This is a genomic window from Sutcliffiella sp. FSL R7-0096 (assembly GCF_038595065.1).
Taxonomy (GTDB): Bacteria; Bacillota; Bacilli; order Bacillales; family Bacillaceae_I; genus Sutcliffiella_A.
Window position 1 is genome coordinate 4086602 of record NZ_CP152003.1, and the last position, 57384, is coordinate 4143985.

Consider the following 57384-nt stretch of genomic DNA (forward strand, 5'->3'; position numbering starts at 1 on the left):
AACATTAAATATTTCGAAGACCCCAAGAGAAATCACACGCTCTTCTCCTGTTGCCTTTTGGAAAATGTGTAAATTATAATTGGCTTTTACATAGTTTCTGATGATATTCTCTCTTGTTACTTTATATTGGATTTTCACCTCATATTCTTCATTCTCTTTTATGACATAAATAAGCGGTGTTTGCAGCTTATGATTTTGAATATACTTAATTGCACTTTCAATTTTGTCCTTTTCCAAGTGGTCAAAATCTGTAATATACCTTAGTCCTTCAATTAAACTATTTAATAATAATTGTTCTTTCATTTCTTGTGATGAATGTTTAAATCGTGTGTAATCTAATATTGCATGAGTGTACTGAAACCAGTCTTCCTTACTAGTACTAATATCAATAGCTTCTTCTAAAGAATTTACTAAATGGATATAAATTTCCTTATAGTTAGGTAAACGGATATCATATCTGCGGAGAACATCAGATAAGATGGTTGCATACATATTCTGATAGAAATAAACATCATCATCATGAAATCTAAAATTGTTAGAGATACGAACTCCTATAAGCCTTGTATCTAAAGGTCTTGGATTCTCCCTAAAATTTTGAATTATCCTCAATTTGTAATTCATACGATTTTGTATGGTTAGTTGTTGTTTGTTATCCTCCAAATGTTTGAGTTCTTCTTTGGAATGAGGGGCATCTTTAGCAGCCGTACTAATATCCCTCAAAAGTCCTTCCACATCAAAATCAAATTCTTTTTTAGCAGGGGCATGTGGTATACGAGGAATTGCTTCTTGCATCAAACCTAGTACAAGATGAAATGATTCTACGGACAATTTCCCATTGCCTTCAAAATTTGAGAGAATCTCTACCTCAGGATGAATTCCATAAGGCATAAGTACTTTTGCTTCCCGCTTCCTCGGTGGGTTATTCAAAAATTTAAATGATATACTATTGTATACACTACTATAGTTATTCATGATAATGTGTTTGTTAAGGAATAACTCCAGGATTGCTAAAGTCCTGTTGGATTCACTCTTATCTTTATAATCATGAAAATAAATATCAATTCTCAAATCATTACCCCATTCCACTCTTTTTTCAACTACAATTCTTATTTCATAATACAAGGGGGGAAAGTCTTGCCGCAAGTAGCAAAATTTCGTGACGTGTGAATGTAGTAGCCTATCACATTTCTCAACTAAGACTCCAGTGAAAATGTGGAAATATACCCCCACCTCTACAAATGAAAAGAGTCCCCTTAACTAACTTGTTGATGTTCCTTAATTAACTTATCTAATGTTGGTCTTGATATATCCAATTCTTTAGCAAGCTGAGTCTTCGATACTTCTCGATTCATATACCGTTTATAATGCTAATCGAAGTCGGAAAATGTATTTGAACACAATATTAAGCTAGATAATCAGGTGAAAGTTCATCCAGTGTTTCGATTTCATAATTCTTTCAAGCCAAGTAACGAAATATTTCCAATCCTTTCTGTAATCCCTTAAGGTTCTTTCTCTTAAACCTTCTGCACTCTTTCCCGCAATAACTAAGTCAATTGTTTGTTCCATTGTTAATTTTGGATATTCCTTTTGATTTGACATTTTTCCAACTGGTTTTTTCCTAATTCGCTTGTTCAAAGACATAAAAAAGCCTCCTCAAATAGTTTTGTTTTTCAACATTAACTATCGAGAAGGCATGTAATTCACAACTTTGATTTGGTGCATTTAGGGTTGTTATTATACATTTTGAGGATTGTGTACATTCAAAATTCCAATATAACTCATAACCCTTACCATTTCTTCAAAACCTTAGCAGTCCTCAGGTGTTCCTGCTTCCGTCGCTGTACGGAAAGACGAGCCACACCCACAATTTGCGATGGCGTTCGGGTTGTCGATCGTAAATCCGCCGCCCATCATGGATTGTTTGAAATCAATTTTCACATCCTGAAGAATCGGCTTGCTCTCAGCATCGATTAGAATTTTGATACCGTGCTGTTCTAATTCAATGTCCTTTTCGCTTTTCTCTTCTTCAAAACCCATTCCATAAGAAAGACCGCTACACCCTCCACCTTTAACGCCTACACGTAAGAAGACGGATTCATCTCCATGTTCTTTCATCATATCTTTTATTTGAAAAGCTGCTGCTTCTGTAATTGTGATTACATCACTCATATATTACACCTCCTAATGTATTTCCAGTTCACTTTTCTTCATTATATCGTGAAATACATATCTTCTCAATCTAACTGCTTCTATAGTATATGCAATTGGACCAAGCTGGTGTGATTAATAGTAAAAGGTTCCTGAGCAAATTACCTCTGCCGGACCACGCATTTTAACAGAACCTTCCTTCGTCCAGGTAATAAAGAGGTCCCCTCCTGCCAAATGAACAACCGTCTCTCTCTCTTGGGCCGTCTTTTCATTAAGTACCGAAGCCACTACTGCCGCACAAGCCCCTGTGCCACAAGCCTGCGTAATCCCTGAACCCCTCTCCCATACCCGGAAATGTAGCTCATCCTCTGAAACAACCTCCACAAACTCAACATTTACCCCCTCAGGGAATCGAGGGTCCTTTTCTACAATAGGACCAAGGGTTGTAAGAGGAGCATCCTTGATATTGTCTAGATAAAAAATGACGTGTGGATTCCCCATGGACACGGTAGTTATTTCGTAAGTTTCTCCGTCCACTGTAAATGGTTCCGCAATCAATGCTTCTTTTTCCTCCACCAGTATCGGTATTTCTTTGGTAGAGAGTCTCGGTTCTCCCATGTCTACAGTGACAGAGATAACCTTCCCACCTTCCACTTCTACTTCCGCTTCTACTAGGCCGGAGAGTGTTTCTATTTTAAAAGTTTTTGCATGGACGATTCCTTGCTCGTAAGCGTATTTGGCAACACAGCGAAGACCATTCCCGCAGTTTTTCCCTTCGGATCCATCATTATTGAAGATCCGCATTTTTACTGGCGCTATCTCTGATGGACATATCAATATCATTCCATCAGACCCGATGCCTGTATGAATGTTCGCGACCTTGACGGCAAGATTTGATAACTCTTCTTCTTTTAATTTTTCTTCGAACATATTCACATATATATAGTTGTTTCCTAATCCGTGCATCTTGGTGAATTCAAAGGAGCGCATCTTTATTATTCCTCCAAAAATAATTTATTTCTTCAAGTATAAATACATAAAGGAATGAACACAATAGAAATATCCCCCGTTTTATATGAAAAACCCATGTATCGTTTGCTTCTGTGGAAGCATGATAACATGGGTTTTTCTGGTTATGGTAAAAGGATTGTAAAGAAGAAGACCTGTTTCGTTAAAAAACCTTCTCTAGAAGGTCCTTCATCCACATTTTCATAAAAAATCCACCCGCCTATACATATAGACGAGTGGATTTGTCATTTTTAGAACAAGAACATACCTGCAATCGCAGCACTTAACAGGTTGGAAAGCGTACCTGCGATGATTGCACGGAACCCTAATCTTGCAATATCAGGACGACGGCTTGGAGCTAAGTTCCCAAGACCACCAAGTAAAATTGCCAAGGAAGAAAGGTTCGCGAATCCACATAGTGCGAACGATATTACCGCGATGGACTTATCACTGAATATATCTAGCTGTGCAGAGAATGTAGAGTATGCTACAAACTCGTTCAATACAAGCTTTTGACCGATTAAGTTACCAGCCGCTACCGCTTCACTCCAAGGGATACCGATTACGAATGCCAATGGCGCGAATAGATAACCGAGGATAAAGTCTAGGGAGAAGTTATCGGCACCGAACCAGCCACCTACTCCACCAAGAATACCGTTGATAAGTGCAATCAATGCGATAAATGCAAGTAGCATCGCACCAACGTTCAATGCAAGTTTTAAACCATCAGAAGCCCCGCGAGCTGCAGCGTCGATAACGTTAGTCGCTCTGTCTTCTTCAGATTCACCGATTTGGGCATTTGGATCTGTTTTTGGTTCTTCCGTTTCAGGAATAAGCATTTTTGCCATAATCAACCCACCAGGAGCTGCCATGAAACTAGCTGCCAAGAGGTACTCCAAAGGAATTCCAAGTGCAGCATAACCAAACAATACAGAACCGGCAACAGATGCCAGTCCACCTGTCATAACTGCAAACAATTCAGATTTTGTCATGCCCGCGATATAAGGGCGGATTACTAAAGGTGCTTCTGTTTGTCCAACGAAAATGTTAGCAGAAGCGGATAGGGATTCTGTTCTGCTTGTCCCTAAAAGTTTTGCAAGTCCGCCTCCAAGGAAGCGAATGACAATTTGCATGATACCAAGATAATATAAAACAGAAATTAAAGCAGAGAAGAAAATGATGATCGTCAGTACGTGAAACGCGAATACGAAACCAGTCGCTTCTGCGCCAGGGTTACCAAGTACAGGACCGAAAAGGAAACCAATCCCTTCGTTTGCGTAATTGATGATATTCTGAACTAGTTCAGTCAAGCCAAGGAAAACTTTTCGACCTAACTCCCACTTCAAAACGATAAATGCGAATAACAATTGAATAGCTAAACCGCCTATAATAGTGCGGACCTTGATCTTTCTTTTGTTTTCTGAAAGTAGGAATGCGATTACAAAAATAACGGCAATCCCCATTAATCCCCAAAGGATATTATTCATAAAATTCACCTCTATTAGAAATTTCTGCAAGTTGTTTGTCGTCAGACATCTAACTATCACATTAACACTTTACTACGAAATGAAAGCGTTTGAAAGAACTTTTTTCTGTAAAAATGTTACAGGTAGAACGAAACCGTTATCAAACCAAGTTCCTCTTAAATAAATTACCCAACTTTTACAAAATAATGTATCGTCAATGAAAAAAACACACTTTATATATAGGTATATGGATTCATTAAAGTTGTTATAAGTTAGGATTTATGGTACTTTTGTATTAAATTATCAAGAAAGGGTGTTTGGATGGAACAATATTATAAACGCGATATTTCATGTGGTAATTGCAAACATTCATATAGTACATTGAAAATAAAATCCCGTTTCATTCGCCCTTTAACACACGATACGGATTTTTGCTCCACTTATCACTCCGAAGAGACAAACCCTCTCCTCTATTATGTATCTGTCTGTCCACAATGTGGATATGCTGTCACAGATGAATTTAGCGACAAGTTCACGTCAGAATCTCTTCAGGCAATTCGGACAAAAATACAAAAACATTGGCAATTCAAAGACTTCGGTCAGACACGAACGGTCAAAACCGCCATCAATGCCTACAAGCTGGGTATATATTCTGGAATAATAAAGAAAGAAACGGCTATCGTCATGGCAGGACTATACCTTCGACTTGCCTGGATCTACCGTACCGTTGAAAAAAACATCACCCAGGAACAACGATTTCTTAAGCTTGCTGTAGATCAATTTGAAACCTCTTATTCCACAGAGGATTTTGAAGAAAAAGAAATGTCCGAAATCAAGCTTCTCTATTTAATTGGAGATCTTCATACCAGGCTCAAAAACGAAAGACAGGCAATCCGGTATTTTCAATTGGTCATCCAGCATAGAACAAAAGAAAAGGAAAAGCGGCTAGTTGAAAAAGCAAGGGAACGCTGGTATGAGATTCGGACTGCCTCCAAACTGCCGGCTACAAGTTAAGCATTAATAAAAAAGCATGGAACCAAATTGTTGGTTCCATGCTTTTATTATGAGTAAAGAGTCTTATTAAAACATTGGGTTTTCTTCCAAATAGATGTATATGTTGTCTACCAGTTGGTCCGGCGTTTCACCGGAGACGACATCACCGTTCACAAGCGCAAAAAGCGTGTCGAAGCATTTACCGCAATAACCTAGACATCCATATTCCACTATATCCAGATTCGGATCTTTTTCCAATACTTCTCTCGCCTTTTGTGAACCACTGGCTAGATTGCTTATACAAAATTCGATGATCGGCTTCACTATTTTCACCCCTCTATTGCACTTTCATGCTACCTTTTTTTCCTTAAAACGTCAATTATCAAGCGTCATTTTTGTCGCTGACGGATAAATGAGATACTTAGCGGAAGCTGAACTATTTTCTGAAAGAATGTTGTTATTTTGTCATAATTTCGATATACTTTTAATGTTATTTTATTTAATCGTGTTATACATTTTGTCGAATGAAAGCGCAATTGTATCATAATATGTATTTTTCTTCACATAAAACTATAAGATATTACTAGATTCCTACTATTATATTCCAAAAACACCTTTTAATAGGTGTACGTTCATTATATTATGGAGATTTTACTAGCTTGAAAAGGGGTTTTAGCTGCTATGAAAAAACTTGTTGTGCTTGGCGCAGGTTATGGTGGAATGCGTATTCTACACCGTCTGCTACCTAATCAATTACCATCTGATACTGAAATTGTGCTAGTGGACAGGGCTCCCTACCATAGTTTGAAAACGGAATTCTATGCGTTGGCTGCGGGAACGATTTCAGACCATCATGTACGTGTCTCTTTTCCAGAACATGAAAGACTTTCTGTTAAATACGGAGAAGTTACTAAAGTGGATTTGGAGGAGAAAGTGGTTCACTTTGAAGATCAGAGTACCCTTGCTTTTGACGATCTGATCATTGGACTTGGCTGTGAGGATAAGTATCATGATATTCTTGGGGCGGAAGAGTACACATATAGTATCCAGACCATCAATAAATCCAGAAAAGCATATCAGGCGTTAAATGATTTGCCGGCCAACAAAGTTGTAGCAATCGTTGGAGGGGGATTAAGCGGCGTTGAAATTGCCAGTGAACTGCGCGAAAGCCGTCCCGATTTAACCATCAAACTATTCGACCGTGGAAAAATCATCCTTTCAAGCTTCCCGGAAAGACTTAGCAAATATGTACAGAATTGGTTTGAAACACACGGTGTGGAGGTAGTGAACGGTTCCAACATTACCCGTGTGGAAGAGAATACACTCTATAACCATGACGAACCGGTTCATTGTGATGTCATTGTCTGGACTGCTGGAATTCAGCCGAATAAAGTAGTGCGAGATCTTGAAGTAGAGAAAGATGGACAAGGACGTGTCGTACTGACAAAGCAACATAACATCCCTGGTCATGAAAACGTCTATGTGGTCGGGGACTGCGCAAGCCTCCCTCACGCTCCAAGCGCACAGCTGGCGGAAGGACAAGCAGAACAAATTGTCCAAGTATTAATGAAACGCTGGAACGGAGAAACGCCTCCTGAAGAGTTTCCTGCTATCAAGCTTAAAGGTGTACTTGGGTCTCTTGGAAAAAAACACGGCTTTGGACTCGTAAACGAACGTCCACTAACAGGACGAGTGGCAAGGCTATTGAAATCCGGTATCTTGTGGATGTATAAATATCATAATGGATAAAAAAGAATCCCCATAAGTCCAACGACTCTTGGGGATTCTTTTTACGATGCCACGTATCCGTGTTTTTCCATTTCAGAGTAGATTGTTTTTAACTTAGGGTTTCCTTCTCCCACAATCTCTCCTTCAATTACCACTACTGGATAAAACATATCCTCTTCCACGACTCTTGTGGCGAATTCTTTCTTCTCTCCGTCACATTCCTGCGTGTTGAAAATATCTATATAGGAGATGGTGAATTCCTGTTCTGGGAATTTTCTTGCCACTGCAGCCTCCAGCCATTCATATGTCTCTTTCGATGATGGCAGGTTGACACAGCTTGGACAAAGCACTTCTGCACCATACACACAAATTTCTACCGTTTTTTTCATAAGGCGACATCCCCCAACATTCACAGCATTTTCTCCATTTTACCGTAAAACGCTTACTTTTTCATGGAATTAATTTCGATTTCCTAAAAAGACCCAGTGCAGAGTCATAGATTTTTTTGGAGGTTTTCTTTATAATAGAATTATGTAAGGAAAGGAGCGATAACTTATGTCTAACCCGGAAATCAATGCGCAAGTTCAGGAAGTACTAGATAAATTACGTCCATTTCTTCTTCGTGACGGAGGGGACTGTGAATTAGTAGATGTGGAAGATGGCATTGTAAAGTTGCGTCTTTTAGGTGCATGCGGTTCTTGCCCAAGTTCCACCATCACATTAAAAGCTGGTATTGAGCGTGCATTACTTGAAGAAGTACCAGGCATCATCGAAGTAGAGCAAGTATTCTAATTAATGATAAAAAACCTGCAAGCACATATAAGTCTTGCAGGTTTTTTTCATTTGGCTGTTTTCTAAAAAATTGTTGTCCTTGGCTATAAAATTTGTCTGTTCCTTTTCGCTGCTGTCACCCGCTTTACTCGGGGCGATCCTTGAGCCTCATCACTTCGTTGCGTGGTCTCAAGTCTACCGCTACCTCCCGCAGGAGTCGTGTGACTTCCGCTCCAATCCACTCATTTGTAAAATCAGCCTTTCATTTATATGGAAGATACCCTACATAAATGATTCGAATGCACCTCGCTGCCCATTTTACTTACTTGCAGCAGTTCTACCTTATACTGTGGGAACTCGAAAGCAAGCGCACTTACTACGTTTCTCCCCTTTCCTTTTTCACAAAAGCAGATGACGGTAGGTCCTGCGCCGCTGATCGTGACACCGAACGCTCCTGACTTCCCTGCCCTCTCCTTCAGTTTTTGAAATTCTGGAAACAGCTTCTGACGATATGGCTCATGGAAGATATCACTTTCCATCATTTTCCCGACAAGATCCCATTTCTTCAACATAAATGCACCTAGCATAACATTTGCATGGCTGCTTCCCGCAACCGCTTCACCAAAAGCAAGCCTTTCCGGCAACAAACCTCGGGAGTCCTTTGTTTTCGCCTCGAAATCTGGAATGACCGCGACCATCTCCAAATCCTCTACAGGAAGCTTTACATACTCCCAATTATCATTCTGATAGGTAGAGACAACAAGGCCACCATATAGGGAGGCCGCAACATTATCGGCATGGCCTTCAAATTTGGCTGCAAGCTGCAGCTTTTCATCGGGACACAAATTTTTGTTACAAAGAACATTCATGATCTCAATGGCACCGACAATAGCTGCGGCACTACTACCAAGGCCCCTTGCCAAGGGGATATCACTCATGGTTAAAACGTGTACAGGGGGAGCTTCCCCCCCCCAGAGCTTTTGCAATTCCTGACAAACGGTCCAAAGGATGTTTTCTTCTTTTTTTATGGAGAGTGGCGGGACACTTGTAAACTTCCACTCGTCTGAATGGTTGACAAAAAGGGTGACATATTTATTGACGGCCATTCCGATTGAATCAAATCCAGGTCCTAAATTGGCAGAGCTTCCGGGGACTTTGATGACAAATCCGTCTCTGTATTCTTTCATACGGTTACCCCTGCGAATGATTTTACCAGTTGTGAATAGTCGTTCGGGATCTGCTGTACTTTTACATTGGCATAGTTAGTGGCAGTGACAGGGTCCTTCAACCCGTTTCCTGTCAGCACACAGACAATCTGTTTTCCCTTAGAAAGTTCCCCTGTCTTCAGTTGCTTTATGACTCCGGCAACAGATGCACTTGATGCTGGTTCTGCAAACACACCCTCCGTCTGTGCAAGGAGTTTATATGCGTACAACATTTCTTCATCGGTAACAAAATCAATCTTCCCATTGGACTCTTCTCCTGCCTGGACAGCGTATTCCCAGCTTGCTGGGTTTCCAATCCGGATGGCAGTCGCAATTGTTTCTGGATTCGGTATGACTCGGTTCTGCACGATTGCCGCAGCACCTTCTGCCTCGAATCCTCGCATTTCCGGTAAGCCTGATGCGCGAATGCGATGATATTCTTGAAATCCTCGCCAATAGGCTGTGATATTTCCAGCGTTCCCAACAGGTAGAGCTAGTACATCTGGCGCCTTCCCAAGTTGGTCGCACACTTCGAATGCAGCGGTCTTCTGCCCTTCGATCCGATAAGGATTCAAAGAGTTTACTAGTGTGATAGGAAGCTCTTCTGATAATCTGCGTACCATCTGCAGTGCCTCATCAAAATTTCCATCCAAGGAGTAGATTTCTGCTCCATACATCACAGCCTGTGCAAGCTTCCCTTGGGCGATTTTTCCGTCCGGGATGACCACGATACATTTCATTCCCGCTCTTGCCGCATAAGCAGCTGCTGAGGCGGAAGTGTTTCCCGTTGAGGCACAAACAACCGTTGTACTTCCTTCCTCCTTCGCTTTGGCTACAGCAAGTGCCATGCCTCTATCCTTAAAGGAGCCGGTCGGGTTCGCCCCTTCCACTTTCACATGGAGCTCCACACCAAGCTGATCAGAGAGTTTTTCAAGAAAAAGAAGGGGCGTGTTGCCTTCCTGAAGGGAGACGTTAGGTGTATGTTCATTTACTGGCAAATAGCTGCTATATTCCTTGACTAGACCTTTCCACATCATACAGCCACTTCTCCTTCCACCCGGTAACTGCTCTTGATTTCTTTCACATACTTCATATCGGCAAGCTCCTCTAGCAAATTCTCATACCGCTGAAGGGAGGCATGGTGTGTGACAACCACCACTTCCGCTAAAGCGTCTTCTTTTAATGGAAGTTGCAAGATTTTCTCGAAGCTAACCCCTTTCTGAGAAAAAAGATTCGTAATATGGGAGAGTACCCCGACTTCATCTTCTACATGAACGCGGAGGAAATGCTTTGCCTGGACCTCTTCCTTATCCTTTAATGTTTTCTGGAATTGAGGGGAGACCATGCTTTTTCCATTAACACCAAGGCGCATGTTCTTCATTACTCCTACTAAGTCGGATACAACGGCTGTTGCAGTCGGAAGGCTACCGGCACCTGGTCCATAGAACATCGTTTCCCCCACTGCTTCCCCGTATACATAGACTGCATTGTATTCGTTTTGAACACTCGCCAATGGATGTGCATGCGGTAGGAGTGTTGGCTGTACGCTGACCTCGACCTTTTCTTTTTCACGGTGGGCAATGCCGATTAGCTTCATCGTGTAGCCAAGCTTTTTGCTGTAGTTCAAATCTTCTTCTGATACGGCACTGATACCCTTCACCTGCACATCTTTGAGTTCAATATTCATAGAAAATCCTAGTGTGGAGAGGATGGCCATTTTCCTTGCGGCGTCAATTCCTTCCACATCTGCAGTTGGATCTGCTTCGGCAAATCCAAGTGCCTGTGCTTCCTTCAATACTTCCTCATAGGAAGAACCTTCGTTATTCATCTTTGTCAGGATGAAGTTTGTCGTTCCGTTCACAATCCCCATCATTTTGGTAATTCTATCTGATGCAAGGCCATCAACTAAACTTCTTAAGATCGGAATCCCGCCTGCGACACTCGCTTCATAAAATAAATCACAATTGTTCTCGGCTGCCGCTGCCAGTAATTCAGAGCCGTATACAGCCATCAGATCTTTATTGGCAGTGACCACATGTTTCTTATTATGAAGTGCCCTTAAAATGTGATGCCGCGTCTCTTCCACCCCACCCATCACTTCAATGACCACATCAATCTCCGGATCATCCAATACTTCCTCCGCATGTAACGTCAACAGTTCAGAATTTAAATCTACCAGCCGCTCCTTATGCAAATCCTTCACAAGCGCCTTCTTCACCCTAACCGGACATCCCACCTGATGCATCAACTTATCCTGATGACTCTCCACAATCTTCACAACCCCACAACCAACCGTACCTAATCCCAACAAACCAACCGAAATCACATTCACTACGCTTCACTCCCCTGAAGGGGGTCTGACCCTCACCGCTCTAATGCGTTAAAGGGGGTCTGACCCCTTTTTAAATTGTCTTTTCTACGTGTACATTTGTTTTTATATAATGGACATTATAATTTGGTTTTGTATGCTTGACAAGGGGTATTTTTAACGTTTTTTATGTGTAAGCGTTTACTGCGTTGGGGGAGTAAAGGAAAAATAATTGTTTGAATGAGAGAATGTTACGACGATAGTATTTTTACTTGAAACTTTTTCCAACTTACTTCGTACTAGTAGGAGGTATGGATGGTGAAAATACCGGTTAGCCCATCATGAAACATATGAACAAAAAAAGCCGGATTTTAGCCCTCACATGCAGGTGGACTAAAATTCGGCTTCTTTTTTATCTAACTTTCGTTTTTGGTTCTTCCCCATGAAGCACCGCCATAATATTATCACGGCATAACTTCATCATCGTCGTTCTCGTTTCCACACTTGCACTTCCGATATGTGGGATCGCTACAACCTGCGGGAATTTCAATAGTGGATGATCTGACCCGATCGGTTCTTGGTAGAATACATCAAGGCCAGCCCCAGCAATATCTTTTTGCCCCAGTGCTTCTATCAATGCCTCCTCATCAACAACCTGCCCCCTGCCGACATTGATAAAGAAAGCGGACTTTTTCATTCGATTGAAAGCATCCTGATCAAACAAGTGTCGAGTTGCTTCCGTTAGGGGAGTCAGACAAACAACGAAATCGGATTCTTCGAGTAACTTTTCAAAGGCACGATAAGATGCACCTACCTCCTGCTCCGCTTCCATATGGCGGTTTCTGTTATGATAAAGCACTTCCATCCCAAAGCCTCTTGCTCGCCTTGCCACTGCCTGACCTATTTTCCCCATGCCCACAATCCCGATTGTCTTATGATACACATCCGCCCCAGCAAGTAAGTACGGACTCCAGCTTTGCCATTGCCCAGCCTTTACAAATCCTTGAGCTTCTGTAATTCGTCTTGCCGTTGCCAGCAATAAAGCAAAGGTAAGATCAGCGGTTGTTTCTGTCAGTACATCCGGCGTATTACAAACCTTGATCCCCTTCTCAGAGGCAGCATCCACATCAATGTTGTCATAGCCGACTGCAAGGTTCGCCACCACTTTAAGATTAGGCGATTGATCTAATAACTCTCTATCCACTTTGTCGGAAAGCATTGTCAGCAATGCGTCCGCTTTATGTGCCTCTTGCATCAAAACTTCAGGAGGGACTGCCTCGCTTTCACTATTCCACATCTTCACATCTGCCATTTCCCTTAATGGGACCAATATCTCATCTGATAGCTTTCTCGTAATGAATACATAAGGCCTTGTCATCTTCTTCTCTCCCTGCTTCATGTTGTCTGGAATGATTGCTATTTCAATTATTGTCATTTTATCACTCATGGCTTTTCCGATACATACCTATATAGGGAAAATGCTTAATTTTTCACCCAGTCCAGTATTGGGATGCCATAAGTCTTGGCAGGCACACCAGCCAGATCATAAAAATTCCCAAGGAACTGTTCATAATAGCTGGATGATTGCAAAACACCTCTCATCCTATCTTCATGCCATTTTTTGTCCGTCACAGGACCACTCGTATAATAATCCTCCACACATTCTAAATAGTGGACCGGGAATACGAGGCGTGCATATAAAAGTCTCCAGGAAAAACTGGAAAGTGGGGAGACTCTTTCATAGTCTTGCAAGAAGGTCTGTATTTTCGCCGGGTTCATATCTATTCCTTTTCTACACTCGGTCCGTATCCATTCAGACAGGTCTCTGCTGGCATGATCGAATATCCAGTCTGTCGGAAGCTTCATCCACTGGTTCTGTTGCCAAGTAAGATCTGTGAATCGATGGTGACATAAGGTTGCCGCATCATTAATCATCGGGCTATCATCTAGCTCCGTGTCAACCAAATACTGTATGGCATTTTCGGTTAAACCTAAATAGTAAGGAAAAGATTCTACAAATTGGGTATCAAACACATCTACCGGATTGCTTCTTACTTTTTCCCTGAAAAAGCTTTCCATTTGATCGATTCTTTTCACCCATAAATCTTTCCACTGTCCAACCCGGTTAATGGCTGTCACTTTTGACGGGAAGCCTCTTGCATGGTAATGGAAGGTTGCCAATTCTTTTCCGACATAAAGTTGGAGAGTGTTATTGTTGTAGGGCATTCTGAAAAGGGCAATCTTCTTTCCATCTATGTCCGTAATATACGAATCACTTTTATTTTTCACAAATGAACTAACATATATATCTTGGTGCGTGCGTATCATATAGTCACTTATCTTTTGAAGTTCATCAACTTCCTCCTCCTCCAAGTGACCAACAGGTACCATGATGTAGAGCACCCGATTAGCCCAGAAAGCATCAAACTGCCGCACCCTTTGTTTCCTTTCCACCCTTAAATCATAATGTTCATAGATAGTCTGCTTCAACTAAGTTCCCTCCTTTATCCCTAGTACCAACTATATGAAGTAAATGGAGAAAACTTGTTAGAAATAAACTTTAGACAAACACCTATATCAACAAAAATCACACCAACAGCTATTATTTCTTGCCGATAAGGGAATAAAGGGTAAAGAGAGAAAAAAGAGGGGTCTGACCCTCACTGCTCTAATGCGTTAAAGAGGGGTCTGACCCCCTCGACTATAATATAGAAGATGGGTGAGCCGGATGAAGAATTTTGAGAGTATGGATGAAGTAGAGAGAAAGGCTAGGGCTTTGTTGGAGGAACGCGGGGTGACGATGGATGATATTGCCGAGTTGGTGTACTTCTTGCAGTCGAAGTACCATCCTGCGCTTGAGCGTTCTGAGTGTCTGGAAAATGTCGATCGCGTTCTTTCCAAACGCGAGGTTCAAAATACCATTCTTACAGCAATTGAGTTAGACATTTTAGCCGAGCAAGGAAAGATACAGGAGCCGCTTCTGCGGATATTGCGTGATGATGAAGGGTTGTATGGAGTCGATGAAGTTTTGGCATTATCCATTGTTAACGTTTATGGCTCCATCGGCTTCACCAATTACGGGTATATTGACAAACTAAAGCCTGGAATTCTAGAAAGCCTCAATGACAAAAGCTCTGGTAAAGTACACACATTCCTTGATGATATCGTCGGAGCGATTGCCGCTGCAGCATCAAGCCGCTTGGCGCATAGAGCTGCAAATACTGAGTAACAAATAAAAACCAGACTGGAGCTATAACTTAAATAGCGAAAAGTCTGGTTTTTTATTATGGCTCTTTTCTCAAAGATTGTTGCTATTCACTAGTAAAAAGTCGGCAATTGGACTTTTTACAGCTGGATACTCTCGATATGCATGAAATATAATTAGTGTTCCAGCGAAAAGAGCACGACAGTAAGTAATATTACGGATGGTTTAAAAATACGTAATAGCAACAAAGTTTATCAAAACAGCCTTTATTATAAGGTCAAAAGTTAGCTTATATTTTCTCTATCCATTCAGAAAGAGACTGCGCCGTATACGTTGGCTGCTCTACATACGTTCCCAGATGTGCCATGGTTGTCACACCAGTATGCACAAGTAACGTGTCCATTCCAGCATTCATCCCTGCCTTAATATCCGTTTGATAGTTATCCCCCACCATCAACACCTCTTCACGTGCAACGCCTAACACCTTCAAAGCCTGCTCCATAATAACTTTTTCAGGCTTCCCAATGAAGGTTGGCTGCGTTTCTGTTGAAACCGTCAGGACGGAAGTCAACGAACCATTACCTGGCAAAAGCCCACGTTCAGTCGGGATGGCAATATCGCCGTTTGTGGAAATAAATCGTGCACCATTGCGAATATTAATGGCACCAAGCGCAAGCTTTTCGTAGTTGATGGAGCGGTCAATTCCGCTTACGACAACATCTGCCCCTTCTTCCACCAATTCAAAACCCTTCTCCATCAAAGCAGTTTTGATTCCTTCCTCACCGATCACATAGATTTTTGCTTCAGGCTTATACTCATAAATATAGTTAGCGGTAGCATTGCTTGTCGTAAACACTTGCTCGTCCAAAGTCGGGATGCCGAAATCCCTTAATTTTTGTGCAACCTGCTGTGGCGTTCTAGAGGAATTATTGGTTACAAAAAGGTATGGTATCTTTTTATCGTATAATGCCTTTACAAAATGGCTTGCCTCTTCAATCTTATCTTTTCCTCTGTACATTGTCCCGTCTAGGTCAATCAGATATCCTTGGTACTTTTTCATCTATTTTCACACTCCACTACTGTATGGTCATTGCATTAGTTTAAGTATTTTTCAACCTGTTCATGTTAGCACAATTTGCTAATCCTTTAAAAGGAAAAACTCTGTTTTCCACCGCAGGTAATTTCCGCACCAGACTTCGCTTTCCGCTGGGCGCCGCTAGAGTCTAGCCTTTTCACTCCAACCTCCAGCTTATGTTACTAACTTAATCCTTTAATATAAAGTAAAGTAAAAGAACGCCCTCTTAATGAAGAAAGCGTTCCCATTTCAATTCCTAAATGCGGACACAGGTCCAAGCTCATTTTCTAAATAGCTACGGACAGCATCACAAAATTTCACTACCGGATCTTTCACATCTTCCAGACTCTGCTCCACCTCGGAGTGGTCAATTAAAAGATAATCCTGCACAAGCGTTTTTCGCATTCGTACTAGCACTTTAAGTTGTTGCGCCAGGCCGACTGTCACCACTTTCTCATCTTCGAGAATATCAATGATGTCCTCATAGCTGCCAGGGTCACGCATAATAAAGCCGTCAATCATCGCATTTCCCACATCCAGTATGCCTTCGATAACCGCTACCGCAATTCGTTCAAGGGCCATCTTTTCAATGGAGGTGCTCCATGATGGATGCATGTCAAAAACCTTGATATTTTCTTCAATATAAAGCAAGGTCTGTCCGATTTTCTCCCTATCCACAAAGTACATATCCCTATCTCCTTTGTTTATCATCTTGGTTGTTGTTTTAAGCTGTGTAATATCTTTATTTTATCACAAATAATCAGCCCATATATGACAGGGGCGGAAAATATCTGCTAACAAGAAACCGCTTGTATTTGTTATACTAAGAAAAGATGCACGGAGGAGGTTTTCCATAATGGGAGAAAAATTCTTTTTATACGATGATACAGTAGATACAAAAACTCGCTTTGTCAGCTTTATGGGGGAAAGTAATCGTTTTGATTTGGCCATTGTCAAGTCCGACCGATACTACGGAAAAAGCCTTGTTCTAGATATACAAGGTAACCGCTTTGCCATTATCGGAAGCGACGACTTGGACGAACCAGGTTACTTGGAGCACGCATACCAGTTATCGGAAGAGGATGCAGCCGAATTGCGTTCGTTTTTATATGAGGTAGTGTGAATTTTTTATGCCTTACTAAATAATCCCCTTTTGTATAGGAAAAACTAACGGTAATCTTAGACAGAGGGGATGTTTTTTATGCATGAACGAGAAAAAGATAAAGAAGCTGAACAATATACTGATTTTTCCAATGTGGAAATCCAACATAACTTTTTAATTCCTGAAACACTTCCAGAAGGGCCTTATGGCTCCCCACGTGGTAAAGATACGCCCGTTGAAAATAAAAGTACGCCATGGCGTGAAGGACAGCGTTACTATAGTGCCTTCAATTATGAAAATAAGAATTTACATCAGGATTTACCTAGGCAAGACCCTGGTGCACATCCGACTCATGACGATAAGAGTGAGAATGAAGAACCTCCATATGGTGGTAAGGAATCTGAATAAAATAACTGGGTAGTTTTCTCCATTAGCACAACTCCCCTACTGAATCATGAAAAAATCCCATGGACCTCCGCAAAACGGTCAATGGGATTTAAATTTATGGCTGTTAAAGTTGCCTGTTGATAATGAGCAAGTTTCCAGCTGTTGATTGGAGCAAGAGGCGTAGACTCCTGCGGGAGAGTAGCGACAATCTTGAGACCCCGCAGTGAAACGAGGAGGCTCAAGGTCGCCCCGCGGAAAGCGAAGCCTATTGCGGAAATCAACAGCGGCCTTTACCAGAGCGAAATTTATAGTGCCACTCACTTTGCCTCAGCAGCAGGCTTCTTCACTTTTTTCAAGACAAAATAAGCACAGCCAAAGTTGCAGTATTCTAAAATGTAATCAGGCAAGGTGCTGATTTTTGTGTCATGGGTGGACTTATGATTCTGATCTTCAAAAAATCCGCGCAGTCGCAGTTGATTATAGCCCCAGTCTCCAACTATGTAATCGTATTTGTTCAATACATCGATATATCTTGCTCGAAAGGTTTCTTCGTTAAAGCCATCTCGATTTTCTTCCAACAGTTCGTAGCAATGGTTTCCAATACAAATCATGAGTCGATCCTCCATTTCTGCTCTTATTTACATTATAGACCATTCTCCATCAATTTCTAAGTCAAATTTTTCACTATCGGGAAACCCTATTGATTAAGGGGGTGTTTCCATTGAGGAAAACAATGAAAGTGTTAGCAGTTTGCAGCTTAATCACAGCTTCTATGACAGCTTGTGCCTTTGACCCAACGCCAGAAGAGCGTCAAGCCAGAAGTGTGATTTATGGGCGCGATGGCAAGCCGAGGTTTACTAATACTGGTCACCGCTACGATATGTATGATGCCAGGGATGTCAACCATAATCAAAGTCGTTTCGGTTATGTTCGGGACCAAGCTGAGCCTGTGAGAAATTCACAGCGCTATAATGAAAATATCGCCGCAGTGGACTATGGTGAAATTGCGAATATCATTAATAAAATGGTGGTACAATTACCTGCTATCGAAGATTCTGCGACACTTGTTACCGATGAAGAGGTGCTGATCGCTTATGAAACAAATAGTGATGACCGCGAATTGACGGCAGATCAGGTAAGTAAGACAGGTCTTTCCATCGTTCCACGTTATTATCATGTTTACATTTCCGATAACCCGGAGATGATTCACGAAATCGAGCGTTTCCGTTCACTTGCTGTCACAAGCCCAAGGGTGGACGAGATTTTGGATACCACGATTAAGCAAATGCTCAAATCCCCTCAAGGTAAAAAGTTGAGTAACGGAGAAAATGCAAACGGGGAAGCGGAAGGCGAAATGAACGAAGAAACAGATAAAACTGAATTTGGAAAACAAATGAGAAACGAATAGCATCCACAAGAAAAAGGTACAAATCCCTGCATAATGGATCTGTACCTTTTCTTTTTATGCTTGGGCTTGTCTAGCTTTTGAAGCTTCGTTAACCTGCTCGTCTGCATGATAGGAAGAACGGACAAGCGGGCCAGCCTCACAATGGCTGAATCCTTTTGTCATCGCAATTTCCTTTAACTCCGCAAACTCATCTGGATGGTAATATTTTTGCACTTTGATGTGTTTCTTGGATGGTTGCAGGTATTGCCCGATCGCCATAATGTCTACATTATTTGCGCGAAGGTCATCCATTGTTTCAATGATTTCCTCTTTAGTTTCCCCAAGTCCGATCATGATGCTCGATTTTGTAGGGATATCGGGTTGCAATTCTTTTGCTCGACGTAAAAGTTCAAGTGAACGGTCATATGTTGCTCTCGCACGAACTCTTGGAGTCAAAGAACGGACCGTTTCAATATTGTGGTTAAGTATGTCAGGTCTTGCAGCCATCAACATTTCAATATTTTCAAATACTCCTCCCATATCGGATGGAAGAACTTCAATGGTTGTAAAAGGGTTTTCGCGGCGAACGGCTCTGATGGTCTCAGCAAAAATTGCGGCACCACCATCTTTCAAGTCATCGCGGGCCACTGCCGTAATGACAGCGTGCTTTAAATTCATCAATTTCACGGACTCTGCTACACGTTCCGGCTCTTGTGTATCAAGTTCGGTTGGAAGTCCCGTCTTGACAGCACAGAAACGACAGGCGCGGGTACAAACAGCTCCAAGGATCATGAATGTAGCTGTACGTCTCACAGCCCAACATTCATGGATATTGGGACATTTTGCTTCTTCACATACCGTATTTAAGTTATGCTCTCTCATCAATTTTTTAAGACCTGTATAGTTTTCGTTCGTATTCAGCTTGATTTTAAGCCAATCCGGTTTACGTATGTACTCTTCTTTTTTAGCCATATGCTCAACTCCAACTTGTCTTATTTTCAAAGAATAATTTATCTATATATTTTTACTATTCTCACTAATCTTATGGGGAAAATGACATGTTTCATCTGTCACTTTACCAAACATCCAAGGAAGAAACAAGTCCAAAAGCTTCCACAGAATCATGTCCGACAATCTTCCATGAATTAGTATAAATGAAATAGAAAAAACTCACCACACTAACAGTAGGAAATGAAAGTAAAGGAAGGAGTGGGATTTTGATAAGACTACTTTTATGCGTCATCATTCTATTTGCCTCTATACCTGCTGATGCCTCTGCTGCCGAAAAAAGTTTAACGGACGAGCAGATTTATGCCAAGAGGCAGGAGCTATATACTAGAATGCAGTCTGTTACACAAATTCCGTGGCAGTATTTTGCGGCAATCGATCAATATGAAAGAAATGTAAGAAGGGTTAGAAGAGATATACCAAAAGCTACCGGGGTCATTGGGATTTACTATAAACCAGAGATTTGGGCCGGTCCATTGAATCCTAATGCACTGGATACCAATCCTTCAAGCATTCAATTTTTTGGCGGTAGGGGATTGGATGGAAACGGAGATGGAGTGGCAGATTCCACAAATGACGAGGATGTCTTGTTTACCTTTGCATCCTACCTCAAGAATTATGGAACCGACAAAGAAAATTTAAAAATTGCCCTTTGGGACTATTATCAGCGGGATAAAACGGTCGGCCTGATAATGGGTCACTTAAAGCTTTACAGTACTTACGGCACATTGAAACTAGATACACATGCCTTCCCATTACCGATCCGCTCCAATTTCAGTTACCGCAACACATGGGGAGATGCACGCGGATGGGGTGGTCGCAGAATGCATGAGGGTACCGATATTTTTGCAAGCTATGGGGTTCCTGTCCGCTCCACCTGTTATGGCATCATTGAAATCAAGGGTTGGAATAAATTCGGTGGATGGCGACTTGGGATCCGTGATATCAATAATACGTATCATTATTTTGCCCACCTGAACGGTTTTGCCAAAGATTTAGAAGTAGGACAAGTAGTAGAACCCGGGCAGATTATCGGTTCTGTAGGTAGTTCAGGATATGGACCCCCTGGCACGGCTGGGAAGTTCCCGCCGCATTTGCACTATGGCATGTATAAAGACAATGGTTATTCCGAATGGTCCTTTGATCCATTCCCTCACCTAAAATCATGGGAACGCGGAGAAAGAAGGAAGCGCTAACGGATATCTTGACTTTTCAAATTCAGTGATATATAGCTGTGGATTCGAGCACAGAGCGTAGTCTCTAGCGAGAGGTAGCGCGAGAGATCCCTGAAGCGTTGTGAGGAGGCTCCGTATGCGCCCTGCGAAGCCCGGTGCGGAAATTAACAGCAGTGTTTAATATAGTCCTTTAAGTAAAGAAAGCTGCTGACCGCTCAATTGACGGTCAACAGCTCTTGTATTTTTAAGCTTCTTTATTCTTTTTCACTGCCCACAAGATACTTCCTGCAAGGCCACCCCAAATGATGACAATACCGACAACCATCATGACAATCGCACTTGCTTCCATTATTTATTAACCTCCTTTGACGAGGAAGATGACAATTCCAACGTGTCTTTTTTCCATTTGATAAGGGAGAAGGCGATACCTACAAGCAATGCAATCACTGCTACTACCACTCCATATTGGACGGTGAAGATACGACTATATCCGTCAGCCGCTCCATATACATCACGGATATTTGTACGAATAAGATCAATCATCATATAACCAAGTACAAGTGGTGTGATGACTGCTAAGGACCATGTCCACCATTGGCCAAGGAATCCTGTCAATTTAATATCAGAAATTTCATTTGCATGGCTTTGCAAGGTCTTAAGCTGTCTTGCAAAATATACAACAACGATAACTTGAACAAGACCAGCAAGCGCTACACCGAATTGGTTAATGAAGTAGTCTGCAACATCCAATACATTCAAGCCGCCTTGAGTAGCAAATACCAAGGAAATGACTGCAGATAAACCTCCACCGAAGGCTACTGCTTTTGTACGGGATACCTTGAATTTATCCTGTACCCCTGCAACAAATGTTTCTACAATGGAAATTAATGAAGATAATCCGGCAAGTACTAAAGATCCAAAGAATAGGAAACCGAACAACTGATTGAAAGCCGGGAATTCATTGATGATTTGCGGGAACACGACGAATGCCAATCCGACACCACCTGCAACCACTTGATCCACACCGACCCCTTGTTGTACAGCCATGAAACCTAGAATACTGAATACCCCGATACCAGCCAATAACTCAAAACCTGAGTTGCTGAATCCAGTGATAAAGGCATTATTGGTGATATCAGATTTCTTCGGTAGATAACTCGAATACGTGATCATAATCGCAAATGCGATGGATAAACTGAAGAAAATCTGTCCATATGCAGCAACCCAAACCTTACCGTTAGCTATCGTGCTCCAGTCAGGCTTGAAGAAAGCATTTAGACCAGTCCCTGCTCCCTCTAATGTTAAAGCACGGATAACGATGATCAAGAATAGAACGACTAGTGTAGGAATAAAGATTTTGTTTGCAACCTCTACACCTTTCTTTACTCCCTTGAATAATACGCCAAGGGTTACCACCCAAACGATGATTAATGGAAGTAGTACAGAAGGAACCAAGCTTCCAAATTCACCAGGTGCAGATACCTGAAGATATTCTCCGATCAGGAATCCACCTGTATCGTCTCCCCACTTCAAGTTAAGTGAGAATACAGAGTAAGACATAGCCCAAGCAATGATGACGGCATAATAAGTAGAAATTACGAATGCGATACCAACTTGCCACCAGCCAAGCCATTCATACTTTTTGTTCATTCTTGCATAGGAAAGCGGTGCAGATCCGCGGTACTTATGACCCATAGTGAATTCAAGGATCAATAGTGGAATACCTGCTGTTAGAAGGGCGAATAAATAAGGTACGAAGAAAGCCCCTCCTCCATTTTCATAAGCAGTAGCCGGAAAACGCCAAATGTTCCCTAAACCGATGGCCGATCCAACCGCTGCCAAAATAAATCCTGCTCTTGTCCCCCATTGCGGTCGATTATCCATTCTCTTTCTCCCCCTACTCAGACTCTTTTTTTACCAAATAATAGATAAAAGAGTCCAAATGTTTTATTTTTTCTGATTATTTAATATAATTTATACATAGTATAACTAGACTTTATGACTATGTCAAAACAAACTTTTCAGTTATATTAGTCGACATTATGCGACAATACTCTACAATGCATATTTATTAATATATTTTGTTCAATCAAACTAATCAGTTGCTATTAAAGGCTTTATCATTGAATATTTATTCATTTTAATTTTCAATAAAAAAACACCTCTCTCTTTATCACTTTTTAAAAAGTAGATAAAAAGGAGGTGTTTTTTACTTTATTCCAAAAGTAATAGTAGCTTATTCTGCCATTTTCAGTGCTTTAAAGCCAAATCCTATGAAGATAAAGGCTACAAATACAACCAAGAGTCCTAGTAGAGTACTTCCAGTAAGTCCTAGAACAATATAGCCAACAATTGCTACCAAGGCACTAATCAGCGCATATGGTAACTGTGTTAGCACGTGATCGATATGATTACATCCCGCACCTGTTGAAGATAGGATGGTCGTATCTGAAATCGGTGAACAATGATCTCCAAATACAGCTCCCGCAAGAACTGCAGCCAACGCCGGCAGTAACATATTGATATCGGTCGCTGCAGAAATTTGTCCTGCGATAGGTAATAGCAAGGCAAATGTTCCCCAAGACGTACCGGTTGAAAATGCCGTGATACCTGCAATGATGAAAATGATAACAGGTAAAAATGCAATATTCATATTGGAATTTTCCACTACCGCTGCAAGGTAGCCGCCTGTATCTAACTCATCAATCAAACCTGTGATCGTCCATGCAAATAGAAGAATGTAAATGGCAGGCATCATCGCCTTCACTCCTGCTTTAACCCCTCTACCAACAACATTTCCATCAATTCCACCTTTGGAAACCTGCTGAAAGAATAAGATAAACGTTACAATCAGAGCAAAAATACCACCATAGAATAATGCTGCAGATGGATCTGTGTTTTCAAAAATCGCTAGGAGTGATACATCACCTTCTGTGGCCGTGTAACCTGTCCAAAGCATCGCACTTACCACACCGACTACAAGGGAAACGATCGGCCATACAAGGTTTCCGACCTTTCCTTTTGAACTTGTCGGAAGGTCATCATCCAACTCTCCCGGTACTTCCTTAGAAGTATCCAATACTTCTCCTGTTTCCATGGCACGAGTTTCATGTTTTTTCATCGCACCGAAATTCACATTAAAGTAACTAACTAAGAACACCATGATGATTGCAGAGAAAACATATAGATTCATCGGTATCATTTGAATAAATGCACTAAAAGCAGAGATATTCGTTACACTGTGCGTCGCTAGAATTCCACCAATGATTCCAATGATATACGCACCCCAACTTGAAATCGGAGAAACGACACAAATCGGTGCAGACGTGGAATCAATCAAGTAAGCCAGTTTTGCTCTGGACACTTTATGACGGTCTGTTAGTGGTCTGCTGATTTGCCCCACTGCCAAACTGTTAAAATAATCATCAATGAAAATGATTAATCCTAAAACAGTCGTCAACAGTTTGGATCCTCTTCTAGTTTTGACACGTTGAAGTGCCCATTCACCAAATGCACGACTTCCCCCAGTGATAGAGATAAAAGCTGTAATAATTCCTAATAATAATAAAAATAGCAAGATGAAAATGTTCCAAAGATTAAGCTCTTTATCTTCTACAGAATAAAATAGTCCCACTACCGTATCCCAGATCAACACTACCATTGTCAACGGATTGAAATCAGCCAACATAAGTGCCGAAGCTAAAATACCTACTCCAAGTGACAGCAATACTCTCCTGGTCAAAATAACCATCAAGATTGCAAGCACTGGAGGAATTAATGAATAAATCGTTCCTTCCATAACAAAAACCCCCATTAAGCTGTAATATGTTTGACCAGTTCAAACGGGTTACAACAATGGAAGGCGCTGAAAGAGAACAAAATAAAAAGTAATGATAGAAAATAACTATCATTACCTATGTAATGTGTTATCCTCCATCCGATCAGTAGCCCTCCACTATTAAACCGTCCGTACCGGTCATAATGGCAGTGTTATCCTTATTCAAGATAACCCCAGCAATATAAGTTCGACAGCCTATATCGCTTCGGCACAGCATCCTTTCTTCTACCATCCTTGGTGTCACCCTCCAGTAGTATTACTCTTATGCTATGCAGCCTCTACCTCATCGTATGATAAGGGAAGTATATTATTTTATGAATTCACTATATCACATATCCACTAATAGGACAAAGGAAATATATTCCCATCTCGATTTGTTTTTTTTCTAGGGAAACTGGACGATTTCTACTATATGAGATTTCCCAGAAGATTGTAGTGCAAGGTGTGAGATTCCGGCACGGTAGGTAGCGGTAGGTTGTGGCCCCTGAAGCGTTGTGAGGAGGCTCAAGCATCGCCCTCTGGATAAGCGAACACCTGGAAAGGCAATCTACAGGAGTTTTTCAGCTTACCGCTGCTATGCTATCTTGCCTGTCACAATCCACGATGGCAAGATTTAGGTGATCCTTCAGATTGAGATCATAAGGCTTTTCTAAATCTTCCCCTTCTTCTTCCACAATCCTGATAACAGGTCGCTCAGTCAAATCCTTGTTTTGTCCGACAACCAGCCCTTTTCTGCCATCATTCAAGGTAATCATCAACCCGTATGGATAGATGGCGACCGATTTACGGAAAGCTTCGATAATTGCAGGCTCGTAAAGGGTTCCAGCCCCTGCATACAGTATCTCCAAACCTTCATGCGGTAGCATGGCACTCCGGTAGATTCGGTGGGAAGTCACTGCATCGAAAACATCCGCAACAGCAAGTATCTTTCCGAACAGATGGATGTCATCCGTTTTGATCCCACGTGGATAGCCGCTTCCATTAAGGCGTTCATGATGCTGGAAAGCACAATGTGCCACCATCAGTGGGATGGATTGCATATTGCGAAGGATATCATAACCGTATGTGGCATGTCTTTTCATCTCTGCAAATTCGTCGCTTGAGAGTTTACCAGGCTTGAAGAGGATATCATTGGGGACAAGCATCTTCCCGATATCGTGGAGAATACCACCAAGGCCCAAGGTTTCCAAGTCTTTTTGTGACAATCCAAGCTTCAGTCCAATCGACAGGGCATATAGCGTCACATTAAGTGAATGGGTGAATACATAATTGTCATGTACATAAACATCCGTCAATAAAGCGGAAACTTCATCGTTGGATTTCATATCTGTAAGCAGATGTTGAATAAGGGACTTCAGGGTCTTTGAGGACTTGTCCATTACAAACCACTTACTTAAGGCATGTTCATGCTCCACCGATTTGAAGGTATCCGTTATGGTCTTTATCGCCTCCTTCCGGACTTTATCCGAAATGATGGTCGGTACGTCCATCCCATTTGTACGGGAATCTTCTATATATACATACGTAACATTCAGTTGTTGCAGGCGTGAAATCATTCGTGAAGTGACAGAAATCCCCTCGCTCAACAGCACCCTGCCGGAATCATTGTAGATCGATCTAGCCAATACCATTCCCGGTTTCATTGATCTTGTAGGTAATAGTCTCATAACTTCTCCTATCTTCACATTTCGACAAAATCTATATATTTCCTATTATAGTAAAAATTCTATGATAAAGCTTGGTAATTTTGAAAAAAGTTATGAAGATTTTTTAAAATATGTATAGATAATTGTTTATACAAAGCTGTATACGTAAACTTTTTTGCATTTTCGTATTATTACATTAACCGTTCTATTCCTTACTGTCGTGCTCTTTTCCCTGCTGTACTTAAAAATACTACTTGCAATCTTTAGAGTGTGTAAGCAGTAAAAAGTCCAACTGCCGACTTTAAAAGAGCCTTACAAACAAAATACCACCGTGCTATTCAGCAAACGGTGGTATTTTTCCCTATATGATCCGATAAGAATGACATAAGCCTCTTACCAGTTATATGAAAAGATAAGTCATGCATTCCAAGCACCATCTTATCCTCTGTTAAAGCATTCTCAGCAATGCATCTTTGCCTGTCATGCCTACGGTAATACCTACATTTTCAGCCTCGTACGTAATGGATTCCAAAGGGGCCTCTATTAATTGCTCGATGGTACGCACTCCAACTGCCCGCCCTGCAATGATTTTTCGGTCCTTCAGCTTGGCATTCAACAAGCCGACATCCAATGCACCGCACATAATGTATCCTTTTTCGCTTGTAACTGCCATAAAATTGGTCTTTGGCAATTTTACTGTAATGGCAGTAAACGTATGGCCTTCGATTGTAATTGGTGTCATTTCAATCATAGATAATTGTCACGCTCCCTTCCCATATCAATTTATGTGATGTTATGGAAAGGGTGTGAAAAATAGGTTAATTCCCCGAGAAGGAATGTGCCAGCACATCCCGGAGCAATTCTGGTAAGAAGAATTCTTTCTCTTTTGCATGACTGATGCTTGGATACAGCCTCCCGAAAGTGAACATATCAATGGTACCGATTGTAACCCTATCAGAAGCTTCCAACTTTCGGTCACCCACATAAATTGCAGTTATTTGTTCGGTTCCACCGGTTATTTCCGCTTTGTCAAAGCGAACCCCACTGAATGCCATTTTGCCCATTACTTCACCACGGAAACCAAGTCCTTTGACCAGGAGCTGCTCCATTTCCGGATGGAGGGCCTGCTGGACTACCTCTTTCAACTCCTCACAGGTTAAGGTGACCCGGCATGGGTTGATGGGATGGGGACAAATCCGGTGCAACATCTCAAGCGTCACATCTCCTGCCTCAAGACCATCCAGCAGTACTCCAGCATTGACCATCCCGATATCAGCCTGGCACCACTCTTTTAACCTTTCTGCAAGAAAATCAGGAAAAATGGAAGGGGCAAACCACTCTACAGGTAAAGATTGCTCTATTCTACCGATTTTCTTGTGAAGAGCCCGTTTTGCCGCTTGCTGCATTTCTTTTATCAGCCCAGCCATTTCCTTGTCCGGTTCATAGAGTTCCAATTTATGAAGCCTTGCGGTGGATTTAACAAGAGACTTTGTATTCCTATCATAGGTGATGTCGACTTGTCCGATATATTGTCCATACTTCCCTGCTCCACAAATCAGTGTATCACCGATTAGCCTGCCGTCCGGTAAGACGTGATGAGTATGGCCCCCAAGGATGACATCTATTTCCGGAAAGCGCCTTGCCAGCTCCTCATCATCCGAAATGCCAAGATGGGAGAGAACCACGATCACGCCAGCCTCTTCTTTTAATAGAGAGAGGTATTTTTCCAAAATAGTAAAAGGATCTTCTATTTTCCATCCCAATAAGGAGTAGAAATGTTGATAGAAAACAGTCACTCCGATAAAAGCGACTTTGACGCCATCCAATTCTCTAATTTCATAGGGCTTCACCCAGTGGGGATATTCACCATCTTCTTCAAAAAGGTTGGCTGCCAGAACAGAAAATTCGGCCTCCTCATAGAGTTCCGATAACCCCTGATAGTCTAAAGTTATCCCTTCATTATTTCCAAAAGTGGCAAAATCATATTGTAGCTTGTTTAAGAGTCTGGTATTGGCTTTACCACCGGTAGCTTCCGTGATAGGGTGAAAACGATCCATATTATCGCCAATATCGACAAGTGTCGATGGTAATGTGGACGCCTGTTCTTTTAAAAAAGTTGCTAACTTCGGGTAGGCGTCAAAATGACTATGTATGTCATTAGTATGTAAAATTCTAATCTGCTGCACACGGTTCTCTCCTCTAAAATAAATCTAATTGCCTCGGGGCCAAGCCCTTGTACTCTAGTCCCATCAGGTCAATCATCTGCTTGGCATTTCCAGCAGCATGACCTCCAGAATTATTGTTGAATAGCATATAAATGTTTTGGGATAACGAGGTCAGCTTCTCCAAGTTTTCTTTCCATTCCAACAGCTCTTCCTTGTTATAGTCATACAGATAACGGACCTCCCGCCAGTCCTTCCCTGATACAGACTTTGTCCAGCCATGGATGTTCCGACCATGCAGTCGCACTAAAGTATTGTCAGGATCGGTTGGGTGCAGTACCGTCGGAATCGAACCCGTCCCAGCTTGTGGTTCGTCACAGATGCTATGTATCCAGCCTTCCTCTTCCATAAAGGTAAGCGTCCTGTCATGGTATGCGGGCTGAAACCAGCTTTGGTTGCGGAACTCAAGCGCTACCTTCGTGTCGCCCATCTGTTCCTTACACCATCTTATATAGTCGACATTTTCCTTTTTGCATTCAAACCATGGTGGAAATTGAAATAAGACCATCGCCAATTTACCTGCATTTTCGTACGGCATAAGAGATTCATTAAAGGCGGCGAACATCTTTTCTTTCGAGTCAAAAGGAATCTCCCCCCGCTGATGTCCAGTCATTCCTTGATAAGCTTTCACTATGAATTGGAAACTATCAGGAGTATCTTCAACCCACTTTTCAACGTTCCGCTTCGGCTGAATGGCATAAAAGGAGGCATCTACTTCCACTGTAGGAAAATGAGCCCCATATTCCTGTAACTTATCTCTCGCTGCCACTCCAGTTGTATATAACGAATCATGATCTCCCCAGCCTGTCACACCAACATAAATCATTCGTTTCACCTCATTTTTTTCATTTTATCATAATCGGCTGGTATTTCTCATGTTTGTAGTGCGGTTTATGGGAGTAATTGGTATGATAAATGTATATTTACTTTTTCGGAGGCGCTATGAAAAACAAAATTGTTGTATTCGATTTACTATTTTACTTGGCTTTACCCTATTTAATTTGGAAATTTGGACAAGAGCCGCTTGGGGATTATTATGCGATACTCCTTTCTACTGCGCCGGGTTTTGTTTACACCATTGTCCGATTCGCTGTAGAGAGACAGTTTAACGTGACAGGCATGTTCATTTTGGTTTCCCTCTTCATCAGTACTTGCGTTGATATCCTTTCCGGCGATGCCTTTACCATGCTCCAGAACTCAGTATACGTGTCTGCCGGCTTCGGATTGTTTATATTGGGCACGATGATTGTAAAGAAGCCACTGGCGCTATACTTTGGCGCTGACATTGCCTATTTGCAGGGACATAAGCGGGAGGACAGTTTAAAGCTCTATCGTCAAAAAAACATTCTTCCTGCGTTCTATTTCATCACGGGCATATTTGCTTTACGGGGACTTGTCGGGGCAGGACTGAAGTATTATCTTATTGGTGTTTATGGAGTGCAAGGATATGATAGGATCCTGTTCTTCATGAAGGTGAATGGTTGGGTGTTTGGAGCGTTGATTGCTGTGGGGTTCATTTATTCTAGTTTGAAAATCAATGAACATTTGGAACACTCAAAGGTCGTGGATACAAAGGATAGTAATTTTGTAGGGTAGACTTTTAAAGAAATGAAGTAAAAAACAAATGCCTACAACGATTGATGCGTTGCAGGCATTAATTAAGGAAATCCACTCTATATTAATTATGCTTGGGATTCCTTCCCCGCCGGCATCTTTAAATTTCCTTCATTCTGTATATTTATTATGATTTCTTGTGTAAATACTAGTTCGGGATAATACTTCGAACGCCATTCCTTTAATTCTTCTCTCGATATCTCCTTTCGGAAGTGTTGACCAATTCCAAAGATATCAGCTTCACTTGATTGGATTTTAGAGAACATCCTATTATATCTTTCGAGCAACAAGGTTGTTAACGCCTGCTTTATCTCTTCACTAGAAGCTTCTCCTCTTGTTTCTAACACCATCACATTCAACCGCAGTTTTGAATGAAAGTGCGGTTTTCCATCTACTAGTTTTCCATCATGATTCATTCTATTTCCTAAAATCATGACACTCCCTTCATCCAACACTTCAATTTTCCCTTGATTGCTTTCATCATTGAATGCATTGTAGAGCAAGGTTTCATTCGGGTCTATCATCTCTACCATTTTACCATTCTTAATGACGGCGCCTCCGACAAATTCACATATAGAATTTTCTCCCTTGTTTATCATTGCGACGGAGACATCTTTTGTATAGGAATGAATACTCTGATACACTTGCCAAACCCTTGTAAGGGGAATTTGCGGATTCCACCCTGCGTTTTTTTCAAAGAAATCCAATAGCACCGTTTCTTCTGAATGCTCCTGGTTCTCCAAAGCAGTGAATATATCTTCTATATCATTTTGGCTAATGACCATTAGAGCCTTAGAAGGAACATCCCGTGACCTCATGAAGCCTGAAATAAAATCTTTCATTCCTTCCTCAGCCAAACTCCTGTCAACAATGATGACCTTTGCATGTAGAAGATCGACACTGCTCTCCAAATTCGCACTCATTTTATCAATAATTTGGTTAATCGTGGTCCCGGTCTCTCTCACGATAATTGTTTGTATCTGCCCCCTGGCTGCTTTTGGTATCTGTAAGAACAGTTTGTATTCTTCTTGTTCCTTGCTTATCCCCAAAACCACAGGCATCATCCTATGGTTGATATCCTTATTATCCCAGCAGCCTGTTAGACTAAAAAGGGAAGCAATTAATATACAAAAAAACAACTTCTTAAGCATCATGTTCTTTCCCTCCCTTTGACAGCTTCCCGATGCACAGCAATGATAATGGCACTGTTATAAGAACATAAAACCTTAAAAAGGTATTCCAGGTGAAGAGCCTTTGAACATCACTCCAGTTAGGAATGAACAGGCAAATCAAAAAAATGGAACTAGTAAAAAAGATAACAAGGTAAGACGCTTTTACAACAGGAAAAAAAGCATTGGTGATTCTTACCGCTTTCCACATTACTAAAGAAAGAAACAACATGATGAACGTTATCAAACTCAATAGGAAAAAAATCGTGACTCGATCAAATATCAACCAAGTTATGTTGATTGCATCCAATGTCATGACAAAAGGAAAGAAAAAAGTGGATGCAGTAGCCTGACCATAAGTCAGTATAGGGACATAAACCGACAGGAAGAAACAAGGCACAACTAAAGCAATTCCTAGAAATACTTTCTTCTTTTTGAAAGTAAAATATGGTTGTACAAATCCAAGGAACAAATACCCTCCGCCTATAGCAAAAAAACTATTTAAAAAATCTTGTTTTGTTAAGAAGGATAAATCGGAATTCCAAGCAGGATAAATATAGTTCCAATCCACATTTTGAAACGAAAAAATCATGACAAAGATAATAAGAGGTAAAAAAAGGAAAGCGATTATTACTCCAGTCCTAAATATGGTTTCTATCCCCTTTATAGCCATGTAACAGGTGATGACCAATAGTAAAAGCATAATGGCCCAGAGCGGAGTGTTAGATAAAAACACAATGGTGATGATTTCTGAATAAGCACGTATGGAAATGATGATTGCCATGATAAAATATGCAAATATCGGGAGAAGGAAGGATATTTTTACAATCATGCCTGCTTTGGTATAAATTTCTATTATGTCCTTTCCCGGAAACAACGATAAACCCTTCAAGTACATATACACAACAAAAATATGAAACAATACTCCTGTTAAAATGGGAATCCAATGGGCCTCATCCGTACTGCCAATGATATTCGCAGGATAAAGAAAAAATATCAGCCCAAGATGAGTCAACAAATATATGAAAACTACCTGCCAGCTTTTATCCACTATTTATATCACCCTTAGAAAAATCCATATTTAAATACGGCACGCCAAGTGTTGTTATACTGGCAAAATATCCACAAATCAAAAACACTCCCGCCATGATACCTAAAACACCAAATAAAGATGCTAAAATCAAAATGGTATACTTCAACATCCGAATGGTGATCAAATTCTGGTAGCCGATGACGGTCGCGTTGGCAATGGTTGTTGCTGCCAACACTATGATGAGTAGATTGCTGACCAATTGAGCATCAACTGCTGCTTGCCCAAGGATAATCCCCCCTACCATGGTGATGGTCGGCCCGATACTTTTAGGCAGGCGGACACTTGCTTCTACGATTAACTCCAAAATCACCAACATCAGGATGATTTCCACCAAAGCAGGATATGGGACACCATTTCGGCTTTGTGCAATTGATAAGGCCAATTCAATCCGTAAGACCTCCGGGTTGACAGCAACCAGAGCAACATATAATCCAGGAGCTATTAACGCAATCATCACTCCGATTAATCTTAATACCCGAATGGAAACAGTAATCGGCATAGGAAAGTTTTTATCATTTTCTAAAATAAAAATATCCCAAAAAGTACTCGGCAGTATATAAGCAAACGGAAAACCATCTATAAAAACAACCACTTTCCCTTTCATCAAACAACTAGCGGCTTGTTGGGGTATTTCTGTTGCATGAATTCTACCCACCGCACTCCAAGGAGAAAGTTTCAGTACTTTCATCACATCCTGTATCGATTGCAATTCTAGCTCTGACCCGTTCTCTAACAGTTCTATTGTTTTTTGTAAAAGCTTTTTATCTACACTTTTGGCATCGTAGCTGATCGATATATTTTTCTTCAGTCTTTTGCCTATCATAAAATCTTTCACACGGAGCTGATCGGATACCATACTTTTTCTGAGTATCCCAATATTCACTAACCTTTCTTCATTGAAAGAGTTTAATGGACCTTGCAAAACACTGCCATTCGTAGGTTGCTCCACCGGTCTGCTCAATGACACTCTTATTGGTTCTACACTTACCACGAATTCTTCACAATCATTGAAAACTAGTATCAATTCACCTTCTAAAACCGCAGTGATGATTTCCTGTTCTTTGCTCATTTTCTTTCCATTACTGATTAAGTAGTCCAGTACTTCTTTATGCATGAGGGTCGCTGTCGTCACATGTTTTTCAATCAGTTCCAATGATTTGGCTATATCAACTAGACTCCGTACACCAATAACCTCAAACTTGGTCTGATGGAATTCCTCTTCTATTACAAAGAAATCATCACTATCACTTAATTTATCCTTTAAGGAGTCTAATAGAGAGCTCATATCATGCCTCCTTTCACCTTTTTTAGGTACTCCCACTATTTCCAATTAGTGTTTCCTTGAAGGAATTTTATATGTAGACTCCTCATTTATTGGTTGGGATAAATGTTCCATCACAGTTCTTATTACATAAAATTTTTATTGTTTTACAATAAATAATGTGGTAAATTCAATAAATAATATTATATTTGTGAGGTGTCATTAATGATACGCGAAACACTTTTTTTGAAAATTGCAGTGTTCCTTATCGGAGCTCCTGTACTTGCTTTATGTATCTTCTTTTTACCTTGGGTACCAAAGGAAGGTGCGGAATTTTTTCCAAAATTGGCGTTTATGCAATACCCATTTCTAATCGGTGTGTCTGCCACCGCCATTGCCTTTTTCATGGCATTGTATCAGGCCTTAAAATTGTTAAGCTATATTGACAAGAACAATGCATTTTCCGAGCTATCTGTAAAAGCGTTAAAAACAATTAAATATTGCGCAGTCATTATTAGCTCGATATATGTTCTATTTCTTCCACTCTTTTACATCATCGGTGAGGTAGACGACGCTCCGGGTATCATCGTACTCGGTCTGGTCATCATTTTTGCTTCTGCGGTGATTGCGGTATTTGCAGCCGTTCTTCAAAAGCTCCTGAAGAATGCCATTGATATAAAATCAGAAAATGATTTAACAGTCTGAGGTGAGAACATGGCGATTATTATAAATGTGGATGTAATGTTGGCAAAACGGAAAATGAGTGTGACAGAACTATCCGAGAGGGTAGGGATTACAATGGCTAACCTCTCTATCTTAAAAAATGGAAAGGCTAAGGCTATACGTTTTTCTACTTTGGAGGCTATCTGTAAGGCGTTGGATTGTCAGCCTGGAGATATCTTAGAATATCGAAGTGATGATGAGGAAATCCAAAATGGCTAGGAGCATGGAGCTTGGCTCAGGGAAAAAAATAAGGGTATGGTCCATGGTTAGCGCATTCAAGCAACTTGTTCGATTTGGTTGGCAACAAGCATTATCCTGTGTGTTTCCTGTCGTCATATTTGCGTCTTTGGCCATAACTCAAGTGATTCCTCTCCCTTTCTTGCCCCGTTATGATTGGCTCCTGATTATCTGTATACTGATGCAGTGGTGGATGTTACGAGCTGGACTGGAAACCCGCGATGAATTAAAAGTCATCACCTTGTTCCACCTTATCGGGCTGGCACTTGAGATCTTCAAGGTGCACATGGGATCGTGGTCTTATCCAGAGGAAGGCTACTCCAAGATTTTTGGAGTGCCATTATATAGCGGATTTATGTATGCAAGCGTGGCAAGTTATCTTTGTCAGGCGTGGAGAAGGTTGAATGTGGAGCTTGTTGACTGGCCTCCTTTTTGGGCGGTGGTATCACTCGCAGCTGCCATTTATCTTAATTTTTTCACCCATCATTATTGGGTGGATATTCGATGGTGGCTATCTGCAGCAGTCATTATCCTGTTTTGGAAGTCTTGGGTACGTTATGAAGTTGGTGTGAAGAGTTACCGTATGCCTATCGCCCTTTCCTTTGTGCTCATCGGTTTTTTCATTTGGGTCGCGGAAAATATTGCAACATTTTTCGGTGCCTGGGAATATCCGAATCAAACAGAGGCATGGAGCCTTGTGCACCTAGGAAAGGTCAGCTCTTGGCTTTTGTTGGTGATTGTAAGCTTTCTAATTGTGGCGACTTTGAAGCGGGTAAAAGGGAGAGACTCAAGTAAGATAAATGGCAAGATAGCTATCCATAAATAACAACTGGGCAAGACCCGCCTGGTCCTTTTATAGTTAAAAAACCTTGGCAAATGCATGCCAAGGTTTTTTGTATCGTTATTACCCAATAGAACCTTCCATTTCGAACTTGATTAGACGGTTCATTTCTACTGCGTATTCCATTGGTAGTTCTTTTGTGAATGGCTCGATGAAGCCCATTACGATCATTTCTGTTGCTTCTTCTTCGGAAAGACCGCGGCTCATTAGATAGAACAGTTGCTCTTCGGATACTTTGGATACCTTCGCTTCGTGTTCAAGAGAAACGTTGTCGTTGAACACCTCGTTGTAAGGGATTGTATCAGAAGTGGATTGGTTATCCATGATTAGTGTGTCACACTCAATGTTGGAGCGTGCGCCGGAAGCTTTTTTACCAAAATGTACGATTCCACGGTATGTTACTTTACCACCTTGCTTGGAAATGGATTTAGAAACGATGGTGGAAGACGTATTTGGTGCAAGGTGAATCATTTTCGCACCTGCATCCTGGTGTTGCCCTTTACCAGCCAATGCGATGGAAAGAGTCATACCGCGAGCGCCTTCTCCTTTAAGGATGACCGCTGGGTATTTCATCGTCAGCTTGGAACCGATGTTACCATCAATCCATTCCATTGTCGCATTTTCTTCACACACTGCACGCTTCGTTACTAGGTTGTATACGTTGTTCGCCCAGTTTTGAATCGTCGTGTAACGGCAGTAAGCATCCTTCTTGATGATGATTTCTACTACCGCACTGTGCAGGGAGTTCGTTGTATAAACAGGTGCTGTACAGCCTTCTACATAGTGTACGTGTGCGCCTTCGTCAACGATGATAAGCGTACGTTCGAATTGCCCCATGTTCTCAGAGTTGATTCGGAAGTATGCTTGTAGTGGAGTTTCCACTTTTACACCTTTAGGAACGTAGATGAAAGATCCACCAGACCATACTGCAGAGTTAAGTGCAGAGAACTTGTTATCTGTTGGCGGGATTACTTTCGCCCAGTGCTCACGGAAGATGTCTTCGTTTTCTTTTAACGCTGTGTCTGTGTCTTTAAACACTACACCAAGATCTTCTAAGTCTTCTTGCATGTTGTGGTATACAACCTCAGATTCATATTGAGCAGATACACCTGCAAGATACTTTTGTTCTGCTTCAGGGATACCTAATTTGTCAAACGTCTGCTTGATCTCTTCAGGTACTTCATCCCAAGAACGCTCAGACTTCTCGGATGGCTTTACGTAATACGTAATTTCATCAAAGTTCAAGCTGTTCAAATCGCCGCCCCATTGTGGCATTGGCAAGTTATAGAAATGTTCTAATGATTTAAGACGGAAATCCAGCATCCATTGAGGCTCTTCCTTCATACGAGAGATTTCTTCTACGATCTCTTTCGTAAGACCACGGCCGGAACGGAAAATGGAAACGTCTTTGTCCTTAAAACCATACTTGTAATCGCCGATTTCAGGCATTTTTTTCGCCATTTTATTCCCTCCATTCAAGAGGTGAGCAACAGTGCGGCACAAATTGCCACACTACCACTCCCTATCTTGCCTTGCTTATTCCGATTTGACTCCCTTTTCCATGGCTTTCCATGCAAGAGTGGCACATTTGATACGTGCCGGGAATTTTGCCACACCTTGAAGTGCTTCAATATCCCCTAAGTCCATCGTTTCGTCGTCATATTCTTTGCCTAACATCATATCATAAAAGATTTGCGATAGCTCTAGTGCTTTTTCCACTTCTAACCCTTTTACCGCTTGGGTCATCATGGATGCAGATGCCATGGAAATGGAACATCCTTCGCCATCGAACTTTGCATCCGCCACTTTTCCATCTTCTACTTGAAGTGTCAAATGGATGCGGTCACCGCACGTAGGGTTATTCATGTCGACAGTGATGCTGTCAGACTCAATTGCCCCTTTGTTACGCGGATTTTTATAATGATCCATAATCACTTGACGATAGAGAGTATCTAAATTATTAAAAGACATTACTAAAGTACTCCTTTGTTTTCACTAATGATGCTACTAGCTTATCAATTTCTTCCTCTGTATTGTACAGGTAAAAACTAGCACGTGCAGTGGAAGAAACGTTTAGATACTTCATCAATGGCTGTGCACAGTGATGTCCTGCACGAACAGCAATTCCCTCAGCATCCAGCACTGTAGCTACATCATGTGGATGTACGTCTTCTATATTGAATGTAACAAGTCCCGCTCTTTTTTGCGGTCCGAAAATCGTGATTCCTTCAATCTCGGACATGCGGTTCATCGCATACTCTGCAAGCTTATGTTCATGGGCAAGGATATTGTCCATTCCCACCTTCTCGAGGAAGTCAATTGCTGCTCCAAGTCCAATCGCACCCGCAATGATTGGGGTACCACCTTCAAACTTCCACGGCAGCTCCTTCCAAGTGGATTCCTGCAGTCCGACAAAGTCGATCATTTCCCCACCGAACTCAATTGGTTCCATGTTCCCAAGCAAATGTTTTTTCCCGTAAAGGGCACCGATTCCCGTTGGCGCACCCATTTTATGACCTGACAGTGCGAAAAAGTCACAGTCTAAATCCTGTACATCCACTTTCATATGCGGTGTACTCTGGGCACCGTCGACCACCATGATTGCACCATTTTTATGGGCAATTTCAGCGATCTCCTTAATCGGATTGATGGTACCTAATACGTTAGATACCTGCATGATGGAAACAATTTTCGTGTTTTCCGTGATGGTATTTTCCACATCTGCCAAGGACAGGCTGCCGTCATCTGTCAGAGGGATATATTTTAAGATAGCACCAGTGGCTTTTGCCGCTTGTTGCCATGGAATGATATTACTATGATGCTCCATGTAGGTGATAACTATTTCGTCGCCTTCCTTTAGGTTGGCACGTGCATAGCTGCCAGCTACAAGGTTCAGAGCGGTCGTTGTTCCACGGGTGAAGACTATCTCTTCTCTGTGGGCTGCATTGATAAAGTTCTTCACCTTATCACGTGCGCCTTCGTAACCGTCTGTCGCTCTCGTACCCAAAGTATGAACTCCACGGTGTACATTGGAGTTATACCCTTTATAGTACTTCTCCAACGCCTCAATTACCGCTAGCGGCTTTTGAGATGTAGCAGCACTATCCAGATACACAAGCGGATTTCCATTGACCTCTTGATGCAAAATCGGAAACTGCTGACGTATCTCCTGGATATTCATTACTTCACTTTCCTTTCAATTACATCAATCAATTGGTTCTTAACCTTTTCAATTGGCAATTGATTTACTACAGGTGCCAAGAATCCGTGGATTACTAAACGCTCTGCTTCTTTCTTGGAAATTCCGCGGCTCATCAGGTAGTAAAGCTGAAGTGGATCAATGCGTCCCGCTGATGCTGCGTGACCTGCCGTTACATCATCTTCATCGATTAGAAGAATCGGGTTAGCGTCCCCACGAGCTTTTTCACTAAGCATTAACACGCGAGATTCCTGCTCGGCATTAGACTTGGACGCACCGTGCTCAATTTTACCAATACCATTGAATACAGAGCTTGCGCTGTCTTTCATTACACCGTGCTTAAGGATTTGACCGTCAGAGTTTTTACCAAAATGTACAACCTTCGTTGTAAAGTTTTGCTTTTGCTCTCCACGTCCGACTACTACTGTTTTTGTATCTCCAACAGAGCCATCGCCCATAAGGTTTGTTACATTTTCAGAAATCGTGTCGCCATCATTCATAAGGCCAAGTGCCCACTCAAGTGTCGCGTCACGTCCAACTACTCCGCGGCGGTTAACATAAGTTGTTACACCTTTTCCAAGGTTGTCTACAGCACCGTATTGTACTTTAGAGTTGCCATTAGCGATAACCTCTGTCACGATGTTGAAGATGGATCCTTCGCCATCATTGCTGGACAGATAGTTCTCTACGTAAGTGACCGCACTATTGTCTTCTGCCACAATCAATACGTGGTTGAACAAAGCTTCTGCTTTGTCTTGAAGGTAGATCGCTTGGATCGGTTCTTCAATGACAACGTTCTTCGGAACATAAAGGAATGCTCCGCCGTTAAGTAATGCAGCGTGTAAAGCGGATAGCTTATGCTCATCTACTTTTACACCGTCTTGCATGAAGTATTTTTTCACAAGGTCACTGTACTCTTTTGCAGCAGTGATGATATCTGTGAAGATGACGCCTTGTGCTTTTAATTCTTCTTTTACAGTGGATACAACTGGTGTGTTATCCACTTGGACATATATATTTTCTCCATCTACTAACGCCTTTACCTCTTCAGGTAATTGGTCCACAGAAGTAATGGAAGTTTCTACAGTGTGCTTCTGGAAGTTTGTAAAATTCCAATTTGTAATCTTCGTCTTATCTGGCTTAGGTAATGGCAGCTCTTCTGCCAAGGAATAAGCTTGTAAGCGAAGATTTAACAGCCACTGAGGCTCCCCTGACTCTTTGGAGTAGTTAGTGAGGTAGTCTTGATCAAACGGTAATTTCGTCTCTAACGTCATGATAATCCTCCTTGCTTACGCTTCTTGACCGACTGTTTCGTCTTCGATACCTAATTCTTGCTTAATCCAATCGTAACCTTCTGCTTCTAGACGTTGCGCTAATTCCTTACCACCGGACTTCACGATACGGCCTTGCATCATTACGTGAACGTGGTCAGGAGTGATGTAGTTCAATAAACGTTGGTAGTGAGTGATGATAAGGCAACCGAAGTCGTCTCCGCGCATTTCGTTGATTCCTTTAGAAACAACTTTCAATGCATCAATATCAAGACCAGAGTCAATCTCATCAAGGATAGCGATCTTGGGCTCGATCATCATCAATTGAAGGATCTCGTTACGCTTCTTTTCCCCACCGGAAAAACCTTCGTTTAGATAACGCTGTGCCATTGCTTGATCCATTTCCAAGAAGTCCATGTTTTTATCCATTTTACGGATGAATTTCATAAGTGAAATCTCATCGCCCTCTTCACGGCGAGCATTGATAGCAGAACGCAAGAAGTCCGCGTTTGTAACACCACTGATTTCACTTGGGTATTGCATTGCAAGGAATAAGCCAACTTGTGCGCGCTCATCCACTTCCATTTCAAGAACATCTTCCCCATCAAATGTGATGCTTCCGCTTGTTACTTCATATTTTGGGTGTCCCATGATTGCAGAAGAAAGCGTTGACTTTCCTGTTCCGTTAGGACCCATGATTGCGTGAATCTCTCCGCCTTTTACTTCAAGATTTACACCCTTTAAAATCTCTTTATCATTAATGGATACATGCAAATCTTTAATTGTTAACGTTGAACCCATAACTGTAACCTCCAATGTTCTTGTGTTCCTATATGAAAACACATTGTTGTTTTAATTCTCATTTTATTCTCATTACAATCTTATAACAAATAGAAAGTGATAGCAACCTTTTCCGCCTTGTGTAAGATACCCTCAAATTATAACGAATATAAGGGATGGAAGTCGAATTTTCGCAGGATTTTTTATTTTGTTTAACTCCTGGTTATTTTCCGTTCCAGTTATTCGCTTTCCGCGGGGCAGTGCTTGAGCCTCCTCACAATGCTCGGGGGTCTCAAGTCTACCGCTGCCTCCCGCTGGAGTCTCATAACTTGCACTACAATTAACCAGGGAAAACTTTATAAATAGGCTCTTTTCTCATAGATTGTTGTTATTTACTTGTAAAAAGTCGGCAATTGGACTTTTTACTGCTTCCATACTCTATAAGGTGCAAGTAGTCTCTTATGTATAGAAGAAAAAAGAGCACGACAGTAAGGAAAATAACGGTTGATGTATCCATTCGAAAAAGCAACAAAGTTTTACGAAAAGAGCCTATAAATAACAAAAAGGGTCTGCGTCATTCTCAGTTTAAAGAGAATGACACGAACCCTTTTCATCTATATTTATATGGTCAATCTTCCAGCTTTTCACTGCACGTTCTATGGACGGTAATTACGGTCTATTTCTTCAACAATCTCCAAGCTCTTTTGGTAATCCTCTTCTCGTTTCTGCTCAACTTCCAGAAGTTTTGAGAGCTTCTTTGAGTACTCCTCATAACCAAAACCGTATGCTTGAAACATCGCCTTCTCCATTTCACCTGTGTACTTAACTTGTACCTGATGGATAATAAACCATTCCCTTCCTATTTATAAGTGTTTATTTTTTGCACCAGTTTTCTGATACCCTCAAAGTATTTGTTATAAACACTTTATTAATCATAGCAGGGATGGTTATTTTATCCAAACAAAGTATGGGGCGATTACTGAGGATATTGTGGGTTGTGGAGGGATTAGGGGAGGTAGTTGAAAGGAGACTTAGTATTTCTCTGGATTGCTAAGGCGTTCTGGGTGTCCTGATATTAACTTCATGGATGGTAGTATTTACATGTAATGTGGAGACATGATAGTGGACGCTGATCATGCTGGTTATTGTTGATATTTAGCCTGCCCTACCCAAATGTCCGAAGTTTCCCGTTACTTGTCCGAACCAAATTTTCAAATGTCCGAATGCTCTTATATTCTTGTCCAAACGGTCTCGTCAATTGTCCGAACACCCCTTAAAACTAGTGTAAGAATGTCCGAAATAACGGAAAGTTTGGCCGAACCATTTGAAACATGTTTAAAAGCCCAACCTTTTTTTGTTTTTCGCCAATTATCCACTAAAATTAAGCAAACCTAAGCACCAAGTTGTAATTCGTTTTGCTGATCCGTTCCCCATCTCCCTGGTACTAAATCCGTCCGCTTTGTATTTCCTAAATATGAAAAAGCCCAACCCCAAAAGGTCAGACTCTCGAAAATCAATGCTTCAATTCATTAAAATCGCTGATACAAGACTGCACCAAGGTTACGGATTGGCTCATTGCCGCGCCACCACCAAATGCTGCTGTCACACCACATACTTCCAAGATTTCTTGCTCTGTGGCACCTTGGTCCAAACAACCTTTTGTGTGATACACAATACAATACTCATCTTGGGAATACACACTAACACCAAGAGCTATCAATTGTTTCTGCTTTTTATCGAGTACGCCCTCTTTAAAACAAGCTTCCGTGAACTCGTTGTAATGATGTGCAAGCTCAGGCATCTTTTCGCTAAAGACACCAAGACCTGCTTTATAATCATGAAGTGCTGCTTCTGCATAGTTTTTCGGCTCATCATGTTGTTCCATTGAAGACAACTCCCATCCTTATTTTTCACAGAGTTAGTATTTGTTTAGGTGGGAGGTAAGTATTCATGAGCGACAAATATTTTAAATTAAAACCCCGTGCCTATATAGCACGGGGTTCTCAAATGTTTACTCCTCATCAGCAGCTTTTGCTGGTAGTACGGAGCCTTTATATTTTTCTTCGATGAACGCTTTGATTTCATCAGACTGGAGCACTTCCACCAATGCTTTGATTTGCTCGTTGTCTTTGTCTTCCTCACGTACAACAATTAGGTTTACGTACGGGTTGTTTTCACCAGATTCTAATGCAATTGCTTCTTCTTCTGGATCAATTTCTGCACCCAAGGCATAGTTCCCATTAATCAATACTGCATCTCCATCACCATTCAAGTATGCTTGAGGTAGAAAAGCTGCGTCAAATTGTGTGTTGAATTGCAGGTCTTTCGGATTGTCTTCAATATCATCAATTGTAGCGGATGTAGTTTCTACACCCTCTTTTAGAGTGATCAAACCTTTTTCCTCTAGCATCGCCAAAATACGACCATGATCTGCAACTGAATTACTCATTAAAATTTGTGCACCTTCAGGAAGTTCCTCAAGGCTATCATATTTTTGAGAATATACACCGATAGGTTCAATGTGCACACCGCCAGCACTTACAAAGTCGTAATTATTTTCTGCAATTTGAGATTTTAAATATGGCTCATGTTGAAAATAGTTTGCATCAATATCTCCATCACGAAGTGTTTGGTTTGGAAGAATATAGTCTGTAAATGTCTTAATCTCTAATTCGATTCCTTTTTCTTCAAGCAAAGCCTTTGCTTCTTCCAGAACCTCTGAATGTGGCACATTGGAAGCCCCAATAACGAGTTTACCTTCCTCAATGTTTGAACCTGTACCACTTTCTCCACCTTCATTGCTTGTACCACAAGCAGCCAAAACCAGTACTAATAATGAAACCACTGCATAACTTAATAACTTTTTCATCTGAAAAATCCCCGCTTTCTTATCGTTTGTCTAGTTTATTTGTAACCAAATCTCCAATAAATTGGATGATAAACACAATGATTAAAATGATGACAGTACATACAAGTGTTACTTCCCAGTTGTTACGCTGGAACCCATCTAAGAATGCCAGGTTACCCAACCCACCTGCACCGATGATTCCCGCCATCGCCGTGTAACTTACGATTGCAATGGCAGTTACGGTTATACCGGAAACCAATGCTGGCATCGATTCCGGAATCAATACTTTCCAGATGATTTCTGTTGTTTTAGCTCCCATGGAACGTGCTGCTTCAATGACACCTTTATCAATTTCACGTAGCGCAATTTCAACCATACGGGCGTAGAATGGTGCAGCCCCTATAATCAAAGCAGGCAGGGCAGCGTTGGCACCGATGATGGTATCCATGATGAACCTTGTGAAAGGAATAAGTAAAAATATTAAAATGACAAATGGGATGGAACGGAAGATATTCACAAACGCCGCTACAATTCCATTAATGATACGACTTTCCCAAATATTGCCCTTCGATGTTAAAAACAATAACAGTCCTAAGACGATCCCTAAGATGAAAGTGGCAACAACAGATATACTACTCATATAAAGGGTTTCTAAGGTAGCATCCCACATTTTGTCCCAATTAACGCGTTCCATGTGTCATCACCTCCAACTCCACTTGCTGCTCACGGATAAATGCCAATGCCTCTTGTACTTGGGCTTCTTCTCCATCAAGATGTACAAAAAGAGTGCCGTATGCTCCGTTTTGAGTCTGTGATATTTTACCTTGAAGAATGTTCACATCAATCGGAAACCTGCGAATCAAGTTCGTTATCAAAGGCTGTTCCGCCGAAGTACCTACAAATGTTAACTGTATCACTTTACCTTGCGGATATTCTGCCAAAAGATGTTCCACTGTCTCTTGTGTATCTTCCGGTTCTGTCACCTGCTTGACGAAGCGTTTCGTGATAGGCTGCTCGGGCTTGCGGAATACATTTAGAACATCACCTTGTTCCACGACTTTCCCATTCTCCATGACAGCTACGCGATGACAGATTTTACGGATGACATGCATTTCATGTGTGATCAGTACGATCGTCAGAGATAATCGCTTATTGATATCGACCAAGAGGTCTAAGATGGAATCCGTGGTTTGTGGATCCAAAGCAGAAGTCGCTTCATCACATAAAAGTACTTTTGGGTTATTTGCAAGCGCCCTTGCAATCCCGACTCTTTGCTTTTGTCCCCCACTTAGTTGAGATGGATAAGAGTCTCCCCTTCCTTCTAACCCTACAAGTTTGATAAGTTCATCTACTCGCTTATTGCGTTCTGTCCTACTGACTCCAGCAATCTCAAGCGGAAACGCGATGTTTTCCTTTACCGTCCTTGACCATAAAAGATTGAAATGTTGGAAAATCATACTGATTTCCTGGCGTGCTTGTCTCAGTTCCCTGCCCTTTACCTTCGCAAGGTTTCTTCCTGCTACATCCACCACCCCATCTGTAGGAGTTTCCAGTCCGTTTAGCATGCGGATCAGGGTACTTTTCCCTGCTCCACTGTATCCAATCACACCAAATATTTCGCCATGGTTGATGGATAAATCTATATTATCAACAGCTGTAACCGGTCCATTTTTCGTTTTAAAAACTTTTTTAACACCTTGAAGTGAAATCATGCATGCACCTTCCTTCTTACATTTGCTTTGTTTTAGCTTACCCAATTAGGTTTAATCAAACGTTTTGGTTCCCACTTGAAAAATAAAAAATCCCTTCCGCAATAATGAGCAGAAAGGATTAAATGAGAAAAGTCCTTTCTCTCATCTATCAAAGCAAATAACTTTACTTTGTGTGAATTGGCACCATTTCAACAATTCCTTGTTGACGGTTGCCGGGTTTCATCGGGCACGTCCCTCCACCTCTCTCGATAAGAGATTAACATATATAATTTAAGTTAAGTATTTGGGCAATTTGAATTAACGAATGTTATCGTATCACGGGTGCAAATAACATGTCAATTAAAAACTTTTATAAAACTCTCAGTCCGTTCTTTTTTATTCTGAAATCCCTTCCCCCACTTCGTATTATTTCCCCATCACACTGCATGATTAAAGGTTCCTCTGGTTTCACTTGAATGGATGATCCCCTAAGCATCGTCACATGCCGATGATTTACGTGCTTCCCCTTAAAGGCTAGTGGGAAAACGAAAAGCAGCTCCCATCTCCCAATTCCGGATACCACACACACATCCAATAACCCATCATCCGCTTTGGCTTCCGGACATATCTTGATCCCCCCGCCATAGTAGGGCAGATTAGCAATTGCCACGAGCCAGACATCATCGTATTCGCTAATTTTGCCATCCACTATTATGGAGACCTTAGAAGATTTATATGTAAACAGAACTTTAAAGATATTTATTATATAGGACAAACCACCAAGTCCTATTTTATTCAAAAAACGCTTCGATTTCGACTTATTCGTAACTTCCGCAACCTGCCCGTCAAAGCCTAAACCTGCAATGGAAATAAAATACTCCTCCCCTACCTTAGGGATATCGATGCTAAAAACTTCTCCAGCTAAAATTCGATCCAACGCCCCTTTAGCAACAAAAGGGACCCCCAGGCTTCTTGCCAGGTCATTACCAGATCCAGCAGGAACAATCCCGAGAGCCACCTCTTTTGCAACCAATCGATTCACTACTTCATGGATCGTTCCATCTCCCCCAACCACTATTACCGCAGTTATCACGTCATCTATCTGTTCCATTAATTTACCGGCATGACCTTTATATTCAGTAAAGGAAACCTTATACACTACTTTTTTAACCTTTAACAACTTTTCCGTAGCTTCCCAAACACGCAGTCCTTTTCCGTTACCAGCCGTCTTATTTACAATAAAATAATACACAATCTTACACCGCCTATAATCTTCTCTTTTTCTACCTCTTCTTATTTCGCTATAGGCGTGCACAATTCCTTTACGAGACCTCTTTTCTTTCTGAACGGTTCACTAAAGTAAAAAGGGAATCAAGCAACAGGTAATGTCTGAAGGAACCCTTGAATGACAACCCTTTAATCTCCCTCATTTTGGTACCATTCAATAATTTGATGATTTCTTCTGTAGACCCCTCTATCACTATATCCACCATGTTTGCTTCTTCCTCGACCTTCAGAACATTTTTACATAGCGAAAAGACTGTCTTTTCTCCATAGGCGACCAAGCAGCAGCGCAGACTGTAGTAAGGTAAGATTTCCAACACATGCAATTTCCCTTTTGCTTTTGCGATAAATATTTCCAAGCTCTCTTTTACCATACAAACCCGCCCCCTTTGCCTATTAGATTCCGTATAAGTTAACTGAATCCCTGCAATTTAAAAAGAACAATTACCGAGTATTTCCGATAACTGTTCTTCATTTCCCAAGAAATATGTCAGACTATGATGTCTTTACCATAGTCTTTTGATAGGTTGCCGTCGATTTTTCTCTAAACATCAAATAAAAGAAAATAGAACTTGTCAGATAAAGCACCGCCGTGATGGAGAAAACAATCGAATATCCCCAATATTCCCCATACAAAAGCACAATCGTCATAGACACCGGACCCATGCTTGCCCATCCGAGTGAGAACACCATCTGATTAATGGAGTTGGCAAAGCCTTTTAGAGAGTTATCCACTCGCTCCATCATCATGGAAGAAATAATCGGGTTTGCGGCATTCATGAGCGCCTGCCTGAAAAGGAATCCCAGTGCTGCCAACCAGAATATTTGGGTGAAGGCTGTTAATAGCATGAAGGGCAAGGAAAGTAGCTGCAAAATGACAACCGCTCTCATTTCTCCCACTCTCCGGACTACCGCCGGGCCTATGATCATGGCAACAGCAGTTACAGCCTGACCGAGTGAGAGCACGATACCGATAGTCGAGTTGGATGTCCCAAAGCGGTCCGCAAAGTACATGTTCAGATAAGGAATAACCAGACCAGACCCAAAACCTACCAAAATGGAGGCAAAGGAAAAAGCGAAAATCAATTTCCACTGCCCTTTAGGGATGGAGGATCGGAAGCTTTTAAACGAAAAAGCCTTGTTTTCTTGCTTTCGTGGAACTTCTGTCGTTTTAAGTAAAGGGAAGATTCCGACCATGAAGATGATGCTTCCGATAAGCAATGTCAGTCTTATACTCCAGACTGGGCTAAGACCTACTAGATGTAAAAATAGATCTGTCAAAGTCCCTCCAAGGAGATTCCCGACTACATTCGCACCCATCATGACCGCAAAATGGTAACTGAAAAGTTTTACCCGCTGCTCTTTTGTAGAGCTTTCCGCAAGCCACGGAACTGCCGTTACCTGAATAAAAGCCATGGCAATACCAGCTATAAATGCACTGATTAGAAGTAGCGATTCCAACTCAAAAATACTTCTCAAAAACATAAAGATTCCGCTGAAAAACACACCATAGATCATCATTTTCCTGCGTCCAATTTTATCACTTAAAATTCCCGCTGGTATTAGAATAATGGCTGCGGCCAGTGATGACATTGCAATAACATTTCCGTTCACCGTTTCTGCAAAGCCTAGCTCTCTGATATAAAAATTATAAACAATCATAAAGATCCCAAGCCCGATCTGGGTCAGGATGTTAACGATAAACAATTGCTGAATGTTGTGGTTATAGCGCCTGAAAGATTGAAACCAATTTACATTTTTCAAAGTATGTAACCCCTCGTCTGTTTAGGTGAATATTTCGCATCCCTAAACAAATTTACTTCTTTTTCAGAAAAATGGCAATAGGCGATTGTGTCGAAATAAAAATAAAAAACACCATAGAATGGTGTTCCAGACTGTTGAGGTTATCTGTTGGAAGAGTTGATCTTCTTTTCAGGTGTTTTCTAATCACTTCCCGTCATACTCCTTAAAGAGACCATACAAATACTCCACAGAACGGAAAGCATATATTTTTTCTTTTATTTCTCCATTTTTGAAAATCATCAAACAAGGGACACTTTCAATTTCCCATTGCATGGCTAGATCCTGTATATAATTCACATCCAGCATTCCGAATGTAAACTCTGGGAAAAGTTCTTTTGTCACATCCATCATGCGCTTGGCAACCTGACACGTTCCACACATGGGGGTGTAAAAATAGACCACAGTCAGTTGGTCTTGGTTAATTTCGTTTACTAGTTCATTCTTCGTCCAATCTTTCATTTTCTCATCCTCTAGTAAAGCCTTTATTACAAGTACTGTGCATGAATATCTATGTTGGCACTTAACAACACCGTTGCTATATGGTGGTGTGGCGCAGAGGCCACTTCTCGATACATTTTATCAATATAGAGATGTTCCGCTTCGGGAAACTCCCTTTTGAACAGCTTACGGAGTTTTTCACCTGAACTGTCAGCATCCACCAGGATATAAACTTCTTTATCCATGATATCCTCTATCAATTCATCTAACTTGGTGACGCTGATGGTACCATTGGTGCATATTATATGAACCGGTTCATTGATGACTTCCTGTATGCGTTTTTTATCTGATTTCCCCTCGACAATGATGATCTTTTCCTCATATATAAAATCCATATCCATCACCTGTTCTAAAAAGATGTATAAAGATAAGTTGCTTTATACTATAACTATTCTGAGTGGCGGTAATGTACACTTAAAATGAAAAATAAGGGCGTTGATATGAAAAAGGGGCGGAACTAATAAAAGTCCCAACCCCACCGATGGTTAACACCATCCATTTTCGTAGTCGCAATCTACATATTTCGCATCTTTTTCGGAAGGCACTTGAACTTGTTGGAAGATCTTGCTTCCTTCTTGTTCATAGCCGTTTTTTAAACTGAATTGGTTTCCATGTTCGGTAAACATTACTTGCCCGATGGATTCGCGCTCTACAAAAAGCTCAAAACCTTGATCCGTTAATTTACCATTAACTCGATCGGTGATATCCAATCTTTTGTTATCCAATGTCATCTAAGGTCACCTTCTTTAGTTAAATGCTCTGTTAAACACCGCTGTTGATTTCCTCACTAGGCTTCGCTTTCCTAGGGGCGTTTGGGGAGCCTCCTCGGCTTGCGACTGCAGGGTCTCCCCTAAACGCTATCTCCCTCAGGATTCTTCGCCTATTTTCCAATCAACAGCTTGATTGCTGCAAAATCAACAATCGCTTCAACAGAGCCTAATGAAATGTTAACTAAGGTTAGGTTGCCCCCCAGTAGGATAATTAGTCTTCTTTTGTCATTTCCTCATATTGCTCAGCAGTCATTAATTTGTCTACTTCGCCAGCATCTGTAGGTTCCACCACAATCATCCAAGCTTTTTCATATGGTGATTCGTTAACGTACTCAGGGCTGTCATTTAAGTCTTCGTTGACTTCCACTACTTTACCGCTGATTGGAGCGTAAAGTTCAGATACCGTTTTAACGGATTCTACACTTCCAAAAGGCTCATCTGCAGAAATTTCGTCTCCAACTTCAGGAAGCTCTACAAACACGATATCTCCAAGTTCGGATTGTGCAAAGTGTGTAATTCCAATTCGAACTGTTTCCCCTTCAACTTTTACCCATTCATGCTCTTCGGAATAACGTAAATCTTTAGGTGTGCTCATCAATAATTCCCTCCATCAAACTAGTTTATTTTAAGCTCTTCTAAAAGGGCGTACCCATTTATAAAGAGAGCCTGTCCTATTTCCATGTTTCTTCAAACTGCTTTTCGTTAAATCCAACTGTTACTTTGCTGCCATCTGTTGTAATGGGACGCTTAATCAACATGCCGTCTGTGGCAAGAATATCAAGCAACTCATCTTCAGAGGCTGTTTTTACTTTATCCTTTAATCCTAGCTCACGATATTTCATGCCACTTGTATTAAAGAATTTCTTGAGTTCAAGGCCGCTTTTTTTATAAAGCTCCTCCAGCTTTTCACGTGATGGTGGATTTTCGACAATATGTACTTCTTCTACTGCTACACCATTCGCTTCCAACCACTTTTTTGCATTGCGGCATGTGCCACATTTAGGATACCAATAAAACGTTACTGCCATAACCTTTTTGCACCACCTTACAATACATGATTTTACTCATATATTGTAGCATAACAGAAAGCTTGCGCCTAATTATCAACTCTAATAATTCGACGAATTTCTTAGATTTCCTTTATAACTTCAAACAATTTATTCATGCAATGGATTTTAAGTGGTTTAACCGCTAAAATAAACCTATAGCGGGGAATACGGAACGGTGAAAGGATGAGCCCTATGACGGAAAAGTTATCAAAAGAACTAAAAGAATTTTTGTTCACTTCTTTTGAAAAGAAATTAGCTGTCAAAAAGGGAGCTTATTTATTTCAGGAGGGCATGGTGGCTTCCGACATTTATCTGGTATTGAATGGAAACTTTAAAATAAGTAAGGTGACACCTGATGGCCAGGAACTTACTTTACGGCTTTGCAGCAAGGAAGATCTAGTCGGGGAACTGACATTATTTTGTCCAGGTGCAATCTATATGCTCAGTGCAAGATCGATGGATGATAAAGGGGAAGTGCTTGTTATCCCAAAGTTGGAATTGGAACGGAAACTCGCGGAAAACGGCCAACTTGCTTTGGAGTTTATGAAATGGATGAGCCTACACTTCCGGAAAACGCAGACGAAGTTCCGGGATCTTGTTCTTAATGGTCGAAAAGGGGCACTTTATTCCACATTGATACGAATGTCGAATAGCTATGGTGTGCTAAAAGAAGAAGGTATTTTTATCGACCTTCCATTAACCAATCAGGAGCTTGCAAACTATTGTGGTACCTCTCGGGAAGTGGTGAACAGGATGCTTTCGGAGTTGAAAAAGAAAGGGTCGATATCAGTTGATAGGGGTAAAATCACCATTCATGACTTGAATTTTTTGAAGCAAGAAATACATTGCGAGAATTGTCCTGATGAGTTGTGCCGGATAGATTAGAGAAATTCATTTAAAAAACCAGGCCCTTCCAAAACGGAGGCCTGGTTTTTCAATATTATACTGTGTATTTTTGAGCATCCAATACGACAGCGGCAATTTCTCGCTTCTTTGCCACTACATTGATTGGTGTGTGGCGAGTGAATTTACGTAATGCAGAAATCATCATGCGAAGCGAATCTCCACTTTCGGCAGCTACTAATGTTTCCCTTGCATCTGCTTCGATCTGGTTGAATGCCTCTTGACAGAACACTTGCGTGTAAAGGACTTTTAATTTGTTTTTGTCTTCACCTGATTTTGCAATCGCTTTTTCTGTACGTAGAACAGCTGATTCCATGGAATAAACATTGCTGATGATGTCCGCGATGTTAACAAGCAATTCTTGCTCTCTTTCCAAGGCTTTTCCGTATTTTTGCGCGACCAGGCCAGTCATAAGGATGGCAATTTTCTTCGCGTTCTTCACAAGATATTTCTCTTGCTCCAATACGCCATCGCCTACTTCTTCCGGCATAAGCATCATTAACTCTTCTTGTAGGCTTTGCGCTTTTTGGATAAGTGGAAGCTCGCCTTTTAATGCTTTACGCAGATAGGTTCCTGGAACCAACAAGCGATTGATCTCGTTTGTTCCCTCAAAGATACGGTTGATACGGGAATCGCGGTACATTCTTTCTACTTCGTACTCTGCCATAAAGCCATATCCACCATGTATTTGAACTGCTTCATCCACTACATAGTCAAGCGTTTCAGAACCGAATACCTTATTCAAAGAACACTCGATTGCATATTCAGCTACTGCTTTTGCCACTGCATTTGGGTCTTTCTCTTCTTCTTTCGTCAGGCGGCCCATGCTGTCTTCAAAAAGACCGACTGTGCGGTAAACGGAGCTTTCCGTTGCATATGTTTTTGTAGCCATGTTTGCAAGCTTCTCTTGGATAAGGGAGAATTTTGCGATTGGAGTTTTGAATTGCTGACGTTGGTTTGCATACGTTGCTGCAAGTTCAATTCCACGTTTAGATCCACCTACTGTTCCAACAGCCAATTTGTAGCGTCCGATGTTGAGAATGTTAAATGCGATAACGTGGCCGCGGCCGATTTCACCCAGTAGGTTTTCTTTTGGTACTAATGCATCTTCTAGGATCAAGGTACGCGTGGAAGATCCTTTAATCCCCATTTTCTTTTCTTCCGGTCCAGTGGATACGCCACCAAAGTCGCGCTCTACGATGAATGCAGAAAAGTGCTCCCCATCGACTTTTGCATAGACAACGAATACATCAGCAAAGCCTGCATTGGTGATCCATTGTTTTTCACCATTCAATACATAGTGCGTTCCTTCGTCATTCAGCTTAGCAGTCGTTTTCGCACCAAGTGCATCCGATCCAGAACCCGGCTCTGTTAATGCGTAAGCTGCAAGCATTTCACCGGAAGACAGTTTTGGAAGGTATTTTTGCTTTTGGTCTTCATTCCCGAAGAGAACGATAGGAAGGGATCCGATTCCAACGTGTGCTCCGTAGGATAAGGAGAATCCTCCAGCTCTTGAGAATTTTTCAGTGATCAAGGATGAACTGATTTTATCAAGTCCGAATCCGCCGTACTCTTCTTGTACGTCTGCTCCTAATAAGCCAAGTTCTCCTGCTTCTTTTAAAAGTTTTACGGAGATATCGAAGTTGTGGTGTTCGATTTCTTCTAGGTTTGGTACTACTTCGTTTACGACGAATTCTTCTGTTGTTTTGGCAATTAGTTTGTGCTCGTCTGAGAAGTCCTCTGGTGTGAAGACTTTTTCTGCGGCGATATCGTCAAGTAGGAAGCTTCCGCCTTTGATTATATTTTCTAATGTGTTTGACATTTTTTATTCCTCCCGTTTGGTAAAAGAGTTTTGGTTGACTCGTAACTTCCTGTTGACTTCCGTTCCGGGTGTTCGCTTTCCGCGGGGCGGTGCTTGAGCCTCCTCGCAACGCTTCAGGGGTCTCAAGTCTACCGCTACCTTCCGCCGGAGTCGAACTCCCTGCACTTCAGTCAACAGGGGAAATCACTATGCATAAAAGATTTCTTATCAACTTAATTTAATTTCTTAAGCCAGTAGCTCGAATACGCCTGCGGCACCCATTCCGCCGCCGATACACATGCTGACGATACCGAACTGTTCATTGCGGCGTTGCATTTCGTGTAGGAGGGTCAGGGTCAGTTTGGATCCTGTGCATCCAAGTGGGTGTCCTAGGGCGATTGCTCCACCGTTCACGTTCACTTTGTCTTCATCAAGACCCAATTCGCGCATGACCTGGATTGCTTGGGAAGCAAATGCTTCGTTCAATTCAAGTAAGCCGATATCAGAAAGTTCCAAGCCTGCAAGCTTTAGAGCTTTGGGTATTGCAACTACCGGGCCGATACCCATTACTTCCGGTGGTACGCCACCTACGGCAAAGGATCTGAACTTAGCGATAGGTTTTAACCCCAAGGCTTCCGCTCTTTCTCTTTCCATAACAAGGACAGATGCTGCTCCGTCACTTGTTTGAGAAGAATTTCCGGCTGTTACCGAACCTTTAACATTGAATGCCGGACGAAGTTTACTCAATACTTCCATTGATGTTCCAGCTCTAACTCCTTCATCTTGGCTGAATGTGAAAGTGGATTCTTGCAACTTGTTGTTAGCTCCAACCTTACGAAGCGTTACATCAACTGGTACGATTTCATCAACAAATTTACCTTCTTGAATTGCTCTTGCGGCACGTTCATGACTGCGAACAGCGAATGCATCCTGGTCTTCACGGCTAACACCGTACTTTGTTGCCACCTGTTCTGCCGTATGGCCCATTCCCATGTAGTATTCTGGTGCCGAATCCACTAGTCTTGCATTCGGTCGAACTGTATGACCCACCATTGGGACCATGCTCATGGATTCTGCTCCACCAGCGATGATGGATTCAGAGTGTCCAAGCATGATTCGTTCTGCCGCATACGCAATAGTTTGCAAGCCTGAAGAACAATATCGATTGATGGTAATCGCAGGTACACTTGATGGAAGTCCAGCCAAACCTCCGATATTTCTAGCCATGTTCAGCCCTTGTTCCGCTTCTGGCATCGCACATCCAAAAATCAGGTCATCGATTGGACCATCATAATTGCCTGCTCGTTTTAATGTTTCTTTTACTACTAATGCCCCTAGATCATCTGGTCGAACTGTAGCTAGTGATCCTTTTCTTGATCTTCCGACTGGTGTTCTTGCACCAGCAACAATAACCGCTTCTTTCAAAATGCTCCCCTCGCTTTTCTAGTAGTTTAGTAGAGTAAAATTGCTTCCTCACCGCTGTTGAACTCCGCAAACGGCTTCGCTTTCCGCGGGGCGACCTTGAGCCTCCTCGGCTTCGCCTGCGGGGTCTCAAGATTGTCGCTACTCTCCCGCTGGAGTCTACGCCTTTTGCTACATTCAACAGCTAGGAACCTTATCTTTATCTTTAAGATGATTATTAGTTTAGTTACGCAATGGTTTTCCTTTTACTAGCATGTGTTGCATGCGTTGTTGGGATTTTGCTTCACCAACTAGGCTTAGGAATGCTTCTCGCTCAAGATCGAGTAGGTACTGTTCATCCACTTCCGTTCCGAACGGTACATTTCCACCCGCGATAACATGTGCAAGCTTTTTGGCAATCTTTAAGTCGTGTTCGGAAATGAATCCGGAATAGTGCATATTGTGTGCTCCAAGCATTAAAGTTGCATAGCCTGTTTCCCCAACCACAGGGACTTTCCTGCGAACAGGCGCTGTGTAACCTGCATCATAGAGACTTGTTACCGCCTGCTTCGCGTCATGGATTAAGTGGTCGCCGTTGAAGCTGATTTGATCTTTATTGTTCAGCAGGTGAAGATCTCTTGCTTCAGCTGCGGAAGTGGAGACTTTTGCCGTCGCAATTTGTTCGAATACTTTGTTCGCAACCTTTTGCAGGTCATATTCAAGTCCTTGTGGCATGCTGTTTAAATGCTTGATATATAGCTCTTTATTTCCACCTCCACCAGGGATCAATCCTACTCCAACTTCTACAAGACCCATATACGTTTCACTGGATGCCTGCAGTTGGCTAGTTGGCAAGCAGATTTCTGTTCCACCACCAAGTGTCATGCCAAATGGCGCTGCGACAACCGGTTTGGAGCTGTATTTTATTTTCATCATGGCTTGTTGGAAGTGCTTTACAACCATGTCTATTTCAAAATAATTATCGTCTTGCGCTTCCATAAGGATCATGGCAAGGTTTGCCCCTACACAGAAGTTCTTGCCTTGATTTCCGATCACAAGCCCTTTGTAGTTCTTATCCACTTCCTCAAGCGCGTAATTCACCATCTGGATAATATCGAGCCCAATCGCATTGTTCGGTGATTGGAATTCAAGTAATGCCACATCGTCCCCAAGGTCGATTAAGCTTGCTCCTGAGTTTTTCTTGATCACACCCTTTGTTTCTTTCAGTGTTTTCAAGTGGACTACTTTTGGATTTACTTCAAGGGCAGTGTATGTCCCGTTATCATAGAAGAGGGTTGTTCCGCCATCTTTTTTGTAAAAAGTACGGTGGCCGCTGGCTAACATTTCGTCGACCCATTTTGGAACCGGAATTCCGTCTTCTTTCATTTTCATGACCGACTCTTCCAGACCGATGGCATCCCATGTTTCAAATGGTCCATGGTCCCAACCGAAGCCCCATTTCATTGCTTGGTCGATTGCCACGATATCATCGGCGATTTCACCAAGTAACTCGGCAGAATAGCTTAATACCGGTGCAAGAATACTCCAGATCAGATTTCCTGCTCGATCGTCGGCATATACAAGCGCTTTCATTTTGTTGCTATAGCCTTTTGCTTGTTTGCTCATTTCAAGCGCAGGAGTTTTCAACTTTTTACGTGCGTTATATTCCAATGTTTCTGGGTTAAGTTCCAAAATCTCTTTTCCTTGTTTTAGGAAGAAGCCTTGACCGGACTTGGAGCCCAACCAACCTTTTTCCTTCATCTTGTTCATGAAGTCAGGAATTCGGAATACTTCTTGTTCCTTGCCTTCCACTTTTTCATACACATTGTTGGCTACATGGATGAATGTGTCCAACCCAACAACATCAAGTGTACGGAAGGTTGCACTCTTCGGTCTGCCGATTGCAGGACCTGTAACAGAGTCCACTTCACCGACGCTATAGCCGCCCTCGAGCATTTCGTTCACCGTTACAAGTAATCCATATGTTCCGATGCGGTTGGCAATGAAGTTTGGCGTATCCTTTGCAAGTACGATCCCTTTTCCTAAAACATCTTCACCAAAAGATTTGATGAAGCTCACGACTTCCGGGTTCGTAGCTTTTGTCGGTATCACTTCTAGCAATTTCAAGTAACGTGGTGGATTAAAGAAGTGTGTTCCAAGGAAATTCTTTTTGAAATCTTCGGAGCGTCCTTCTGCCATCGCTTCAATGGAAATACCGGATGTGTTGGAGCTGATGATGCTTCCAGGCTTGCGGTGTGCGTCTACCTTTTCGAAAAGTCGCTTTTTGATTTCCAGGTTCTCGACGATTACTTCAATTACCCAGTCACAATCTGCAATCTTTTCCATATCGTCTTCTAGGTTTCCTGCTTCAATTAGAGCAAGGTTGGATTTGGATGTAAGTGGAGCTGGTTTTTGCTTTAATAATTTTTGTAAAGCTGTATTTGTAAATTTGTTTCGGATTGCTTTATCAGAGAGT

At 41.6% G+C, this 57384-nt stretch carries 60 protein-coding genes and 2 riboswitches (2 of these 62 only partly in view); of the genes, 13 read left to right on the plus strand and 47 right to left on the minus strand.

The annotated features are described in order from the left end of the window. The 5 genes from MKY77_RS21030 to MKY77_RS21050 all read right to left on the minus strand — a co-directional run. Positions 1-1086, minus strand: the 5' portion of a protein-coding gene (locus MKY77_RS21030) for a hypothetical protein (RefSeq protein WP_342515463.1). It extends 150 nt beyond the left edge of the window; only the first 1086 of its 1236 coding nucleotides appear in the window; the start codon lies at positions 1084-1086; its stop codon lies off the left edge, out of view. Between the two features lie 321 nt (positions 1087-1407). Then, on the minus strand, positions 1408-1641 hold the full coding sequence (locus MKY77_RS21035; protein ID WP_339147587.1) for a hypothetical protein: 234 nt from the start codon (positions 1639-1641) through the stop codon (positions 1408-1410). 165 nt (positions 1642-1806) lie between these two features. Then, the gene (locus tag MKY77_RS21040; RefSeq protein WP_339147588.1) at positions 1807-2169 is read right to left on the minus strand and encodes an iron-sulfur cluster assembly accessory protein; all 363 of its coding nucleotides are present in this window, start codon (positions 2167-2169) and stop codon (positions 1807-1809) included. A 114-nt stretch (positions 2170-2283) separates the two neighbouring features. Continuing rightward, positions 2284-3138 (minus strand): diaminopimelate epimerase, encoded by an 855-nt coding sequence (dapF, locus tag MKY77_RS21045; protein ID WP_339147589.1) that lies wholly within the window; start codon positions 3136-3138, stop codon positions 2284-2286. A 269-nt stretch (positions 3139-3407) separates the two neighbouring features. Next, positions 3408-4643: a NupC/NupG family nucleoside CNT transporter gene (locus tag MKY77_RS21050; RefSeq protein WP_339147590.1), complete on the minus strand. Its 1236-nt coding sequence runs from the start codon at positions 4641-4643 to the stop codon at positions 3408-3410. Between the two features lie 300 nt (positions 4644-4943). Here MKY77_RS21050 and MKY77_RS21055 point away from each other — a divergent pair, with 300 nt between their 5' ends. After that, complete coding sequence (locus MKY77_RS21055) at positions 4944-5636, plus strand: DUF2225 domain-containing protein (RefSeq protein ID WP_339147591.1); 693 nt, start codon at positions 4944-4946, stop codon at positions 5634-5636. 66 nt (positions 5637-5702) lie between these two features. On the opposite strand, the gene MKY77_RS21060 is transcribed toward MKY77_RS21055, so the two are convergent. Continuing rightward, on the minus strand, positions 5703-5942 hold the full coding sequence (locus MKY77_RS21060; RefSeq protein ID WP_339149881.1) for a YuzB family protein: 240 nt from the start codon (positions 5940-5942) through the stop codon (positions 5703-5705). Between the two features lie 354 nt (positions 5943-6296). Here MKY77_RS21060 and MKY77_RS21065 point away from each other — a divergent pair, with 354 nt between their 5' ends. Beyond that, complete coding sequence (locus tag MKY77_RS21065; protein WP_339147592.1) at positions 6297-7364, plus strand: NAD(P)/FAD-dependent oxidoreductase; 1068 nt, start codon at positions 6297-6299, stop codon at positions 7362-7364. Positions 7365-7405: 41 nt separating this feature from the next. Here MKY77_RS21065 and MKY77_RS21070 read toward each other — a convergent pair whose 3' ends face one another. After that, positions 7406-7732 carry a YuzD family protein gene (locus MKY77_RS21070; protein ID WP_339147593.1) on the minus strand — a complete coding sequence of 109 codons (327 nt, stop codon included), beginning with the start codon at positions 7730-7732 and terminating at the stop codon, positions 7406-7408. A gap of 166 nt (positions 7733-7898) precedes the next feature. On the opposite strand from MKY77_RS21070, the gene MKY77_RS21075 reads away from it, so the two are divergent. Continuing rightward, positions 7899-8135 (plus strand): NifU family protein, encoded by a 237-nt coding sequence (locus MKY77_RS21075; RefSeq protein ID WP_010196573.1) that lies wholly within the window; start codon positions 7899-7901, stop codon positions 8133-8135. A 245-nt stretch (positions 8136-8380) separates the two neighbouring features. On the opposite strand, the gene thrB is transcribed toward MKY77_RS21075, so the two are convergent. The 5 genes from thrB to yutH all read right to left on the minus strand — a co-directional run bounded on the left by thrB (position 8381) and on the right by yutH (position 14117). Further along, the gene (gene thrB, locus MKY77_RS21080; protein ID WP_339147594.1) at positions 8381-9301 is read right to left on the minus strand and encodes a homoserine kinase; all 921 of its coding nucleotides are present in this window, start codon (positions 9299-9301) and stop codon (positions 8381-8383) included. Continuing rightward, the gene (thrC, locus tag MKY77_RS21085) at positions 9298-10353 is read right to left on the minus strand and encodes a threonine synthase (protein ID WP_339149882.1); all 1056 of its coding nucleotides are present in this window, start codon (positions 10351-10353) and stop codon (positions 9298-9300) included. The genes thrB and thrC overlap by 4 nt, the downstream gene beginning before the upstream one ends. Beyond that, complete coding sequence (locus MKY77_RS21090) at positions 10353-11651, minus strand: homoserine dehydrogenase (RefSeq protein WP_339147595.1); 1299 nt, start codon at positions 11649-11651, stop codon at positions 10353-10355. The genes thrC and MKY77_RS21090 overlap by 1 nt, the downstream gene beginning before the upstream one ends. 388 nt (positions 11652-12039) lie before the next feature. Continuing rightward, on the minus strand, positions 12040-13005 hold the full coding sequence (locus MKY77_RS21095; RefSeq protein WP_339149883.1) for a D-glycerate dehydrogenase: 966 nt from the start codon (positions 13003-13005) through the stop codon (positions 12040-12042). Between the two features lie 104 nt (positions 13006-13109). Further along, the gene (gene yutH, locus MKY77_RS21100) at positions 13110-14117 is read right to left on the minus strand and encodes a spore coat putative kinase YutH (protein WP_339147596.1); all 1008 of its coding nucleotides are present in this window, start codon (positions 14115-14117) and stop codon (positions 13110-13112) included. Between the two features lie 238 nt (positions 14118-14355). Here yutH and MKY77_RS21105 point away from each other — a divergent pair, with 238 nt between their 5' ends. After that, positions 14356-14856: a phosphatidylglycerophosphatase A gene (locus MKY77_RS21105; RefSeq protein WP_339147597.1), complete on the plus strand. Its 501-nt coding sequence runs from the start codon at positions 14356-14358 to the stop codon at positions 14854-14856. A gap of 265 nt (positions 14857-15121) precedes the next feature. On the opposite strand, the gene MKY77_RS21110 is transcribed toward MKY77_RS21105, so the two are convergent. Both MKY77_RS21110 and MKY77_RS21115 read right to left on the minus strand, forming a co-directional pair. Beyond that, complete coding sequence (locus tag MKY77_RS21110; protein ID WP_339147598.1) at positions 15122-15892, minus strand: TIGR01457 family HAD-type hydrolase; 771 nt, start codon at positions 15890-15892, stop codon at positions 15122-15124. A gap of 264 nt (positions 15893-16156) precedes the next feature. Then, on the minus strand, positions 16157-16594 hold the full coding sequence (locus MKY77_RS21115; protein WP_339147599.1) for a DUF86 domain-containing protein: 438 nt from the start codon (positions 16592-16594) through the stop codon (positions 16157-16159). Between the two features lie 169 nt (positions 16595-16763). Here MKY77_RS21115 and MKY77_RS21120 point away from each other — a divergent pair, with 169 nt between their 5' ends. After that, on the plus strand, positions 16764-17030 hold the full coding sequence (locus MKY77_RS21120; RefSeq protein WP_339147600.1) for a DUF3055 domain-containing protein: 267 nt from the start codon (positions 16764-16766) through the stop codon (positions 17028-17030). Positions 17031-17108: 78 nt separating this feature from the next. Beyond that, positions 17109-17417 carry a cytosolic protein gene (locus MKY77_RS21125; RefSeq protein WP_339147601.1) on the plus strand — a complete coding sequence of 103 codons (309 nt, stop codon included), beginning with the start codon at positions 17109-17111 and terminating at the stop codon, positions 17415-17417. A gap of 296 nt (positions 17418-17713) precedes the next feature. On the opposite strand, the gene MKY77_RS21130 is transcribed toward MKY77_RS21125, so the two are convergent. Next, on the minus strand, positions 17714-18007 hold the full coding sequence (locus MKY77_RS21130) for a YutD family protein (RefSeq protein WP_064098819.1): 294 nt from the start codon (positions 18005-18007) through the stop codon (positions 17714-17716). Between the two features lie 110 nt (positions 18008-18117). On the opposite strand from MKY77_RS21130, the gene MKY77_RS21135 reads away from it, so the two are divergent. Then, a complete protein-coding gene (locus tag MKY77_RS21135) occupies positions 18118-18804 on the plus strand; it encodes a YhcN/YlaJ family sporulation lipoprotein (RefSeq protein ID WP_339147602.1) in 687 nt (228 codons plus the stop codon). Positions 18805-18858: 54 nt separating this feature from the next. On the opposite strand, the gene lipA is transcribed toward MKY77_RS21135, so the two are convergent. Continuing rightward, entirely contained in the window at positions 18859-19755 is an 897-nt protein-coding gene (gene lipA, locus MKY77_RS21140; RefSeq protein ID WP_339147603.1) for a lipoyl synthase, read from the minus strand. A 269-nt stretch (positions 19756-20024) separates the two neighbouring features. Here lipA and MKY77_RS21145 point away from each other — a divergent pair, with 269 nt between their 5' ends. Continuing rightward, positions 20025-20987 carry a M23 family metallopeptidase gene (locus MKY77_RS21145; protein ID WP_339149884.1) on the plus strand — a complete coding sequence of 321 codons (963 nt, stop codon included), beginning with the start codon at positions 20025-20027 and terminating at the stop codon, positions 20985-20987. Between the two features lie 223 nt (positions 20988-21210). Here the strand turns inward: MKY77_RS21145 and MKY77_RS21150 are convergent, their stop codons facing one another. The 7 genes from MKY77_RS21150 to MKY77_RS21180 all read right to left on the minus strand — a co-directional run bounded on the left by MKY77_RS21150 (position 21211) and on the right by MKY77_RS21180 (position 29498). Next, positions 21211-21315: a methionine/alanine import family NSS transporter small subunit gene (locus tag MKY77_RS21150; protein WP_339147604.1), complete on the minus strand. Its 105-nt coding sequence runs from the start codon at positions 21313-21315 to the stop codon at positions 21211-21213. Further along, on the minus strand, positions 21315-22850 hold the full coding sequence (locus MKY77_RS21155) for a sodium-dependent transporter (protein WP_339147605.1): 1536 nt from the start codon (positions 22848-22850) through the stop codon (positions 21315-21317). Before MKY77_RS21155 ends, MKY77_RS21150 begins: the two co-directional genes overlap by 1 nt. A 352-nt stretch (positions 22851-23202) precedes the next feature. Then, positions 23203-24765 (minus strand): Na+/H+ antiporter NhaC family protein, encoded by a 1563-nt coding sequence (locus tag MKY77_RS21160; protein ID WP_339147606.1) that lies wholly within the window; start codon positions 24763-24765, stop codon positions 23203-23205. 138 nt (positions 24766-24903) lie between these two features. Continuing rightward, positions 24904-25093, minus strand: a riboswitch (Lysine riboswitch). A gap of 271 nt (positions 25094-25364) precedes the next feature. Next, positions 25365-26447, minus strand: coding sequence for an HD-GYP domain-containing protein (locus MKY77_RS21165; RefSeq protein WP_342515464.1), 1083 nt, complete (start codon positions 26445-26447; stop codon positions 25365-25367). 451 nt (positions 26448-26898) lie between these two features. Continuing rightward, positions 26899-27201 (minus strand): DUF1805 domain-containing protein, encoded by a 303-nt coding sequence (locus MKY77_RS21170; protein ID WP_339147608.1) that lies wholly within the window; start codon positions 27199-27201, stop codon positions 26899-26901. Between the two features lie 67 nt (positions 27202-27268). Then, positions 27269-28636 carry a bifunctional UDP-sugar hydrolase/5'-nucleotidase gene (locus MKY77_RS21175; protein WP_339147609.1) on the minus strand — a complete coding sequence of 456 codons (1368 nt, stop codon included), beginning with the start codon at positions 28634-28636 and terminating at the stop codon, positions 27269-27271. A 13-nt stretch (positions 28637-28649) separates the two neighbouring features. Further along, complete coding sequence (locus MKY77_RS21180; protein WP_339147610.1) at positions 28650-29498, minus strand: DUF72 domain-containing protein; 849 nt, start codon at positions 29496-29498, stop codon at positions 28650-28652. 116 nt (positions 29499-29614) lie between these two features. On the opposite strand from MKY77_RS21180, the gene MKY77_RS21185 reads away from it, so the two are divergent. Continuing rightward, the gene (locus MKY77_RS21185) at positions 29615-30268 is read left to right on the plus strand and encodes a VC0807 family protein (RefSeq protein ID WP_339147611.1); all 654 of its coding nucleotides are present in this window, start codon (positions 29615-29617) and stop codon (positions 30266-30268) included. 86 nt (positions 30269-30354) lie between these two features. On the opposite strand, the gene MKY77_RS21190 is transcribed toward MKY77_RS21185, so the two are convergent. Genes MKY77_RS21190 through MKY77_RS21200 form a run of 3 tightly spaced genes read right to left on the minus strand, consistent with a single transcriptional unit; the run spans position 30355 to position 33833 of the window. Then, positions 30355-31440, minus strand: a complete 1086-nt coding sequence (locus tag MKY77_RS21190) for a Ger(x)C family spore germination protein (RefSeq protein WP_339147612.1) — start codon at positions 31438-31440, stop codon at positions 30355-30357. Further along, entirely contained in the window at positions 31430-32506 is a 1077-nt protein-coding gene (locus tag MKY77_RS21195) for a GerAB/ArcD/ProY family transporter (RefSeq protein WP_339147613.1), read from the minus strand. Before MKY77_RS21195 ends, MKY77_RS21190 begins: the two co-directional genes overlap by 11 nt. Next, on the minus strand, positions 32499-33833 hold the full coding sequence (locus tag MKY77_RS21200) for a spore germination protein (protein WP_339147614.1): 1335 nt from the start codon (positions 33831-33833) through the stop codon (positions 32499-32501). Before MKY77_RS21200 ends, MKY77_RS21195 begins: the two co-directional genes overlap by 8 nt. Before the next feature lie 201 nt (positions 33834-34034). On the opposite strand from MKY77_RS21200, the gene MKY77_RS21205 reads away from it, so the two are divergent. Genes MKY77_RS21205 through MKY77_RS21215 form a run of 3 tightly spaced genes read left to right on the plus strand, consistent with a single transcriptional unit; the run spans position 34035 to position 35595 of the window. Then, the gene (locus tag MKY77_RS21205; RefSeq protein ID WP_339147615.1) at positions 34035-34514 is read left to right on the plus strand and encodes a DUF2975 domain-containing protein; all 480 of its coding nucleotides are present in this window, start codon (positions 34035-34037) and stop codon (positions 34512-34514) included. Between the two features lie 9 nt (positions 34515-34523). Further along, entirely contained in the window at positions 34524-34751 is a 228-nt protein-coding gene (locus tag MKY77_RS21210) for a helix-turn-helix transcriptional regulator (RefSeq protein ID WP_339147616.1), read from the plus strand. Further along, on the plus strand, positions 34744-35595 hold the full coding sequence (locus MKY77_RS21215; RefSeq protein WP_339147617.1) for a DUF817 domain-containing protein: 852 nt from the start codon (positions 34744-34746) through the stop codon (positions 35593-35595). The genes MKY77_RS21210 and MKY77_RS21215 overlap by 8 nt, the downstream gene beginning before the upstream one ends. A gap of 78 nt (positions 35596-35673) precedes the next feature. On the opposite strand, the gene sufB is transcribed toward MKY77_RS21215, so the two are convergent. The 18 genes from sufB to MKY77_RS21305 form a co-directional block, all read right to left on the minus strand. Continuing rightward, positions 35674-37071: a Fe-S cluster assembly protein SufB gene (gene sufB / locus MKY77_RS21220; protein WP_342515465.1), complete on the minus strand. Its 1398-nt coding sequence runs from the start codon at positions 37069-37071 to the stop codon at positions 35674-35676. A gap of 75 nt (positions 37072-37146) precedes the next feature. Beyond that, the gene (gene sufU / locus MKY77_RS21225; RefSeq protein ID WP_339147680.1) at positions 37147-37581 is read right to left on the minus strand and encodes a Fe-S cluster assembly sulfur transfer protein SufU; all 435 of its coding nucleotides are present in this window, start codon (positions 37579-37581) and stop codon (positions 37147-37149) included. Beyond that, on the minus strand, positions 37571-38791 hold the full coding sequence (locus MKY77_RS21230; protein WP_339147681.1) for a cysteine desulfurase: 1221 nt from the start codon (positions 38789-38791) through the stop codon (positions 37571-37573). The genes sufU and MKY77_RS21230 overlap by 11 nt, the downstream gene beginning before the upstream one ends. Continuing rightward, positions 38791-40083: a Fe-S cluster assembly protein SufD gene (gene sufD / locus MKY77_RS21235; RefSeq protein ID WP_339147682.1), complete on the minus strand. Its 1293-nt coding sequence runs from the start codon at positions 40081-40083 to the stop codon at positions 38791-38793. The genes MKY77_RS21230 and sufD overlap by 1 nt, the downstream gene beginning before the upstream one ends. Positions 40084-40098: 15 nt before the next feature. Next, entirely contained in the window at positions 40099-40881 is a 783-nt protein-coding gene (sufC, locus tag MKY77_RS21240) for a Fe-S cluster assembly ATPase SufC (RefSeq protein ID WP_088019426.1), read from the minus strand. Positions 40882-41516: 635 nt separating this feature from the next. After that, entirely contained in the window at positions 41517-41669 is a 153-nt protein-coding gene (locus MKY77_RS21245; protein ID WP_342515466.1) for a hypothetical protein, read from the minus strand. A gap of 704 nt (positions 41670-42373) precedes the next feature. Further along, positions 42374-42745 carry a carboxymuconolactone decarboxylase family protein gene (locus MKY77_RS21250; RefSeq protein WP_339147683.1) on the minus strand — a complete coding sequence of 124 codons (372 nt, stop codon included), beginning with the start codon at positions 42743-42745 and terminating at the stop codon, positions 42374-42376. Between the two features lie 126 nt (positions 42746-42871). After that, the gene (locus tag MKY77_RS21255; RefSeq protein ID WP_339147684.1) at positions 42872-43729 is read right to left on the minus strand and encodes a MetQ/NlpA family ABC transporter substrate-binding protein; all 858 of its coding nucleotides are present in this window, start codon (positions 43727-43729) and stop codon (positions 42872-42874) included. Positions 43730-43748: 19 nt separating this feature from the next. After that, positions 43749-44402 (minus strand): methionine ABC transporter permease, encoded by a 654-nt coding sequence (locus MKY77_RS21260; protein WP_339147685.1) that lies wholly within the window; start codon positions 44400-44402, stop codon positions 43749-43751. Next, the gene (locus MKY77_RS21265) at positions 44389-45420 is read right to left on the minus strand and encodes a methionine ABC transporter ATP-binding protein (protein ID WP_339147686.1); all 1032 of its coding nucleotides are present in this window, start codon (positions 45418-45420) and stop codon (positions 44389-44391) included. Before MKY77_RS21265 ends, MKY77_RS21260 begins: the two co-directional genes overlap by 14 nt. Positions 45421-45558: 138 nt before the next feature. Next, positions 45559-45675, minus strand: a riboswitch (SAM riboswitch). Positions 45676-45769: 94 nt separating this feature from the next. Then, entirely contained in the window at positions 45770-46651 is an 882-nt protein-coding gene (locus tag MKY77_RS21270; RefSeq protein ID WP_339147687.1) for a diacylglycerol kinase family protein, read from the minus strand. A gap of 70 nt (positions 46652-46721) precedes the next feature. Further along, positions 46722-47057: a hypothetical protein gene (locus MKY77_RS21275; RefSeq protein WP_339147688.1), complete on the minus strand. Its 336-nt coding sequence runs from the start codon at positions 47055-47057 to the stop codon at positions 46722-46724. A 121-nt stretch (positions 47058-47178) separates the two neighbouring features. Further along, entirely contained in the window at positions 47179-48447 is a 1269-nt protein-coding gene (locus MKY77_RS21280; RefSeq protein ID WP_339147689.1) for an MFS transporter, read from the minus strand. Between the two features lie 183 nt (positions 48448-48630). Beyond that, entirely contained in the window at positions 48631-48945 is a 315-nt protein-coding gene (locus tag MKY77_RS21285; protein WP_339147690.1) for a thioredoxin family protein, read from the minus strand. Positions 48946-48971: 26 nt separating this feature from the next. Further along, complete coding sequence (locus tag MKY77_RS21290) at positions 48972-49319, minus strand: toprim domain-containing protein (RefSeq protein WP_339147691.1); 348 nt, start codon at positions 49317-49319, stop codon at positions 48972-48974. A 150-nt stretch (positions 49320-49469) separates the two neighbouring features. Further along, a complete protein-coding gene (locus MKY77_RS21295) occupies positions 49470-49715 on the minus strand; it encodes a YusG family protein (RefSeq protein ID WP_339147692.1) in 246 nt (81 codons plus the stop codon). A gap of 250 nt (positions 49716-49965) precedes the next feature. Next, entirely contained in the window at positions 49966-50349 is a 384-nt protein-coding gene (gene gcvH / locus MKY77_RS21300) for a glycine cleavage system protein GcvH (protein ID WP_339147693.1), read from the minus strand. A gap of 76 nt (positions 50350-50425) precedes the next feature. Further along, on the minus strand, positions 50426-50782 hold the full coding sequence (locus MKY77_RS21305) for an arsenate reductase family protein (RefSeq protein ID WP_339147694.1): 357 nt from the start codon (positions 50780-50782) through the stop codon (positions 50426-50428). Positions 50783-50995: 213 nt separating this feature from the next. Between MKY77_RS21305 and MKY77_RS21310 the strand changes: the two genes are divergently transcribed. Further along, positions 50996-51688, plus strand: coding sequence for a Crp/Fnr family transcriptional regulator (locus MKY77_RS21310; protein ID WP_339147695.1), 693 nt, complete (start codon positions 50996-50998; stop codon positions 51686-51688). A gap of 55 nt (positions 51689-51743) precedes the next feature. Here the strand turns inward: MKY77_RS21310 and MKY77_RS21315 are convergent, their stop codons facing one another. From MKY77_RS21315 to MKY77_RS21325, 3 genes are all read right to left on the minus strand, one after another. Beyond that, a complete protein-coding gene (locus MKY77_RS21315; protein ID WP_339147696.1) occupies positions 51744-53528 on the minus strand; it encodes an acyl-CoA dehydrogenase family protein in 1785 nt (594 codons plus the stop codon). 225 nt (positions 53529-53753) lie between these two features. Continuing rightward, complete coding sequence (locus MKY77_RS21320) at positions 53754-54932, minus strand: acetyl-CoA C-acetyltransferase (protein ID WP_339147697.1); 1179 nt, start codon at positions 54930-54932, stop codon at positions 53754-53756. A 219-nt stretch (positions 54933-55151) separates the two neighbouring features. Next, on the minus strand, positions 55152-57384 hold the 3' portion of the coding sequence (locus MKY77_RS21325) for a 3-hydroxyacyl-CoA dehydrogenase NAD-binding domain-containing protein (RefSeq protein ID WP_339147698.1). The gene runs 152 nt beyond the window's last position; 2233 of the gene's 2385 nt are visible here — the last part of the coding sequence; its start codon lies beyond the right edge, outside the window; its stop codon occupies positions 55152-55154.

What these genes read in the sequence shown, in the direction of transcription:
- MKY77_RS21035 (WP_339147587.1), bottom strand. Translation starts at nt 1,641, where the DNA reads ATGTCTTTGAACAAGCGAATTAGGAAAAAACCAGTTGGAAAAATGTCA.
- MKY77_RS21040 (WP_339147588.1), bottom strand. Translation starts at nt 2,169, where the DNA reads ATGAGTGATGTAATCACAATTACAGAAGCAGCAGCTTTTCAAATAAAA.
- dapF (WP_339147589.1), bottom strand. Translation starts at nt 3,138, where the DNA reads ATGCGCTCCTTTGAATTCACCAAGATGCACGGATTAGGAAACAACTAT.
- MKY77_RS21050 (WP_339147590.1), bottom strand. Translation starts at nt 4,643, where the DNA reads ATGAATAATATCCTTTGGGGATTAATGGGGATTGCCGTTATTTTTGTA.
- MKY77_RS21055 (WP_339147591.1), top strand. Translation starts at nt 4,944, where the DNA reads ATGGAACAATATTATAAACGCGATATTTCATGTGGTAATTGCAAACAT.
- MKY77_RS21065 (WP_339147592.1), top strand. Translation starts at nt 6,297, where the DNA reads ATGAAAAAACTTGTTGTGCTTGGCGCAGGTTATGGTGGAATGCGTATT.
- MKY77_RS21070 (WP_339147593.1), bottom strand. Translation starts at nt 7,732, where the DNA reads ATGAAAAAAACGGTAGAAATTTGTGTGTATGGTGCAGAAGTGCTTTGT.
- MKY77_RS21075 (WP_010196573.1), top strand. Translation starts at nt 7,899, where the DNA reads ATGTCTAACCCGGAAATCAATGCGCAAGTTCAGGAAGTACTAGATAAA.
- thrB (WP_339147594.1), bottom strand. Translation starts at nt 9,301, where the DNA reads ATGAAAGAATACAGAGACGGATTTGTCATCAAAGTCCCCGGAAGCTCT.
- thrC (WP_339149882.1), bottom strand. Translation starts at nt 10,353, where the DNA reads ATGTGGAAAGGTCTAGTCAAGGAATATAGCAGCTATTTGCCAGTAAAT.
- MKY77_RS21095 (WP_339149883.1), bottom strand. Translation starts at nt 13,005, where the DNA reads ATGACAAGGCCTTATGTATTCATTACGAGAAAGCTATCAGATGAGATA.
- MKY77_RS21105 (WP_339147597.1), top strand. Translation starts at nt 14,356, where the DNA reads ATGAAGAATTTTGAGAGTATGGATGAAGTAGAGAGAAAGGCTAGGGCT.
- MKY77_RS21110 (WP_339147598.1), bottom strand. Translation starts at nt 15,892, where the DNA reads ATGAAAAAGTACCAAGGATATCTGATTGACCTAGACGGGACAATGTAC.
- MKY77_RS21115 (WP_339147599.1), bottom strand. Translation starts at nt 16,594, where the DNA reads ATGTACTTTGTGGATAGGGAGAAAATCGGACAGACCTTGCTTTATATT.
- MKY77_RS21120 (WP_339147600.1), top strand. Translation starts at nt 16,764, where the DNA reads ATGGGAGAAAAATTCTTTTTATACGATGATACAGTAGATACAAAAACT.
- MKY77_RS21125 (WP_339147601.1), top strand. Translation starts at nt 17,109, where the DNA reads ATGCATGAACGAGAAAAAGATAAAGAAGCTGAACAATATACTGATTTT.
- MKY77_RS21130 (WP_064098819.1), bottom strand. Translation starts at nt 18,007, where the DNA reads ATGATTTGTATTGGAAACCATTGCTACGAACTGTTGGAAGAAAATCGA.
- lipA (WP_339147603.1), bottom strand. Translation starts at nt 19,755, where the DNA reads ATGGCTAAAAAAGAAGAGTACATACGTAAACCGGATTGGCTTAAAATC.
- MKY77_RS21150 (WP_339147604.1), bottom strand. Translation starts at nt 21,315, where the DNA reads ATGGAAGCAAGTGCGATTGTCATGATGGTTGTCGGTATTGTCATCATT.
- MKY77_RS21155 (WP_339147605.1), bottom strand. Translation starts at nt 22,850, where the DNA reads ATGGATAATCGACCGCAATGGGGGACAAGAGCAGGATTTATTTTGGCA.
- MKY77_RS21160 (WP_339147606.1), bottom strand. Translation starts at nt 24,765, where the DNA reads ATGGAAGGAACGATTTATTCATTAATTCCTCCAGTGCTTGCAATCTTG.
- MKY77_RS21165 (WP_342515464.1), bottom strand. Translation starts at nt 26,447, where the DNA reads ATGAAACCGGGAATGGTATTGGCTAGATCGATCTACAATGATTCCGGC.
- MKY77_RS21170 (WP_339147608.1), bottom strand. Translation starts at nt 27,201, where the DNA reads ATGATTGAAATGACACCAATTACAATCGAAGGCCATACGTTTACTGCC.
- MKY77_RS21180 (WP_339147610.1), bottom strand. Translation starts at nt 29,498, where the DNA reads ATGATTTATGTTGGTGTGACAGGCTGGGGAGATCATGATTCGTTATAT.
- MKY77_RS21185 (WP_339147611.1), top strand. Translation starts at nt 29,615, where the DNA reads ATGAAAAACAAAATTGTTGTATTCGATTTACTATTTTACTTGGCTTTA.
- MKY77_RS21190 (WP_339147612.1), bottom strand. Translation starts at nt 31,440, where the DNA reads ATGATGCTTAAGAAGTTGTTTTTTTGTATATTAATTGCTTCCCTTTTT.
- MKY77_RS21200 (WP_339147614.1), bottom strand. Translation starts at nt 33,833, where the DNA reads ATGAGCTCTCTATTAGACTCCTTAAAGGATAAATTAAGTGATAGTGAT.
- MKY77_RS21205 (WP_339147615.1), top strand. Translation starts at nt 34,035, where the DNA reads ATGATACGCGAAACACTTTTTTTGAAAATTGCAGTGTTCCTTATCGGA.
- MKY77_RS21210 (WP_339147616.1), top strand. Translation starts at nt 34,524, where the DNA reads ATGGCGATTATTATAAATGTGGATGTAATGTTGGCAAAACGGAAAATG.
- MKY77_RS21215 (WP_339147617.1), top strand. Translation starts at nt 34,744, where the DNA reads ATGGCTAGGAGCATGGAGCTTGGCTCAGGGAAAAAAATAAGGGTATGG.
- sufB (WP_342515465.1), bottom strand. Translation starts at nt 37,071, where the DNA reads ATGGCGAAAAAAATGCCTGAAATCGGCGATTACAAGTATGGTTTTAAG.
- sufU (WP_339147680.1), bottom strand. Translation starts at nt 37,581, where the DNA reads ATGTCTTTTAATAATTTAGATACTCTCTATCGTCAAGTGATTATGGAT.
- MKY77_RS21230 (WP_339147681.1), bottom strand. Translation starts at nt 38,791, where the DNA reads ATGAATATCCAGGAGATACGTCAGCAGTTTCCGATTTTGCATCAAGAG.
- sufD (WP_339147682.1), bottom strand. Translation starts at nt 40,083, where the DNA reads ATGACGTTAGAGACGAAATTACCGTTTGATCAAGACTACCTCACTAAC.
- sufC (WP_088019426.1), bottom strand. Translation starts at nt 40,881, where the DNA reads ATGGGTTCAACGTTAACAATTAAAGATTTGCATGTATCCATTAATGAT.
- MKY77_RS21245 (WP_342515466.1), bottom strand. Translation starts at nt 41,669, where the DNA reads ATGGAGAAGGCGATGTTTCAAGCATACGGTTTTGGTTATGAGGAGTAC.
- MKY77_RS21250 (WP_339147683.1), bottom strand. Translation starts at nt 42,745, where the DNA reads ATGGAACAACATGATGAGCCGAAAAACTATGCAGAAGCAGCACTTCAT.
- MKY77_RS21255 (WP_339147684.1), bottom strand. Translation starts at nt 43,729, where the DNA reads ATGAAAAAGTTATTAAGTTATGCAGTGGTTTCATTATTAGTACTGGTT.
- MKY77_RS21260 (WP_339147685.1), bottom strand. Translation starts at nt 44,402, where the DNA reads ATGGAACGCGTTAATTGGGACAAAATGTGGGATGCTACCTTAGAAACC.
- MKY77_RS21265 (WP_339147686.1), bottom strand. Translation starts at nt 45,420, where the DNA reads ATGATTTCACTTCAAGGTGTTAAAAAAGTTTTTAAAACGAAAAATGGA.
- MKY77_RS21275 (WP_339147688.1), bottom strand. Translation starts at nt 47,057, where the DNA reads ATGGTAAAAGAGAGCTTGGAAATATTTATCGCAAAAGCAAAAGGGAAA.
- MKY77_RS21285 (WP_339147690.1), bottom strand. Translation starts at nt 48,945, where the DNA reads ATGAAAGATTGGACGAAGAATGAACTAGTAAACGAAATTAACCAAGAC.
- MKY77_RS21290 (WP_339147691.1), bottom strand. Translation starts at nt 49,319, where the DNA reads ATGGATTTTATATATGAGGAAAAGATCATCATTGTCGAGGGGAAATCA.
- MKY77_RS21295 (WP_339147692.1), bottom strand. Translation starts at nt 49,715, where the DNA reads ATGACATTGGATAACAAAAGATTGGATATCACCGATCGAGTTAATGGT.
- gcvH (WP_339147693.1), bottom strand. Translation starts at nt 50,349, where the DNA reads ATGAGCACACCTAAAGATTTACGTTATTCCGAAGAGCATGAATGGGTA.
- MKY77_RS21305 (WP_339147694.1), bottom strand. Translation starts at nt 50,782, where the DNA reads ATGGCAGTAACGTTTTATTGGTATCCTAAATGTGGCACATGCCGCAAT.
- MKY77_RS21310 (WP_339147695.1), top strand. Translation starts at nt 50,996, where the DNA reads ATGACGGAAAAGTTATCAAAAGAACTAAAAGAATTTTTGTTCACTTCT.
- MKY77_RS21315 (WP_339147696.1), bottom strand. Translation starts at nt 53,528, where the DNA reads ATGTCAAACACATTAGAAAATATAATCAAAGGCGGAAGCTTCCTACTT.